The organism is Streptomyces sp. NPDC020898 (assembly GCF_044333925.1).
In the GTDB taxonomy this organism is placed as follows: domain Bacteria; phylum Actinomycetota; class Actinomycetes; order Streptomycetales; family Streptomycetaceae; genus Streptomyces.
Map to the genome: position 1 here is coordinate 55,786 of NZ_JBIRRV010000027.1, position 45,799 is coordinate 101,584.

Here is a 45,799-nt window from a genome sequence, read left to right on the forward strand (position 1 = left end):
CTGGGCCGCGGCGACTTCTCGAAGATCCCCAACGGGCTCCCGGGCATCGAGCACCGCATGGACCTCCTCCACCAGGCCGTCGTCGACGGGCACATCGGCCGCCGCCGCTGGATCGAGATCGCCTGCGCCACCCCGGCGCGGATGTTCGGCCTCTACCCGAAGAAGGGCACCATCGCCCCGGGCGCCGACGCCGACATCGTCATCTACGACCCGGCGGCCGAGCAGATCCTCTCCGCCGAGACCCACCACATGAACGTCGACTACTCGGCGTACGAGGGCAAGCGGATCACCGGCCGCGTCGAGACCGTCCTGTCGCGGGGCGAACTCGTCATCACCGAGCGGGAGTTCACCGGACGCGCGGGTCACGGCGTCTACACCCCCCGCTCCACCTGTCAGTACCTGAACTAGGAGCACAGATGGACTTCGGACTCGTCCTCCAGACCGACCCGCCGGCCTCGCGTGTCATCGAGCTGATGCAACGCGCCGAGGGCAACGGCTTCACGTACGGCTGGACCTTCGACTCCGCCGTGCTGTGGCAGGAACCGTTCGTGATCTACAGTCAGATCCTTTCCAGCACCGAGAAGTTGACGGTCGGGCCCATGGTCACCAATCCGGGCACCCGTACGTGGGAGGTCACCGCCTCCACCTTCGCGACCCTCAACGACATGTTCGGCAACCGCACGGTGTGCGGCATCGGCCGCGGTGACTCCGCGATGCGTGTCGCCGGCCGGACTCCCAACACCCTGGCCCGGATCAGCGGCGCGATGAAGGTCATCCGCTCGCTGGGTCGCGGTGACGAGGCCGACCTCGGCGGTACGGTGATCAAGTTCCCGTGGGTGCGGCCGGGTGCCGAACTCCCCGTCTGGATGGCCGCGTACGGCCCCAAGGCGCTCAAGATGACCGGCGAGGAGGCCGACGGGTTCATCCTCCAGCTCGCCGACCTCTACCTCACCGAGTACATGGTGAAGACGGTCAAGGATGCGGCCGTCGCCGCCGGACGCGACCCGTCCGAGGTGAAGATCTGCGTCGCCGCCCCCGCGTACATCACCGAGGACGACTCGCCCGAGGCGCTCGCCCACGCCCGCGAACAGTGCCGCTGGTTCGGTGGGATGGTCGGCAACCACGTCGCCGACCTGGTGTCGAAGTACGGCGAACACTCCGCCGCCGTACCCGAGGAACTCACCGACTACATCAAGTCCCGTGAGGGCTACGACTACTCCCACCACGGACGGGCCGACAACCCCGACACCCAGTTCGTGCCCGACGAGATCGTCGACCGGTTCTGCGTCATCGGCACCCCGGAGATGCACATCGAGAAGCTCAACAAGCTGCGTGAGCTCGGCGTCGACCAGTTCGCCGTCTACGACATGCACGACGCCCAGGAAAAGGTCATCGACGCCTACGGGTCGACGGTGATCCCGGCCGTCAACGCCTGACGTAGCCGAACTCCCGCTGTGTTACGCACCCATCATCTCCCCCTCCCCGGCGTTCAGGTTGCCGGGGAGGGGGTCAGGACACCTCCGGGTGTCCTGTGCGCATCCCCCAACGCGCCACCCGCACGGCCTTTCCCGACCCACCTCTTTGATTGGCCTGCCCATGACCGACACCGCTCCCACGGCCATACCGCCGTCCCCTCAAGTCACCCTCCCCGACGGCCGGGTGGAGATCTCCCCCGACGCGCCCGTTCCCAGCGGGCCGTACGCCAACGAGGACCTGCTGCCGGTTCCCGTCGAGAAGCGCACCTGGAACACGTACAACTTCTCGGCTCTCTGGGTGGGCATGGCCCACAACACGGCCTCCTGGACCCTCGCCTCGGGTCTGATCGCCGTGGGCATGGACTGGAAGCAGGCCGTGCTCACGATCGCCCTCGCGAACGTGATCGTGCTGATCCCGATGCTGCTCACCGGGCACGCCGGACCCAAGTACGGCATTCCCTTCCCCGTCTTCGCCCGCGCCTCCTTCGGGATCCGCGGTGCCAACCTGCCTGCCGTCGTGCGGGCGTTGGTGGCCTGTGGCTGGTTCGGTATCCAGACCTGGATCGGTGGCGAGGCGATCTTCTTCCTCGCCGGCAAGCTCATCGGTGACGACTGGGCGAACGCCTCGCACATCGGCGGCTACGCCTGGACGATGTGGCTGTCCTTCGCCATCTTCTGGGCGCTCCAGGTCGCGATCATCTACCGGGGCATGGAGATGATCCGCCGTTTCGAGAACTGGGCCGCGCCCTTCGTGCTCGTCGGCGCCGGCGCGATGCTGTGGTGGATGGCCGACAAGGCCGGCGGCTTCGGTCCGCTGCTGGACCAGCCCTCCAAGCTGGGCTACGGCGCCGACTTCTGGAAGATCTTCGCGCCCGCCCTCATGGGCATGATCGGCTTCTGGTCCACGCTGTCGCTGAACATCCCGGACTTCACCCGGTACGGGAAGAGCCAGAAGGCCCAGACGTGGGGGCAGGCGCTCGGCCTGCCGACCACGATGACGCTGTTCGCGTTCCTGTCCGTCATGGTCACCTCGGGCTCGCAGGCCGTGTACGGCGAGGCCATCTGGGACCCGGTACAGCTCGCCGCCAAGACCGACAACGTCTTCGGGCTGCTGTTCGCCCTGGTCACCGTGCTGGTGGCGACCCTGTCCGTGAACGTCGCGGCCAACCTGGTCTCCCCGGCCTTCGACTTCTCCAACATCGCCCCGCGCAAGATCAGCTTCCGGGCCGGCGCGCTGGCCACCTGCGTCCTCGGCGTCCTGATCTTCCCGTGGAAGCTGTACTCCGACCCGCAGGGCTACATCTTCACCTGGCTCGGCCTGGTCGGCGGTCTCCTCGGCACGGTCGCCGGCATCCTCATCGCCGACTACTGGATCCTGCGCCGCGGCAAGCTCGACCTCGCCGACCTGTACACCGCGGGCGGCCGCTACTGGTACGACAACGGCTGGAACTGGCGTGCGGTCGTCGCCTTCCTGGTCGGCGGCGTGCTGGCAGTCGGCGGCGCCGACTTCGACCCGCTGATCGACGGCCGTCCCATCCCGGCGCTGTCCTCACTGGCCGACTACGGCTGGGCCGTCGGCCTGGGCACCTCGATGGTGCTCTACCTGGTGCTGATGCTGGCACGCGGAAAGGACAAGACGGAGGTCTGACGCGTGATGTGCGACGTGTAATGCGTGACGCGTGACGGAGGGCGGTCGGTGCTACTGACCGCCCTCCAGTGCTGCCACCGCGTCCCGGGCGGCCTTGATGGCACCCTTGTTGATCACATCCGTGCTGGGCGCCTTCTTCGACTCGAAGTCGCTGCCGTTGTACGTGATCACCAGCAGCGCGTTGGACGCGCGGACCAGCACCACGCCCTCGCGGGTCTGCTGCTTGTCCTCCGTGGTGAGGTTCACGACGGAATAGGCGGCGTCACCGAGACCCGGCACCACCCCGCCGCCGCTCTTCTCCGTCAGGCGCTCCTTGTACGTCTTCTCCGCCGCCGCGTCCGTGTCGGACAGCTCGAACGACACGTCGAGCCAGCGGTAGTCGTACCCCTTGAGCGCGTTCCAGGAGCAGGTGCGGCGCGCCTTCGTGTCCGTCGACGGGATCTCCTTCCCGGCCGTCTTGGCGCCCGGGACGAGGGACTTGATCGTTTTCGCGGTCACACTCGTACAGGGCGCGGGCGCGGCGGCGAACGTCTTCGAGGCCGCCGCCGTCGAGGGCGCGGAGGGCGACGCGGACGCGCCCTTGGTGGCCGACTCGTTGTTGTCGGTCGGTGCCGCGGAGAGCGGACCCGAGGACAGCGCCCAGCCGGCGATGGCGATGACGGCGACCGGCGCCAGGCGCGTGGTGAGTGCGAGCGGCAGAGGAAGGCTCAAGGCGCACTTCTCGTGGGGGACGGTGCGGCGGGGGGTCCGCACTCCGGACGGGACGCCAGTGTCACATGACTGCCTGTGGGGCGGAAGCACGAACTCGCTCCGTGCCCGCACGATGACAGTCACTCACGGTCGGCTGCCCGTCCTGTCCGCCGGAATGCGCAAATCGCCGTCGATAGCACCCAATTCACTCTCAGTGCTATCTAATGCGGCGAACGCGCCATAGGTGATGAGGCGGACCAGCTGTTCGTCGGTGTGGTGTGGTGTGCGCCAGGCCGGGCCGGGGCCGGGGTCGTCCAGCAGCGGGGAGCGGGCGGAGGGGCCGCTGTCGTTCCGTACGTCCGCTGCGCCGCCCGAGCCGTTCGGACCGGCTCTTGACACCTCGGAGTCGTGACACCGGTACCGCGCCGGCGCAAGCTGTTAACCGCTTGCGCCACCCCCATCCCCATCCGCAGCCTTGACGCATGTCTTCCTCATCGATCACCACAGAGCACGCGTCCCCCGAACCCCCCGCCGTGCGTGAGGAGATCCTCGCCTACTACGCGCGGGGCAAGGAGGACGCCAGGATCCGGCAGGGGTCCGGGCGGCTGGAGTTCTGGCGGACCCAGGACATCCTGCGGCGGCTTCTGCCCGCTGCCCCCGCGCGCGTGCTGGATGTCGGCGGGGGCAGCGGGGTGCACGCGGAGTGGCTGGCGCGGGACGGGTACGAGGTCGAACTCGTCGATCCCGTACCGCTGCACCTGGAACAGGCGGGACGGCTTCCCGGCGTCGCCGTCCGGCTCGGGGACGCCCGCGCGCTGCCCGCGGACGTCGCCTCCCACGACGTGGTCCTGATGCTGGGCCCGCTGTATCACCTGCCGGAACGGCAGGACCGGGTAAGGGCGTTGACCGAGGCGTTGCGGGTCGTCCGGCCCGGGGGACTGGTGGTCGCAGCCACCATCAACCGCCATGCCGCGCTGCACGACCTGCTCCGCGAGGAGCACTACTTCGACCCGGCGCACCGGGCCCGCACCGACGAAGTCAGCGCCACCGGCAGACACGGCACCGACGGCGGCCTGTTCACGACCGCCTACTTCGCCGAACCGACCGAGGTGCCCGCCGAGTTCGCCGAGGCCGGACTCGTCCCGGAGGGCCAGTACGGGGTGGAGGGCGTCGCCTGGCTCATGGGCGGCGTCGAACGGTGGCTGGACGACGCGGAGCGCCGTGAGGCCGTCCTGTCCGCGACCCGCCGCATCGAGTCCGAACCGGCGCTGCTCGGCGCCAGTGGCCATGTGCTGACGGCGGGGCGTAGCCGGCCGTAGCCGGTGTGGCAGGTGCGGCACACAGGGTACGTACGATCATCGGATCGCGTGTCGTGCAGTGAAGGAGCCGCCCGTGTTCACCACCCGACCCACGCTCCAGGGCACCTTCGGCATGGTGTCCTCCACACACTGGCTGGCCTCGCAGTCCGCGATGGCCGTCCTGGAGAACGGCGGCAACGCCTACGATGCCGCCGTCGCCGCGGGCTTCGTCCTGCACGTCGTCGAACCGCACCTCAACGGGCCCGGTGGTGAGGTCCCGATCATCGTCGCCCCGGCCGACGGTGACGTACAGGTGCTGTGCGGGCAGGGCGTCGCGCCCGCCGGGGCCACGATCGCGCACTACAGGGGGCTCGGTCTGGATCTCGTACCCGGCACCGGACCCCTCGCCGCCGCCGTGCCCGGTGCCTTCGACGCCTGGATGCTCCTGCTCCGCGACCACGGCACCAAGCCGCTCGCCGACGTCCTGACATACGCCATCGGGTACGCCGAGGACGGGCACGCGCCCGTGGAGCGCGTCGGTGAGACCGTCGAGACGGTACGCGAGCTGTTCGAGACGGAGTGGACCTCGTCGGCGGACGTGTACCTGCCCGGCGGACAGGCACCCCGGCCCGGCGAGCTGTTCCGCAATCCCGCACTGGCCGCGACCTGGAAACGGCTCCTCGCCGAGGTCGCCGGGGCGGGGGACCGCATCGCCCAGATCGAGGCGGCCCGGGAGGTCTGGCGCACCGGCTTCATCGCCGAGGCGCTGGTACGCCAGTCCGCGCGTCCCACCCTGGACACCAGCGGTGAGCACCACACCGGCACGCTGACGGCCACCGACCTCGCCTCCTGGTCCGCGGCCTACGAGGCCCCGGCGACGTACGACTGGCGCGGCTGGACCCTCTGCAAGGCCGGCCCCTGGAGCCAGGGCCCCGCCTTCCTCCAGCAGCTCGCGCTCCTCCCGCCGGAGCTGCCCGCGTACGAGTCCGCCGAGTACGTCCACCTGCTGATCGAGGGCTGCAAACTCGCCATGGCGGACCGGGAGGCCTGGTACGGGGACGCGGCCGGCGCGGCCGACGTGCCGCTCGACGACCTGCTGTCCGAGACCTACAACGCCGCTCGGCGGGCGCTCGTCGGAGACAAGGCCTCCTGCGAGCTGCGTCCCGGCGGCCCGGGAGGGCGCACTCCGCGGATCAGTGAGCATGCGCGCGTGGTCACCGTCGACGAGCCGGGCTCCGTCGCGATGGGGGCCGGCGAGCCGACGGTCGCGAAGAGGCCCTCGGACGCGGCCCTGTCCCCGGTGCCCGGCGAGCCGGCCGTCCGTGCCGACGGGCTCACCCGGGGTGACACCTGTCACCTCGACGTCGTCGACCGCTGGGGCAACATGGTCGCCGCCACACCCAGCGGCGGCTGGCTCCAGTCCAACCCGGTCGTGCCCGAGCTCGGCTTCCCGCTCGGCACCCGGCTCCAGATGGCCTGGCTGGAGGAGGGGCTGCCCAGCTCCCTCGCCCCTGGCCGCCGCCCCCGGACCACCCTCACGCCCTCCGTCGCACTGCGCGACGGGGTGCCGGTCATGGCGTTCGGCACGCCCGGCGGGGACCAGCAGGACCAGTGGCAGCTGCACTTCTTCCTGGCGGTCGCCCTGCGCCCGGACGTACGCGGCGGCCTGGACCTCCAGGGCGCGATCGACGCCCCGAACTGGCACAACGACAGCTTTCCCGGTTCGTTCCACCCGCGCGGCATGCGCCCGGGGAGCGTCACCGTGGAGTCCCGCATGGCACGCGGGGTGATCGAGGAGCTGCGCCGCCGGGGGCACGACGTGACGATCGGCGACACCTGGTCCGAGGGGCGGCTGTGCGCGGTCGCCCGGGACCCGGAGACGGGCGTGCTGTCGGCAGCGGCGAACCCGCGGGGGATGCAGGGGTACGCGGTCGGGCGCTGATGTCCGAATCCTGGTATTCAGGCCGATTCCATCCCATGTCCACCGGGCGGGTGGGGATTGTCAGTGGCGCGTGCTCTCATGGAGGCATGATCGGAGACACCGAAACCATCGAAGAGTTTCTCGCCCGGCACACGTCGGACGTCGAAGAAGCGGTCCGCACGGCGGCGGCCACGGAGATCATGCCGCGCTTCCGCCAGCTCGCCGCGCACGAGGTCGACCAGAAGAGCGGCCCGCACGACCTGGTGACGGACGCCGACCGCAAGGCCGAGCTGTACCTCACCGACGTGCTGCCCAAGCTGCTGCCCGGCTCCGTCGTGGTCGGCGAGGAAGCGGTCCACGCCAACCCGGCGTCGTACGAGGCGATACAGGGCGACGCGCCGGTCTGGATCGTCGACCCCGTCGACGGCACCCGGCAGTTCGTCCACGGCGACCCCGGTTTCTGCACACTGGTCGCGCTGGCGCACGGCGGAGTCGTCCGCGCGTCCTGGACGTTCGCACCGGCGCGCGACCAACTCGCCACGGCGATTCGCGGGCAGGGCGCCTTCCTCGACGGCACGCCCCTGCACGCGGGCCCGCCCGAGGTGGGCCGTGACCTCCAGGTGGCCACCTCCCACCCGGACTACACGACCGACGAACAGAAGCGCGCGCTCCTCGGCCTGTGGACGGACGGCGTCCGGCCGCGCGCCTGCGGTTCGGCGGGCCTGGAGTACCTGGCCATCGCCCGGGGCGAGCTGGACGCCACGGCGTTCTCCTGGGAGGCCGCCTGGGACCACGCGGCCGGCATCCTCCTCGTCGAGGAGGCGGGCGGCGCCCATCTGACCCGCGCGGGCGAGCCGTTCCGCATAACGGGCGGCAACGTGCTGCCGTTCACCGCGGCGCGGGACGCGGCCACGGCTCGCCGGGTGGTGGAGCTGCTGTCGGCCGGAGCCTGACCTGCGGGCGGGCCGAGCTGAACCGCAGCGAGACGACCTCGAACTCGGCCACGGTGCCGACCGCCGGCCAGTCCCCGGGATCGAAGGGCAGCCAGGCGATGTCGACGAAGGCGTCCACCGGCGCGTTGATGTCGACGAACAGGCCCGTCCGGCCCGGCCCCCACGGCAGCGCGCACACCATGCCGGTGAGCCGGGCGCCCTCCGGCAGCGGGCCGGTGTCGTAGTGGCTGAAGTGCCGGTGCCGCAGGGCCGTGGACCACGCCCGCTCGAACTCCGACTCGGCTACGTCCACCGCCTCCGGCGGCACCTCCACGGCGCCCTCGGTGAACGCCCCGTACACGGCCTGGTGGAGCTGGACGCCCAGACGCCCGAACCGTTCGCGCACGAGGGCGAGTTGGGCCTGTGCGACGGCCATCGAAGCGCCGCCGGAGGTGGTGCCGTCGGGGTTCCGGAGGGGCTCGCAGGAGTGCGGGACCTCCAGCGCCGCCTCGAAGACCGCCTGCCGCATCACCCAGCCGTCGTCCTCGACCTCGAACCAGTACCAGGCGGTGTCGTCGGCGTCCTTGCCGGGCGACTGGATGCGGAAACGGCGCGTCATCCGGCCGAGGTTACCCGTGCCGGGGAGTGTCAGTGTCCCGGCATATCCTGATCTCAACTGGCCGCCGGCTGACGAAGGAGTCCGAAGGTGCCGTCGATGCTCGATGTGGTCGTGGTGGGGGCAGGGCCCAACGGGCTGACGGCTGCCGTGGAGCTGGCCCGCCGAGGCTTCTCCGTGGCCGTCTTCGAGGCGCGTGACACCGTCGGCGGCGGCGCCCGCACGGAGGAACTCACCCTTCCCGGCTTCCGGCACGACCCCTGCTCGGCCGCGCACCCCCTCGGTGTCAACTCCCCGGCGTTCAGGGCGATGCCACTGGCGCGATACGGCCTGGAGTGGCTGCACGCCGAGCTGCCCATGGCCCACCCCTTCCCGGACGGCACAGCCGCGGTGCTGTCCCGGTCCGTGGCCGAGACGGCCGCCTCCTTCGGGCCGCGCGACGCGGGCGCGTACCGCAGGCTGGTCGAGCCGTTCCTCAGCAAGTGGGACACCCTCGCCCACGACTTCATGTCGCTGCCCCTGACCTCGCTGCCCCGCGACCCGGTCACCCTCGCCCGCTTCGGCCTGGCCGGCCTGCCGCCCTCGACCTGGCTGATGCGCCGCTTCCGCGACGAGCGCGCGAAGGCCCTCTTCGCAGGCCTCGTCGGACACGTCATGGCCCCGCTGGGCGGGGTCGCCACCGGCGCCGTCGGCCTGGTCTTCGCCCTGGCGGCACACGCCCGGGGCTGGCCCGTCGCCCGCGGCGGCTCACAGTCCATCTCCGACGCGCTCACCGCGTATCTGACGGACCTCGGAGGCACCGTCCACACGGACTACGAGGTCAAGCGGCTGGACGATCTGCCACCCGCACGTGCGTATGTCTTCGACACCTCACCCACCGCACTGGCCCGCATCGCGGGCTTCGGCGGCTACTACGACCGCTATCGCTACGGCGCGGGCGTCTTCAAGGTCGACTACGCACTGGACGGCCCGGTGCCCTGGACGGCGAAGGAGGCGCGCACGGCGACCACCGTCCAGGTCGGTGCGAGCAGCGGAGAGATCGACACCGCCCTGCGCGCCGCGTCCCGCGAAGGCCGGGCGCCCGACACCCCGTTCCTGATCACCGTGCAGCCGAGCATCGCCGACCCCTCCCGCGCACCCGAGGGCAAGCAGGTCTTCTGGGCCTACGGACACGTCCCCAACGGCTGGACAGGCGACCTCACCGACGCCATCGAGCGCCAACTGGAGCGCTACGCCCCCGGCTTCCGCGACCGCGTCCTCGCCCGCGCGACCGCCGGCCCGCCCCAACTGGCGGCCTGCAACGCCAACTACATCGGCGGCGACATCGGCTCCGGCGCGGCCGCCGGCCTCCAGCTCATGCTGCGCCCCCGGCTCTCCCTGTTCCCGTACGCCACCCCGCACCCGGCCGTCTTCATCTGCTCCTCGGCCACCCCGCCGGGCCCCGGCGTGCACGGCATGTCGGGACACAACGCGGCGAAGGCCGTCTGGAGGAGGCTGCGACAGTCATGACCACCATCACGCTTGTCAAGGGCGACATCACCCGACAGAGTGCCGACGCAATCGTCAACGCGGCGAACTCGTCACTCCTGGGTGGGGGAGGCGTCGACGGAGCGATCCACCGCCGAGGCGGCCCCGAGATCCTCGCCGCCTGCCGAGCCCTGCGCGCGTCGCACTACGGCAAGGGCCTGGCCACCGGCAAGGCGGTCGCCACGACCGCGGGCGAACTGGACGCCCGCTGGGTGATCCACACGGTCGGCCCCGTGTTCAGCGCCACGGACGACCGCTCGGACCAACTCGCCTCCTGCTACCGGGAGTCCCTGCGCATCGCCGACGAACTGGGCGCCCGCACGGTAGCGTTCCCCGCCATCTCCACGGGCATCTTCCGCTGGCCGATGGAGGACGCGGCGCGCATCGCGGTGGGCGTGGTGCGGGAAGCGGAGACCACGGTGGAAGAGGTGCGGTTCGTCCTGTTCGACGAGCAGGCGTACGAGGCGTTCGCGGCGCAACTCCGCTGACGGCAAGTGGGTTGCACCGACCCGCGATCGCCTGTGCCGAGCACTGGACGGCCGCTCACCAGCCGCCGGAGAGCAGGGGCGGGCACCGAGCGCGGGCCGCCCGTCGACGGCGGCGCCCACGACGCTCCGACAGTTGTGCTCCGACCACGACGCTACGACGGCGGCTTCAGCTCCCCCTGCGCTGCCTGCAGGTCGGCCAGCAGCTCCGCCTGCCCGGCCAGCACACCGGACAGGATGATCCGCGCGACCCGGAGCAACTCGGCCACGTGAGGGCTGGTCAGCGAGTAGTACACGGTCGAGCCCTCCTTGCGGGTGACGACCAGGTTGGCCCGGCGCAACACCGCCAACTGCTGCGACAGGTGCGCGGGTTCGATGCCCACCTCGGGCAGCATCTCGGCGACCGCGTGCTCACGCTCGCTCAGCAGCTCCAGCACGCGGATACGGGCCGGATGCCCGAGGGTCTTGAAGAACTCGGCCTTGAGTTGGTAGAGCGGCGTGCTCATCGTGCCGTTGCCTCCCCGGGACAGTGGCGCGGCCGAACCGGCCGGTCCTCGGCGCATCGCACCCAACCCTTCATGAACACCATGGCGCCCATCCTCGCCCAGATCGCCGTCAGTTGGATCGCGGAGGCCCACGCCGGGGTACGTACGACCGGCAGCCGCAAGGCCTCGCCTCCGGAGACGTCGACCCTGCGCAGAGCGGCGGGCGTGGTGCTCATCGGGGCCTCTCCTCGCTGATGTCCGGGGTCTCGGCCGTGTTCGCGGACCTGGCCGCGTTCATGGTCCTGGTCTTCTGGGCCGGTACGGCGGACAGGACTCCGGCGGATTCCAGGTGATCGCGCGCCCCCTGGATCGCCTCGGGGGTCGTGACGTACTCGCGGCCCTCCAGCCGGAGGAGGTCCAACAGGCCCACGGAATCGAGAACTTGGCGCTGCCCCGGACGCACTCCGGAGAACATGACGACGATGCCGCGCCGGTTCAGCTTCTGGACCGCGTCCTTCAGCACCAGCGCACCGGTCGCGTCCATGGTCGACACCCGGGACATCCGCAGGATCACGACCCGTACGTCCGCCACCTCCGTCAGTTCCAGCAGGAAACGGTGGGCGGCGGCGAAGAACAGCGGCCCGTCGATGCGATAGGCGACGATGTGCTCGGCCAGCAGCGCGTGCTCCTCCGCACTGTGGTCGCCCCGGTCCAGCGGGACCTCGTCGAGTCGGGCCTGCTTGGCCACGGCCCGCAGAGCGAGGGCGCCCGCGACGACCAGGCCGATGATCACCGCGTACACGAGGTCGAGGACGAGGGTGGCGGCGGCGGTCAGGACCAGGATCAGCGCGTCGGAGCGGGTCGCTCTGGCCATCGCCCGCAGCGCGCCGACCTCGACCATGCGGATCGCGGTGGCCAGCAGGACGCCCGCCAGCGCGGCCAGCGGGATCTTCGAGACCAGGGGCGCCGCCACGAAGACGATCACCGCGAGGATCACGGCATGGGTGAGCGCGGCGAGCCGGGAACCGGCACCCGTACGGACGTTCACGGCGGTCCGTGCGATCGCCGCCGTGGCCGGAACGCCACCGAACAGCGGGGCGGCGAGGTTGGCGACGCCCTGCCCGAACAGCTCACGGTCCGGGTCGTGCCGCTGGCCGACCGTCATCCCGTCCGCGACGGTCGCCGACAGCAGCGACTCCAGCGCGGCCAGCGCCGCCACCGCGACGGCCGGGGCGAGCAGCGAGGACAGCGCCGTCAGGTCGAGGAACGCCAGCGAGGGCGCGGGCAGGCCGGCGGGCAGATCCCCGATCGGAGCAGCCGCGTCCAGATGAAGAACCTGCGCCAGCACCGTGGCGACGATCACCGCGACGATCGAGAACGGAACGGTCGGCCGCCACCGCGCGCCCACCAGCATGACCACCGCGACCCCCACCGCCAGCGCGAACGCAGTCCAGTTGGGATGGCGGACGAACGCCTCGACAGCGCGCCAGGCGACCACGAGGACCTTGTCGCCCTCCGCCCCCGCCACCCCCAGCGCGTTCGGCAGTTGCTGAAGTCCGATGACGCAGGCGATGCCGAGGGTGAAGCCCTCCACGACGGGAGCGGGCACGTACCGCATGTACTTGCCGGCACGGGCCAGAGCGAGCCCGATCAGCAGCAGCCCGGCCAGCAGCCCGACGGTCAGCACCCCGCCGGGACCGTACTGGGCGACGATCGGAACCAGGACCACGGTCATCGCCCCGGTCGGCCCCGACACCTGCAGATTCGATCCGCCGAACACCGCCGCCAGCGCCCCCGCGACCACCGCGGTCGCCAGCCCCGCTGCCGCACCGAGCCCGGAGGAGACTCCGAAGCCGAGTGCGAGGGGCAGCGCCACGATCGCCACGGTGAGGCCGGCGAGGAGATCCCGGCGCGGATCGCGGCCCATTGCCTCGATGTCGGCACGCACGGGCAGCAGGGACCGCACCGGGCCCCACGCGCGGCTGATCACAGAGCCGCTCACTCCGCCGCGACCTCGGCTTCCCGCAGCTCGACCGGTAGCGCCGGACACGGCAGGCCCCTCTTTCGTTGCTGACAAAATCTTGCTGACAAAGCCAATAAAGCATCTAGGTAATTGCGAAATTTGGCAATTCCGCATCCGATGGCGACGCTGACGTCCGGCCGGTGGTTCACCGGCCGCGGATCAGGCCTTCTTCACCACGCTCGACTTGAGCTGCATCGCCCCGAAACCGTCGACCTTGCAGTCGATGTCATGGCCGTCGACCCCGTCGACCAGCCGGATGTTGCGCACCTTGGTGCCGGCCTTGATCCCCGAGGGACTGCCCTTGACCTTGAGCGCCTTGACGACGACCACGCTGTCACCGTCCTGCAGCACATTGCCGACGGCGTCTTTGATCACCCGCGCGCCGATGGGGTCGTTCCCCACGGCACCGCTCTCGGCGGGAGCCCATTCGTGGCCGCACTCCGGGCACACCACCAGGGCGTTCATCTCGTAGGTGTACTCGCACGAGCACTTCGGACAGGGGGGAGGGTTATCGATCATTCCGTCAGGGTAATGGCGGCCGGGCTTCGGGCGCCCCCGCTGTGGGAGGGTCCTGCATGCCTGCATGCCTGCATGCCGAAGGGGTTACCTGGTGGCGGCGGTGGTGGCGTCGACGTCGGTCTCGGCGTCCGCGTCGCTCAGTCCGAGCCGCAGATGCTCCACGTGGTAGACCGCCTGGTCGAGGAGCTCGGCGACATGGTGATCGTGCAGCGCGTACACCACCGACCGGCCGCGGCGCTCGCCGACGACCAGGCCCAGGTTGCGCAGCAGCCGCAACTGGTGCGAGCACGCCGACTGCTCCATGCCCACCTCGGCCGCCAACTCCGTCGCCGGAAGCGGACCTTCGCGCAGTCGCGCCAGGATCAGCAGGCGGGACGGCGTGGACAGGGCCTGGAGGGTCGTGGCCACCTTCGCGACATTGTCCGCGTCGAGGCGTACGCGCTCGGCGGCGTCCTGCGCGGTGGTGACGGCTCCATGACCCATGGCCGTATCTTACTCATCGCACATGAACGAATGAATGAGTGTTCATATGTTCCTGTATGGTTGCTCGGGTGACTGCCACTCTCACCCCGTCCCCGGTCGCCCCGTCGCCCACCGCGCCGACCGCACTCCGCCGCCGTACCCGCGTCCTCGCCCTCCCCGAAGCCCGCTGGGCCACCGCGGCCACCGCCCTGTTCTTGCTCGCCCTGCCCCTCCAGCTGACCGGCGCATCCGCCTGGACCTGGGGTGCGCTCTACGCCATGGCGTACGTCACCGGGGGCTGGGAGCCCGGCTGGGAAGGCCTGAAGGCGCTCAAGGAACGCACCCTCGACGTCGACCTGCTGATGATCGTCGCCGCGCTCGGCGCCGCCGCGATCGGCCAGGTCATGGACGGCGCCCTGCTGATCGTCATCTTCGCGACCTCCGGCGCCCTGGAGGCCCTGGCCACCGCCCGCACCGCCGACTCGGTCCGCGGCCTGCTCGATCTGGCCCCTGCCACGGCAACTCGGCTTGATGCCGATGAACGCGAACTGACCGTTCCTGTCGCGGAGTTGACCGTCGGCGACACCATCCTCGTACGACCCGGAGAACGCGTCGGCGCCGACGGCCGCGTACTGGACGGCGCGAGCGAGGTCGACCAGGCGACCATCACCGGCGAACCACTGCCCGCACCGAAGGAACCGGGCGACGAGGTCTTCGCCGGCACCCTCAACGGCACCGGCGCCCTGCGCGTACGGGTCGAACGCGACGCCTCCGACTCGGTGATCGCCCGGATCGTGCGCATGGTCGAGGAGGCGTCCGAGACCAAGGCGCCCACCCAGCTGTTCATCGAGAAGGTCGAGCAGCGCTACTCGCTGGGCATGGTCGCAGCCACCCTCGCCGTGTTCGCCGTACCGCTCGCCTTCGGCACCGACCTCACCGACGCCCTGCTGCGCGCGATGACCTTCATGATCGTGGCCTCGCCCTGCGCGGTCGTGCTCGCCACCATGCCGCCGCTGCTCTCGGCGATCGCCAACGCCGGACGGCACGGCGTACTCGTCAAGTCGGCGGTGGTGATGGAACGCCTCGGGCAGGTCGACGCCGTCGCCCTCGACAAGACCGGCACGCTCACCGAGGGCACACCGAAGGTGACGGACGTACGGCCGCTGCCGGGGGCGGGCGCGGAGCAGGCGGTGGGCTCGGCCCCGGTCCTAGCCCTGGGTGAGGACGAACTGCTGGCACTCGCTGCGGCGGCCGAGCACCCGAGCGAACACCCGCTGGCCCGGGCAGTGGTGGAGGCGGCACGTGAGCGCGGCCTGACGCTGTCCGTGGCGGAGGACTTCGACTCGACGCCGGGAGTGGGAGTGACGGCAACCGTGGACGGGCGTGTGGTCGCGGTGGGGGCGCCGGGACGGCTGCTGGACGGGGTTGGGGAGTCGGACGGTTCGGCAACTCGACTGCTGGTCAAGGAGGTTGAGGCGTCCGGTCGTACGGCGGTCCTCGTCGTCGCCGACAACGTGCCGCTGGGAGTGCTCGGTCTCGCCGACCGCCTGCGTCCCGGTGCCGCCGCCACCGTCGCCGCGCTGACCCAACTCACGGGCACTGCACCCGTGTTGCTGACCGGAGACAACCCGCGGGCCGCCGCCCGGCTGGCCGCCGAGGTCGGGATCGAGGACGTACGGGCTGGGCTGCTTCCCCAGCAGAAACTGGACGCCGTAAGGGAGTTGGAGGCCGCCGGGCGCAGGGTCATGGTCGTCGGGGACGGTGTCAACGACGCCCCGGCACTGGCCGCCGCCCACACCGGTGTGGCCATGGGTCGGGCGGGTTCCGACCTCGCCCTGGAAACCGCGGACGCGGTGATCGTGCGCGACGAGCTCACCTCGGTGCCCGCCGTGATCGCGCTCTCCCGGCGCGCCGGACGCCTGGTCATGCAGAATCTGGTGATCGCCGGGGTGTTCATCGCGGGCCTCGTAGCCTGGGACCTGATCGGCACGCTGCCGCTGCCGCTCGGTGTCGCGGGCCACGAGGGCTCGACCGTCCTCGTCGGCCTTAACGGGCTGCGGCTGCTGCGGGAGGCGGCTTGGCGGGATGCGGTGAGTGGGTGAGTGGGTGAGTGGGCGGGCCAGTCGGTGTCAGTGGCTGGGTGGCTGACTGGGCCAGTGGCTGAGCCAGTGGGCCACTGAGCCAGTCGGTGGGTCGGTGGGTGAGTGGCTCAGCCAGTGGGTCACCGAGCCAGCCGCTAGGCCGGTGGCTCAACCAGTGGGCCGGTGGGTGAGTGGCTGAGCCAGTGGGTCAGTGAGTCGGCCGGTGGGTCAGCCAGCGAGCCGGCGAGCCAGTTCAGCCAGTGACCAGGGTCAGTCACCGAGCCGGTAAGCCACTGAGCCCTGGACTGAGGGACGCAAAGTGATCCGGAGCGTCCCTGGACCCGCCACCTTGATGTCGGATTTCCGCCAGCCCAGCCCCGCCCCCATCGTCGATGCTGGACGTATGCGGAACGCGATGCACACCGACACCGAGCACTGCGTACGTGCCGTCCAGTCGAAGGACGCGCGCTTCGACGGCTGGTTCTTCACGGCGGTCCTGACCACCCGGATCTACTGCCGGCCCAGCTGCCCGGTGGTGCCGCCCAAGCCCGAGAACATGACCTTCTACCCGAGCGCGGCGGCCTGCCAGCAGGCGGGCTTCCGGGCCTGCAAGCGGTGCCGCCCGGACACCAGCCCCGGCTCGCCCGAGTGGAACCAGCGGGCCGACCTCGTGGCCCGCGCGATGCGGCTGATCGGCGACGGGATCGTGGACCGCGAGGGCGTTCCCGGCCTCGCCGCCCGCCTCGGCTACAGCACCCGCCAGATCGAACGGCAACTCCTCGCCGAACTGGGCGCGGGCCCGCTCGCCCTCGCCCGGGCCCAGCGCGCCCAGACCGCACGGCTCCTCGTCGAGACGACCGCGCTGCCCATGGCGGAGATCGCCTTCGCGGCCGGCTTCTCCTCGATCCGCACCTTCAACGACACCGTCCGCGAGGTCTTCGCCCTCTCCCCGAGCGAACTGCGCGACCGCCTCCCGAAGACGCGTATTCATGCGCACAGCGGTATGCGTACGACCGTCAGCACCCCGGCCGCGCTGAATCTCCGCCTCCCCTTCCGCGCCCCGCTCAACCCGGACAACCTCTTCGGCCACCTCGCCGCGACCGCCGTACCCGGCGTGGAGGAGTGGCGGGACGGCGCCTACCGCCGGACCCTGCGCCTCCCGTACGGGCACGGCATCGCCGCCCTCACGCCGACCCCCGACCACATAGCGTGCCGCCTCACCCTCAGCGACCTGCGTGACCTGCCCGTCGCCATCAGCCGCTGCCGCCGCATGCTCGACCTGGACGCCGATCCGGTCGCGGTCGACGAGCAGTTGCGCACGGACCCGGTGCTGGCGCCGCTCGTCGCGAAGGCCCCGGGGCGACGCGTCCCGCGCACGGTCGACGAGGCGGAGTTCGCCGTACGGGCGGTGCTCGGTCAGCAGGTCTCCACGGCCGCCGCCCGAACCCACGCGGCCCGTCTCGTCACGGCGTACGGCGACCCGGTCGACGACCCGGAGGGCGGCCTCACCCACCTCTTCCCGGCCCCGCAGTCCCTGGCCGCCCTCGACCCCGAGTCCCTGGCCATGCCCCGCAGCCGCCGGACCACCTTCACCACACTCGTACGACAACTCGCCGACGGCACCCTGCACTTGGGCGTCGAGAGCGACTGGCCGGAGGCTCGTGCCCGGCTTCTCGCCCTGCCCGGCTTCGGTCCCTGGACGGTCGATGTCATCGCGATGCGCGCCCTCGGCGACCCCGACGCGTTTCTCCCCACGGATCTCGGAATCCGGCGTGCGGCCCAGGAGTTGGGCCTCCCGTCGACGCCGGCCGCGCTCACGGCACGTGCGGCGGCCTGGCGGCCGTGGCGGGCGTACGCGGTCCAGTACCTGTGGGCGACGGACAGCCACCCGATCAACTTCCTCCCGGTATAAGGACGTCCGGCACAAGGACGCAAGGACGTAAGGAACCGCAGTGAAACAGCACACAGTCATCGACAGCCCGTACGGCCCCCTCACCCTCGTCGCCGACGACGGTGTCCTCTGCGGCCTCTACATGGTCGACCAGCGCCACCGTCCACCCTCGGAGAGCTTCGGTGCACGGGACGACACACCCTTCGGTGAGACGGCCGACCAGCTGAAGGCCTACTTCGAGGGCGAGTTGAACGAGTTCACCCTCGAACTCCGCCTGCCCGGCACCGACTTCCAGCGCAGCGTCTGGAAGCAGCTGTGCCGTATCCCGTACGGCGAGACCCGCTCGTACGGCGAACTCGCCGACGCCCTGGGCAACCCGAAGGCCTCCCGCGCGGTGGGTCTCGCCAACGGCAAGAACCCGATCGGCATCATCGTGCCCTGCCACCGGGTGGTCGGCGCCGACGGCAGCCTCACCGGGTACGGGGGCGGCCTGGAGCGCAAGCAGCGGCTGCTGGATTTCGAACGGGGGGAAGGAGGAACGACGCTCTTCCAGTCCCTCACCGACACCTCCCAACTCCCTCTCGGCGTCCTCCCGAGTCCTCCTGGCCCTCCTGGGCCGTCCTGATCCCTCCTGACCCTCTCGCGTCCTCCGCCCCCGCATCCCACCCGAACGACCTTCGTCCCGCACCTTGTAGCCCGTAACACACCGGCGCATGATGGAAGCGCTTTCTGTCGCGTTCCTGACAATGATCCGTGTCGATGCTCTGGGAGTGTGCCGATGTCCACGGGTGACGGTGTGAGCAGGCGGCGTGTGCTGCAAGGGGCCGCCGCGGGGGCGGGTGCGGTGTCCCTCCCGGCAAGTGGTGTGGCCTTGGCGGCACAGGTCGAGGCCACTGAGCGGCGGACTTTCAGCCTCAACCTCGACTGGCGGTTCATCAAGTCGAACGTCGCCGGTGCCGAACGGGTCGCGTTCGACGACTCCGGGTGGGCCGTGGTCGGCGTGCCGCACACCTACAACGACATGGACTCCTTCGACAACTGGATCGGCAGCTCGGGCGAGTCCTCGGTCGCCATGCAGCCGACCTGGTACCGCAAGCGCTTTCAGCTACCCGCCGAGCAGGCGGACCACAAGGTGATCCTGGAACTGGAAGGCATCCGCCAGGCGGCCACCGTCTACCTCAACGGCGTCCTGATCGGCACCTACGAGGCCGGCGTCACCCCCTTCGGCTTCGACCTCACCGGCAAAGTCCTGTTCGGCGGCGCCGACAACGTGCTCGCGATCTGCGCGGACAACACGAAATGGCGGCCCGAAACAGCCACCGGGATGCCCTTTCAGTGGGACACCCGCGACTTCAACCCGACCTTCGGCGGCCTCACCAGGAACGTCATCCTGCACGTCGTACCGAAGACCCACTTCACGCTCCCGCTCTACAGCAACCTGGGGACCACCGGCACCTACGTCCATCCGTCCGCCGTCAACGTCTCCGGCCACACCGCGACCATCAACGCCCAGGCGCAGGTCAGCAACGGGGAGGACCGGCCCCGGACGTTGTCGGTGGCCGCCGAAGTCCTTGACGAGCAGGGCGTGTTGACGGGCACGCTGCCGGCTTCGACGGTCACGTTGGCCGCCGGGACCAGCCATGTGTTCACGATCAGCAGCCGGATCAGCAGGTTGAACTTCTGGTCACCGTCGTACCCCGCCCTCTACACCGTGCGGCTGACCCTCGCGGAGGGGACGACGGTCGTGGACACGTACACGGTCCGCACCGGCTTCCGGAAGGCCGAGTTCCGCGGCGGGGCGAGCACCGGCGGCGTCTACATCAACGACAGGCAGATCTTCCTCACCGGCTACGCGCAGCGCGCCACCAACGAGTGGGCGGTACTCGGCGACGCCGTACCCGAGTGGCTGCGCGACCACGACGGGAAGCTCATCCGGGAGAGCAACGCCAACCTGATCCGCTGGATGCACCTCGCCGCGCAGCCCGCGAACATCCGGATGACCGACCGGTACGGGCTGGTGTCGGTCCAGCCCGCCGGGGACAAGGAGGCCGACGCCACCGGTGTGCAGTGGGACCAGCGGCTGGCGGCCATGCGGGACGTGATGATCTACTTCCGCAACAGCCCGAGCATCCTGTTCTGGGAGTCGGGCAACAACTGGCTGACCGCCGACCACCAGCAGCAGATGCGCGTTCTGAAACAGGCCTGGGACCCCCATGGCATGCGCGCGATCGGCTCCCGCGCCACCTCCGACAACTCCGCCTACGGCGGCACCGCGGCCGTCGACCAGTGCGAGTACATCGGCACGATGCTCAACCGCCACTACAGCGACTACGCCCGCGACCGCATGCCGCTCATCGAGTCCGAGTTCACCCGCGACGAGGCCCCCCGCCGGGTCTGGGACACGTCCACCCCACCGGACCACGGCTACGTCACCGGCCCGGACGTCACCTACCACTGGACCTCGGAGGACTTCGCCGCCACTGTCGCCGCGAGCTACCGCTACGAGTTCTGGAGCCAGCGCATCCAAGGTCCGGGCAACCAACGCTACTCCGGTGCGGCCGCCCTGACCTGGGCGGACTCCAACCAGCACGGCCGCCAGTACAACTGGGAGACGTGCCGGTTGTCCGGCCGCGTCGACTCGGTCCGCATCCCGAAGGAGACCTACTACACCCACCGCGTCATGCAGAGCCCCACCCCCGACCTGCACATCGTCGGCCACTGGACCTACCCGTCCGGCACGGTGAAGACGGTGTACGTGATGGCAGCGGGGGTCGCGCGAGTGGAACTGCTGGTCAACGGCAGGTCGGTGGGCACGTCGACCTCTCCGCAGTACGACTTCCTGCACTCGTTCACGAACGTCGCCTGGCAGTCCGGCACGATCACCGCCGTCGGCTACGACTCGGCGGGCACTGAGCTGACCCGCGCCCAGAAACAGACGACAGGTGCGGCGGTCGCCCTTCGCCTGACGGCGCACGTCTCACCCGTCGGTCTGAAGGCCGACGGCACCGACGTGGCGATGATCGACGTCGAGGCGGTGGACTCGGCGGGCCGCCGCGTACCGACCGACCAGGCCCGGGTCGACTTCACGGTCACCGGCCCGGCGAAACTGCTCGGCGGCCACAACCCGGGCATCCCTTACAGCGTGTTCCAGTCCTACGTCAGCACGGAAGCGGGCATCAACAGAGTCTTCGTACGCACGACGCGCACTGCCGGTGCGATCACCGTCCGCGCGACCCGCACCGGCCTGGCCACGGGCACCGTGACGGTCACGTCCACACCGGTCACGACGACGGGAGGACTGACGGAGCCCCCGCCGCTGTGAACCAGGCGGCGCCTAGGCTGCCCCGGACTCCCTCAGCCGGCGCAGCAGTTCGGGCAGGGCCGTGCCGATCGGTTCCCGTACGACCTCGTCGGCTCGGTCGTCGTACGGGGTCGGCTCGGCGTTGACGATGATCAGTTGTGCCCCGTGATCGGCGGCGACCCCCGCGAGGCCTGCCGCCGGCTGGACCTGGAGGCTGGTTCCGACGGCGATGAACACCTGGCAGGCCTTGGTGATGGCGAGGGCGTCGCCGAGGACGACCGGGTCGAGTCGCTGACCGAACATCACTGTCGCCGACTTGAGGATGCCGCCGCACTTCAGGCACGGCGGATCGTCCTCCCCGGCCTCGACCCGGGCGAGGGCGTCCTCCATGGGCCCGCGCGCATGGCACTTGGTGCACACGAACTCCCGTGCGGTGCCGTGCAGTTCGAGTACCTTGCGGGCCGGCATCCCGGCGAGCTGGTGCAGCCCGTCGACGTTCTGCGTGATCACCCGCACGGGCACCCCGGCCCGCTCCAGCTCGGCCACGGCCAGGTGCGCGGCGTTGGGCTCCGCCCGCAGGGTCCGGTTCGCACGCCGCATCTGCCAGGAACGGCGCCGGATCTCGGGGTCGCCCATGTAGTAGTCGTACGTCACGAGCTTCTCGGCCTCGGGATCGCGCCGCCACAGGCCGTTGGGGCCGCGATAGTCGGGGATGCCGGAGTCGGTCGAGATACCGGCACCGCTGAGGACGGCGACGAGGGGCCTGGTCATGGTGCCGAGGGTAGGTGCTGGGGTTCGGGGCGGCGAATGGTTAACCGCAGGTCGTCCCGTAGGCGGCCGTCCGTGGCAGGTCCGTCGAATCCGGTGTCCGAACACGTGCCCGGTGCTAGTGTCCGCGCATGGCAGCCAAGGTCTCAGTGTCCCTCGACGCCGCACTCGTCGTCGAGGTCATGGTGCTCGCGGGCGTCGGCAACCCCCAGGACGCCGTCGAACTCGTCGTCCGGGACTACATCGCGCGCGGCCACCGGACCGAGGCCCGGGTCGCCGAGCGCGACGACGCGTTCCGTGCGGCGGACGACGTGCAGCCGCGGGACGTTCAGGGCTGAACGCAGCCCGGGTCGCCCCTCAGGCCACCCGCTCCCCGTTCTCCAGTTCCGCCGTACCCCCGCCCTCCGCCAGGACATCGAGGCCGTGCAGGACCCGGCGGCCCAGGGAGCCCTGGAGATGCTCGGTGAGGTCCTCGCGCGGAACCAGCCGCCACGACAGCAGCTCCTCCTCCTGCAACCTGATCGACTTGAGCTCGTCCTCGTCGAGGACGCCACCGTCGTACAGGTACGCCACCAGCGGCGGGCGGCCCGCGCCGTGGACCCAGTCGACGGCGAGCAGGCGGCCGAGTTCCCGGTCCAGGCCGATCTCCTCGGCGGTCTCGCGGCGCGCCCCCTGACGTGGGGTCTCCCCCTCGTCCGACTCGATCGTGCCGCCCGGAAGCGTCCAGCCCTCCCGGTAGTTGGGCTCGACGAGCAGAACCCGCCCGTCGACGTCACGGAAGAGCGCGGCGGCGCCGGCGAGGACACGGGGCAGCCCCGCGATGTACGTGGCGAAGTCTTGGATGGTCACCCGCGAAGGGTAACCAGGCGGGAGGAGAGAAAGGCGCCCTCCGAGCTGCCGTCACACCTCCGGGTGTCCCAACCGTACGGTCCGCTCTGCCAGTGCACTGATCCGTACCCGGTCGAAGCCGAACACCGCGCTGCGCACCGTGTCCTCCAAGGGGTCCGTCCACTGGGTGGGGATCGCTTCCGCGCCGCACAGCACGCCGGCCACCGAGCCCGCCGTCGCGCCGTTCGAGTCGGTGTCCAGGCCGCCGCGGACGGTCAGGGCGATCGTGCGGGTGAAGTCGCCGTCGCCGTAGAGGAGTCCGGCGGTGAGGACGGCGGCATTGGGGACCGTGTGGATCCAGCCGAGCCCGGCGGTCTCCCCGGCGACCGTCGCGAGTGTGTCCTCCCAGGGCAGCCGGGTCTCGTGCAGCGACACCACGCGGCGTACCGTGCGGGCCAGCCGACTGCTCGCCGGGATCACCGTCAGCGCCGTGTCCAGCGCGTCCCGCACGGTGGGTGCCGTGAACGCCGCCGAGATCAGTGCCGCCGCGAACATCGCCCCGTACACGCCGTTGCCCGTGTGGGAGAGGACGGCGTCCCGACGGGCCAGGGAGGCGGCGCGGCGCGGGTCGTCCGGGCAGGTCCAGCCGTAGATGTCGGCGCGGATCAGGGCGCCGATCCACTCCTGGTACGGGTTGTCGTACGTGGCCGTCAGCGGGGGCCTAAGACCGTTCGCGAGGTTGCGGTAGGCGGCGCGTTCCGCCGTGAACGTCTGCCGGAACGGCAGCCGCAGCAGCCACAGCTCGCCGACCTGCTCGGTACTGAAGTCGAAACCGTGGGTCTCCAGCAGGTCCAGGCCGAGGATCGCGTAGTCGATGTCGTCGTCACGGCAGCTGCCATGGATCCGGCCGCGTACGCACTCACGCCACTCGGGGCGCAGTTCGAACTCGTCGTCCCTGCTTTCCGCCGGCGGCTCGGGCAGATAGTCGGTGAGCGGCAGGGCGCCGGTGTGCCGCAGATAGCGGTCGATGCGCTCGCGCGTCCAGTAGTCGCCCCGCTCGACCGGCTTGCCGAGCATGTTGCCCGCGATCCGGCCCAGCCAGCCTCCGAGGACGCGGTCGGCGAGTTCGGGCCCGGTGCCCACAGGGGTCATGTCTCCGGTCTACCACCTTGTGCCGTCGCGGGTGCCCTGGCTGTGAGCGGCGGGGAAGGCATGACGGGGCGCCCCTCCTGCGGTTAAGGTCGCAGCGGCGCGACTGCCCTGATGTGTACGGGGCCGGAAAGCAAGGGGAATGCAGGGTGGCGGACGCTGCGGGTAACACGAGTAACAGGGGCGGTGCGGGCGTGCGGAAGGCTCGGGTGCTGATCGCCGCCGACAAGTTCAAGGGGTCGCTGACGGCCGTACAGGTCGCGGAGCGGGTGACGGCCGGGCTGCGCAGGGCCGCGCCCGGTGTCGAGGTCGAGTCGCTGCCCGTGGCCGACGGTGGCGACGGCACCGTGGACGCCGCGGTCGCCGCGGGGTTCGAGCGGCGCGAGGTACGGGTCGCGGGGCCGCTGGGCAACGAGGTCACGGCCGCGTTCGCGCTGCGCGGCGATACCGCGGTGGTGGAGATGGCGGAGGCGAGCGGGCTCCAGCGGCTGCCCGCGGGCGTTTTCGCACCGCTCACGGCATCGACGTACGGCTCCGGCGAACTGCTGCGGGCCGCGCTGGACGCGGGTGCGCGCACGATCGTCTTCGGGGTCGGCGGCAGCGCCACCACCGACGGGGGCGCGGGCATGCTGTCAGCCCTCGGCGCGCGCTTCCTGGACACCGACGGCGAGCCGGTGGCACCCGGGGGCGGCGGCCTGGAGGCACTGGCCACGGCTGACCTCTCGGGCCTCGACACCCGCCTCGCGGACGTCGACTTCGTGCTGGCCAGCGACGTGGACAACCCGCTGACCGGGCCGAAGGGCGCCCCCGCGGTGTACGGCCCGCAGAAGGGCGCCTCCCCGGACGACGTGGCCGCCCTGGACGCGGCCCTCGCGCACTACGCCAAGATCCTGGAGGCGGCGATCGGCCCGAAGGCCGCCGGGCACGCCGCAGCGCCGGGCGCGGGTGCCGCGGGCGGTATCGGCTACGGGGCTTTGGTGCTCGGTGCCCGGTTCCGGCCCGGAATCGAGGTCATGCTCGACGTCCTGGGCTTCGCGGCCGCTCTGGACCGCGCCACGCTGGTGATCACCGGTGAGGGCTCCCTCGACGAGCAGACGCTGCACGGCAAGGCCCCGGCCGGCGTCGCCGCGGCGGCCCGGGCGGAGGGACGCGAGGTCGTCGCGGTCTGCGGACGCCTCGCCCTGCGCCCGGAGGCCCTGGGCCGGGCGGGCATCCGCCGCGCGTACCCCCTGACGGAGATCGAGCCGGACATCGCGCGGTGCATCGCCGACGCCGGGCCGCTCCTGGAGCGGGTCGCGGAGAACATCGGCCGGGACTTCCTGGTCTGAGCCCGGTACCGGACTCCGGTTTCACGCGCCCCCGGCAAGCCGTGCGCCCTCCTCCAGGACGCCCGTCGGTCCCGACAACCGGTAGGCGTCCAGGGCCAGCGTCATCTCGATCAGGTCACGCGGCCGGGCCAGTGACCTGGACGTCAGCTGTTCCAGCCGCCGCAGCCGGTTGAAGACCGTGTTGCGGTGGCAGTACAGACGGCCTGCCGCCCGTCCAGCCGACCCCTCGCAGGCCAGCCACACGTCCAGCGTCTCCAGCAGCACCGCCCGGTCGGCGGGCTCCAGACCGACGAGGGCGCCGAAGACGGACGAGACCAGCCGGTTCGCGAGTTCCGGCTGGCTCACCACCAGGGCCGTCGGCATCCGCTGATCCAGGCGTACGACCTCGTTCGCGTCCGGCGGGCAGGTGCGCAACGCCAGTTCGGCGAGCCGCCGGGCCCGCCCCAGCTCGGCCAGCCCCGGTACGACGGGACTGATCCCGCCCGCCCCCGAGCACCGCCCGCTCAGCGCCTGCGCCACCGCGTCGAGCCCCTGGTCGGGCCCCAGCAGCACGACCCCCACCTCCCGGTCGGCCCGCATCCGCCACACGAACCGGTACCCGGCGCCCCGCAAGGGCCGGTGAAACGCCTCCCTCGGGTCCCGCCGCTCCGCCCGCAGCACCACCACCGCGTACGAACCCCGCTCCGGCAGATCGAGCCCCGCCGCGGCCCGGGCGGCCAGCCCCGGCGACTCCTGACCGTCGAGCAGCGCGTCGAGCAAGGCCTGTAACTGCTCGTCCGTGCGCCGTCGTAACTCCATCTCGGTCGCCCGGTACGCCTCCGACGCCACCGCCGCCTGTGCGTCGACCGCAGCCCATACGAGGGTCGCCGACCGCATCAGCACGGCGAGCCGCTCCGGTTCCTGACCGCCGGTGCCCTCCAGCAGCGCGTCCCAGACCAGATAGCCCGCACTCCGGTACGCGTGCACCAGCAGCTCCAGCGGCAGTCCCTGCTGGGCCCGGCGCCGGCCCGCGTCCTCCGCGTACTCCAGGTCGCGGCGCGGTGAGCCGCGGGGCGCGGAGATCGTCTCGATGCCGATCCGCATCGCCTCCTCCGCCTCCCGCCAGTGCTGGTCGTACGGGAGGATCTGGCCGTAGACGGGAGAGTGCTCCGCCAGTTGCCGCACATGCTCGTCCACCAGCTCCGGCACCCGTTCCAGCAGCGCCGCGCAGGACTCCGCGAGCACCTTCCAGTCATGACCGGTACGCCTTCTACGGGGTCCCATGAGCGGAGGATGCCACCCTCCGGGCTCCTCCGGCAGGCCCCTGACACGCACTGTTGTGCGCGTGCACAACGGGCGGTGGAGTCCTCTGGTCACCGGCCACGTTTCAGCGGATTTTCGGCCGCGACCCGTGGACGGACGCCCGCCCCGGTGCTGGGCTGAGCGCCACACCGGACGGGTGTGCGGGAGGAGAGACACCATGGGCGGTGGCACAGGGGGCCCTGCGGGTCGTTCCCCGAGCGGTGCCGATCTCGTCGTGAAGGACCTGTCGGTCGGTTACGGGCCCGTACGCGCCCTGCGTCACGTGTCGCTGGAGGTCCCCGAGGCGGCCGTCGTGACGGTGCTGGGCGGCAACGGCGCCGGCAAGTCCACCCTGTTGCGCGCCATCAGCCGCACCCTCTCCTTCCAGGGCGGCGCGACGACCGGCGGCACGGTCACCCTCGGCGGACGCCGGATCGACGCTCTCGCCGCCGACCGGGTGGTGGCCGCCGGGGTGTCCCAAGTCCCGGAAGGACGACGGGTGTTCGCCCGGATGACCGTCGCCGACAATCTGCGCGCCGGGGCACTCGGCGCGAGCGGCGGACGCGCGGACCGGGCCGCCGCCCTGCGCCGCGTGCACGAACTGTTCCCCGTCCTCGCCGACCGCGCCCAGCAGCGCGCCGGGCTGCTCTCGGGCGGCGAGCAGCAGATGCTGGCCGTCGCACGCGCCCTCATGGCCGCTCCCCAGGTGCTGCTCCTCGACGAACCGTCGCTCGGTCTGGCCCCGCTGATGGCGGCGCGGATCGCCGACACGGTCCGCGAGATCAACGCCCAGGGCACCTCCGTCCTGCTCGTCGAACAGAACGCCGCCCTGGCGCTTCGCCTGGCCACCCAGGCATACGTCCTGGAGGTCGGCGAGGTCACCCTGTCCGGCCCCGCCGCCGAACTCGCCGCCTCGGACGAGGTGCGGCGGCGCTATCTGGGCGTGGTCGACGAGGACGCGGCGGCGGACGCGGCAGGGGCGACGGCTGGAGAAGGCACGCCCGGGGCGAACCACTCCATGCCGAGGTTGACCAGGTGGAAGGGTTGATCCACGTTGACCAGACCTGACGGGCCGGCGTCCACCATTGACGCCCCCTCCGTGCCCGCCCTCAATGTTGACCACCTCACCGTCCGCTTCGCCGGCATCGTCGCCCTCGACGACGTCACCTTCACGGTCCGCCCCGGCACCGTCCACGCCCTGATCGGACCCAACGGGGCGGGCAAGTCCACCTGCTTCAACGTCCTGTCCGGCGTCTACCGGGCCACCTCGGGCAGCGTCCGCTTCGGCGAGCACGAGCTGACCGGCATGCCCCCGCACCGCATCGCCGCGCTCGGTGTAGCCCGTATCTTCCAGAACCTCGCCCTGCCGCCCCACGCCACCGTCGAGGACAGCCTGCTGCTCGGCCGCCACCGGCTGACCAAGGCCGGCTTCGTCGCCGCCGGCCTGCGGCTGCCGTCGGCGACGCGCGAGGAACACCGGCACCGTGCGCGCGTGCGGGAGATCGCCGAGTTCGTCGGCCTGGAGGACCAGCTGCGACGCCCCGCCGGTTCCCTGCCCTACGGGCAGCAGAAGCTCGCCGAGCTCGCCCGCGCCCTGTGCATGGAGCCACAGCTGCTGCTCCTCGACGAACCGGTGGCCGGGATGACCGCCGACGAGCGGCGCCGGGTCGCGGCCGTCATCGCCGGTGTCCGCGACAGCCTCGGCATCTCGATCGTCCTGGTGGAGCACGACATGGGGGTGGTGATGAAACTCGCGGACACGGTCACGGTCCTCGACTTCGGCCGGCTGATCGCGGACGGGGCCCCCGCGGATGTACAGAACGACCCGGAGGTCGTACGGGCCTATCTCGGAGAGGAGGCCACACCGTGAGCACCTTCACCGAACTGCTTCTCAACGGCATCTCCATGGGCTCCGTCTACGCCCTCATCGCCCTCGGCTTCGTCGTGATCTTCCGGGCCACGGAAGTCGTCAACTTCGCGCACGCCTCGCTGCTTCTCGCCGGCGGCTACGTCACCGCCACCCTCCACGACGACATCGGCTTCTGGCCCGCGCTGCTGACGGGCATCGCCGGCGCCGCGGTCGTCGGCGCGGCCGTGGAGTTCCTGGTGATGCGCCGCTACCGGGGCAGCGACCACAGCGTGCTGGCCATCGTCACCATCGGCGTCGACATCCTGCTCACCACCGAAATCACCCGCCGCCTCGGTACGGACGTCCTGGCGCTCGGCGACCCCTGGGGCGACGCCGTCCTCAGCCTCGGCCCGATCTCGCTCGCGCACACCCGGATCGCCGCCTTCGTCGCCGCCGCGCTGCTCATCACGGCCTTCCTGCTCGCCTTCCGCTACACCACCTGGGGCGTGGCGATGCGCGCCGCCGCCGAGAGCCCGGAGACGGCCGCCCTCATGGGGGTCAGGCTGGGCCGGGTCTCGCTCGGGGCCTGGGCCGTCGCGGGCGGCCTTGCGGCCGTCGCCGCCCTGTTCCTCACCGTCTTCCCGACCCCGGGCCTCGAACGGGCCACCTCCCTCGCCGCGCTCAAGGCGTTCCCGGCCGCCATTCTCGGCGGCCTCGACTCCACGACCGGCGCCCTCGTCGGCGGCCTGGTCGTCGGCGTCACCGAGTCCCTGGCCACCGGTTACCAGAGCGAACTGACCTTCATGGGCCGCGGCCTCGGCGATCTCGCGCCCTATCTGGTCATGGTCGCGATCCTGCTCGTGCGGCCCGCCGGGCTGTTCGGCACGAAGGAGCTGGCCCGTGTCTGAGGCACCCGTGTCCGAGGCCCCCGCCCGTACGGACCCGCCGTCCCGCGCGCGGAGCGGCTTCCTCCGCCCGCCGTCGAACCCGCGTACGTACGTCGGTGCCGTGGGCGCCCTGCTGCTCCTGGTCCTCCCGTTCTACCTGGACCGCTTCTGGCTCCAGGCCGGCCTGTTCGCGATGGCCGCCGCGATCGGCGCCATCGGCCTCAACCTCCTCACCGGCGCCACCGGCCAGCTCTCCATGGGGCACGCCTTCTTCCTGGCGATCGGCGCGTACAGCTACTGCGTGTTCGCCGCGGAGGGGGGCGACGGGCTGACCGGGCTCGGGCTGCCGACCTGGCTCGCTGCCGTGCTGGCCACGCTCGTCGCGGGGGCCGCGGGCGGCCTGTTCAGCCCGATCGCCGGGCGCCTGACCGGCCCCTACCTCGGTATCGCCACCATCGCCCTGATCTTCATCGGCCAGCACGTCCTGTTCAACGCCCGCGAACTCACCGGCGGCTTCAACGGCCGTGACGTACCGCCGCTGAACCTCTTCGGCCTCACCTTCGACGAGAGCGAACTCCTCGTCGCGAACGTGCCGTTCGGGTCCGCGGAGAAACTCTGGTACGCCGGACTCGTCGTCCTGCTGGGCGGCGCGCTGTTCGCCCGTGGTGTGCTGCGCGGGCGGCCCGGGCGGGCCATGAACGCCATCCGCGACCACCGCATCGCCGCCGGGGTGATCGGCGTGCCCGTGGCCCGCTACCGGGCCGCCGTCTTCGTCCTGTCCTCGATGTACGCGGGGCTGGCCGGTGTCCTGCTCGCCCTCGTCTTCCAGCGGACGGTGCCGGACTACTTCGGCATCACCCTCTCGCTGGAGTACCTCGCCATGATCGTCATCGGCGGGCTCGGGTCGGTCTCCGGGGCGGTGGTCGGCGCGGTGTTCGTCTCGCTGCTGCCGCAGCTGCTGACCCGCTACAGCGACGCGCTGCCCCTGGTCTCCGCCCCGGGCACGGGCGGGATCGCACCGGGCGAGGCGTCCCGGTACCTGTACGGCGCCGCCATCGTGGCGGTGGTGCTCTTCCTGCCGGGCGGGCTGGTCAGGGTGGCCGCCCGGCGCCGCGTCGGACGCAATCCAGGGGAGGAACGATGACCAAGACAAACGCGGCCCGAGCTGCCGCGGGCGCGCTCGCCGTGCTGCTCGTGCTGGCCGGGTGCAGCTCCAAGGCCAAGGACGGCGACGGGGGCGACGACGGAACGGCCTCGGCGGGCGGCGTCAAGACCGATGTGGGCGTGTCCGCCAAGACGATCGAAGTGGGCGCGCTCACGGACATGACCGGTGTCTACGCGACCCTCGGCAAGAGCGTCACCCAGGCCCAGCAGCTGTACGTGAAGCAGCTGAACGCCGCCGGAGGCGTCTGTGGCCGCCAGGTGGCCCTCACCGTCCGCGACCACGGCTACGACCCGCAGAAGGCCGTGTCCGGCTACACGGAGCTGGAACCGAAGGTGCTGGGCTTCGCCCAGTTCATCGGCTCGCCGTTCGTCGCGGCCGTGAAAGCGCGCGTCGACGGCCAGGACAAGGTCGTCGTGCTGCCGCAGGCGTGGGCCGCCTCGCTGCTCGGCAGTCCGTACATACGCGTGATCGGATCCACGTACGACATTGAGACGATCAATGCGATCGACTTCTTGATCAATGAGAAGGGGATCAAGAAGGGCGACAAGATCGGTCATGTCTACTTCGAGGGGGACTACGGCGAGAGCGCCCTGGAAGGCGCCAAGTACATGGCGGAGCAGTCGGGCCTCACGATCGTCGAGCAGAAGATCAAGCCGACCGACAACGACATGACCGCCCAGGTCGCCGCGCTGAAGCAGGCGGGCGTCAAGGCGATCGTGATCAGCGCCGGCCCGCGCCAGGCCGCCTCACTGGTCGGCGTGGCCGCCGCCGGCGGCTTCGGCGTCCCGGTCATCGGCAACAACTCGGCCTTCGCCCCGCAGCTCCTCGCCACCCAGGCCGGCCCGGCCCTGTCGAAGAACTACTGGGTCGCCTCACCGTCCCTGCCCATCGGGGCCGACACCCCCGAAGCGAAGAAGCTCGTGGCCGACTACCAGGCCGCCTACCCCGGTGATTCGCTGGACAACGGAGTGGTGGGCGGCTGGTCGGCGGTCGCCGTCTTCGGCGAGGCACTGAAGAGGGCCTGCGCGAGCAAGGACCTCACGCGTGCCGGTGTGGACAAGGCCCTGCTGACGATCGACGCGTTCGACGTCGGCTTCGGCAGCCCGCAGAACTTCACCGACCCGAAGGCGCCGTCCTCCAAGGAGAGCGTGATCCTCCAGCCCGACAAGAGCGTGACGGGAGGCATGAAGGTCGTACGGGAGTCCGAGGCGTCGTCCGTCGCGGAGGGCTACTCGCCTGGCGCGTGACCCCCGCAGGACCGTGCAGACAACGCGTAGGGCCCCGAACCGGCAGGTTCGGGGCCCTACGTACATCACACCGCTACGACCGCTACGGCAGCTGTGCCGCCCGTGCCTCGCGCCGGTTGTCGCGGAAGTTGTTCACACGACGGGCCGTGGCGAAGAGCGGGATCACCGCGCCCAGGACGAGCTGCAGGGCGCAGCCGGTCTGGAGGAGGAGCTGGCCGCCGGGGGCGTCGAAGGCCCAGGCCGCCAGGAGGGCCATCCCGGAGACGATCCAGGAGACCATCGCGATCGCGAGCGGACCCCGCGGCTTCGGGTACTCGACCCGGCTCACCATCAGCCAGGCGGTGCCGACGATGGCCATGAGCGTGGCCACGAACGGCAGTTCCAGAAGCACGATCGAGACGACCGTCAGGGCACCGAAGGGACTCGGCATGCCCTGGAAGGTGCCGTCCTTGACCGTCACGCACGAGAATCTCGCGAGTCTCAGCACCACCGCGAGCAGGACGACGATCGCGCCGACCGCGGCCACCTTCTGGTACGCGTCGTCCGCGACCATGCCGTACACCAGGACGAAGTACGCCGGTGCGAGACCGAAGCTGATCAGGTCGGAGAGGTTGTCCAGCTCGGCGCCCATGGGGGAGGAGCGCAACTTGCGGGCGACCAGGCCGTCGAAGAGGTCGAAGACCGCCGCGCAGAGCATCAGGATCACCGCGGTCGCCGCGGAGTGACGGGCCATGCCCGACTCGTCACTGCCGGTGAGGTGCGGGATCAGGATGCCGGTGGTGGTGAAGTACACCGCCATGAAGCCGCAGGTGGCGTTGCCGAGGGTGAGGGTGTCCGCTATTGAGAGGCGGAGAGAAAGAGGCATCTCCTCCTCGTCGTCACCCACCTCGTCGGCCTCCGGCACCCACTGGGTCTCGGGATCAATCACGGTCAATGCGAGTCACCCCTGCCACCGTCTTCTGGCCGACCTCGACGTCGACCTCGACACCCTCGGGGAGGTAGATGTCGACGCGCGAGCCGAAGCGGATCAGGCCGATCCGGTCGCCCTGCTCGACCTTCGTGCCCTGCGGGACGTACGGGACGATGCGGCGAGCGACCGCACCGGCGATCTGGATCATCTCGATGTCACCGAGTTCGGTGTCGAAGTGCCAGACGACTCTCTCGTTGTTCTCGCTCTCCTTGTTGAACGCCGGAACGAACCCGCCGGGGATGTGCTCGACGGACGTCACCGAGCCGGAGAGGGGCGCGCGGTTGACGTGTACGTTGAGCGGGCTCATGAAGATCGCGACGCGGGTGCGGCCGTCCTTCCACGGCATGATGCTCTGCACCACGCCGTCGGCGGGAGAGATGACCCGGCCCTGGGTGATCTCGCGCTCGGGGTCACGGAAGAACCACAGCATGCCCGCCGCCAGTGCGGTGACGGGTACGGCCACGGCCTTGGCGGCGCCGGACTTGCGCGCGCGTACCAGGCTGAGGGCTGCGGTGGCGACGGTCGGGAGGAGCCACGGCGATGCTCCGCGCGCCAGGCGTACGCCTGCCAGGCTGTCGCGAGGTGCAGAGGTTTGGCTGTGGGGCATGGATGACCTTCGTAGCGGATGATGCCGCGCTGTATCAGGGGACGGCGGCTTTCCGGCGATCGTAGCGGCTCACAGCCACAACTGGGTAAGCCAGGAAGCCGAGTCGGCGGCTGAAGAGTGCTGACGGGGTGTGATCTTCTTCTCGAAGAAAACACCCCGAAGCGGACAATCAGCCCTGGAATTTGTACTCTTCGAGCAGCCTGCGCCCGATGATCATTTTCTGGATCTCGGCGGTACCTTCGCCGATCAGCAGCATCGGAGCCTCGCGGTAGAGGCGCTCGATCTCGTACTCCTTGGAGAAGCCGTAGCCGCCGTGGATCCGGAAAGCGTCCTCGACGACCTCTTTGCAGTACTCGGAGGCGAGGTACTTCGCCATCCCTGCTTCGAGGTCGTTTCGTTCACCGGAGTCCTTTTTGCGTGCCGCGTTCACCATCATCGCATGAGCGGCCTCGACCTTGGTAGCCATCTCGGCCAGCTTGAACTGAATCGCCTGGTGCTGGGCGATCGGCTTGCCGAAGGTGTGGCGCTGCTGGGCGTAGGAGACGCCCAGTTCGAAGGCACGCTGAGCGACCCCGCAGCCACGCGCCGCCACGTTGACGCGGCCCACCTCGACACCGTCCATCATTTGGTAAAAACCCCGGCCGGTGGCGCCCCCGAGCACGCGATTGGCCGGAATTCGCAGTCCGTCCATGATGAGTTCGGTGGTATCGACGCCCTTGTAGCCCATCTTGTCGATCTTGCCCGGGATGGTGAGCCCGGGCCGGACCTCACCGAAGCCCGCCTCCTTCTCGACCAGGAAGGTGGTCATCGACTTGTGGGGCGCCGTCCCCTCCGGGTGTCCTTCGTCACTTCGGACGAGTACGGCGACCAGAGTGGACGTTCCGCCGTTCGTCAGCCACATCTTCTGGCCGTTGAGGACGTACTCGTCGCCGTCCTGGACCGCCTTGGAGGTGATGGCCGACACGTCCGAGCCGAGCGCCGGCTCCGACATCGAGAACGCGCCGCGGACGTCGCCGGCCGCCATCCTCGGCAGGAAGTGGTCCTTCTGCTCCTGCGTGCCGTGCTGCTTGATCATGTACGCCACGATGAAGTGGGTGTTGATGATCCCGGACACCGACATCCAGCCGCGCGCGATCTCCTCGACACACAGCGCGTACGTCAGGAGCGACTCGCCCAGACCGCCGTACTCCTCGGGGATCATCAGGCCGAACAGGCCCAACTCCTTGAGACCGTCGACGATCTGCTGCGGATACTCGTCGCGGTGCTCCAGCTCGGTCGCGACCGGGATGATCTCCTTGTCCACGAAGTCCCGGACGGTGGACAGGATCTCCCGCTGGATGTCCGTCAGACCGGCGGTCTGGGCGAGTCGCGCCATGGCTACTTCACCTGTTCCTTGAGCTCGGGGCGGCCGGGCTGTTCGCCGCCGCGCTCCTTGATGTACGTCTCGGTGGGCACCATCACCTTGCGGCGGAACACGCAGACCAGCGTGCCGTCCTGCTTGTAGCCCTTCGTCTCCACGTAGACGATCCCGCGGTCGTTCTTCGACCGGGAGGGCGTCTTGTCGAGGACGGTCGTCTCGCCGTAGATCGTGTCGCCGTGGAAGGTCGGCGCGACGTGCTTCAGCGACTCGACCTCCAGGTTCGCGATCGCCTTGCCCGACACGTCCGGTACGGACATGCCGAGGAGCAGGGAGTAGATGTAGTTCCCCACGACGACGTTCTTGCCGAAGTCGGTCGTGTTCTCCGCATAGTTGGCGTCCATGTGGAGCGGGTGGTGGTTCATCGTGAGGAGACAGAACAGGTGGTCGTCGTACTCCGTGACCGTCTTCCCGGGCCAGTGCCGGTAGACGTCGCCGACTGTGAACTCTTCGTAGGTGCGGCCGAACTGCATGATCTTGCCCTCCGGGCTGGTATTCCCCCTGGGCTCCTTCGGGGCCTGGGGGATGAGGGTTTTGTGTGCCTTCCGAACTGCCTGGCCCGAGTCAGTCGGAGGGCGCTTCGAACGTGGACGTGCGCTGCATACCGGCCGCCCGGCCCTTGCCCGAGATGACCAGCGCCATCTTGCGGCTGGCCTCGTCGATCATCTCGTCGCCGATCATCGCGGAGCCCTTCTTGCCGCCCGCCTCGGACGTGTAGTACTCGTACGCGTCCAGGATCAGCTCGGCGTGGTCGAAGTCCTCCTGCGAGGGCGAGAAGATCTCGTTGGACGCCTCGACCTGGCCCGGGTGCAGCACCCACTTGCCGTCGAAACCGAGCGCGGCGGCGCGTCGGGCGACCTCGCGGTAGCCGTCGACGTTGCGGATCTGCAGGTAGGGGCCGTCGATCGCCTGGAGGTTGTTGGCGCGGGCGGCCATCAGGATCTTCATCAGGATGTAGTGGTAGGCGTCCGCCGGGTAGCCGGGCGGCTGCTCGCCCACGACCAGGGACTTCATGTTGATCGACGCCATGAAGTCGGCCGGGCCGAAGATGATCGTCTCGACGCGCGGGGAGGCCGTCGCGATCTCGTTGACGTTGTTGAGGCCCTGCGCGTTCTCGATCTGCGCCTCGATGCCGATCTTCCCGACCTCGAAACCCATCGTCTTCTCGATCTGCGTCAGCAGGAGGTCGAGGGCGACGACCTGCTGGGCCGTCTGCACCTTGGGCAGCATGATGCAGTCAAGGTTCTGGCCGGCTCCCTCGACGACGGTCACGACATCGCGGTACGTCCACTCCGTCGTCCAGTCATTGACGCGCACGACCCTCGTCTTGCCCGTCCAGTCGCCCTCGTTGAGGAACTTGACGATGGTGTGCCGCGCCTCGGGCTTGGCGAGCGGGGCGCATGCGTCCTCCAGGTCCAGGAAGACCTGGTCGGCCGGCAGGCCCTGGGCCTTCTCCAGGAAGCGGGGGTTGCTTCCCGGGACCGCCAGACAGGAGCGGCGGGGACGCAGACGGTTGACGGTCATGCGAGGACCTCCAGGGGGTCGAGCTTGTGCGCTTTGCGGATCTCGTCGACGATACGGCCGATGATCCCGGTGATGTCGAAGTCCTTCGGGGTGAAGACCGCGGCCACTCCCGCGGCCCTGAGCAGCTCGGCGTCGGCGTTCGGGATGATCCCGCCGGCGATCACCGGGATGTCGGCCGCGCCGGCCTCGCGCAGCCGTTCCAGGACGTCCGGCACGAGCTGGGCGTGCGAGCCGGACAGGATGGAGAGACCGACGCCGTGCACGTCCTCGGCGACGGCCGCGGCCACGATCTCCTCAGGTGTGAGCCGGATGCCCTGGTAGACGACCTCGAACCCGGCGTCACGGGCCCGTACGGCGATCTGCTCGGCGCCGTTGGAGTGCCCGTCCAGGCCGGGCTTGCCCACCAGGAAGCGGAGCTTGCCGACGCCCATCTCCTTCGCCGTGGCGTCCACCTTGCGGCGGACCAGCGCGAGGGCGGTGCCCTCCTCGGCGGTCACCGCGACCGGCGCGGACGAGACACCGGTCGGCGCCCGGAACTCCCCGAACACCTCGCGCAGGGCCCCGGCCCACTCGCCGGTCGTGACCCCGGCGCGGGCGCACTCCAGGGTGGCCTCCATGAGGTTGTCGGTGCCCTTCGCGGCCTCCTTCAGCCGCTCCAGCGCCTTGCAGGGGCGCGGGTGGTTGAACGGCGGCTGGTACCGCGTGTCGCGCCAGGCCTGGAGCGCCGACGTCACCCGGGCCTCGACGGCCGGATCGACGGTCTGGATCGCCGCGTCCAGGTCGGCCGTGAGCGGGTTCGGCTCGGTCGACTCGAAGATGTTGACGCCCACGATCTTCTCTTGACCGGACTCGATACGGGCCCGCCGCTCGGCGTGGGACGCCACGAGCTGCGACTTCAGGTAGCCCGACTCGACGGCGGCCATCGCGCCGCCCATCTCCTGGATGCGGTCGATCTCGGCGAGCGACTCCTCGACCAGCTCGGCCACCTTCGCCTCGACCACGTGCGACCCCGCGAAGATGTCCTCGTACTCCAGCAGATCGCTCTCGTAGGCGAGCACCTGCTGCATCCGCAGCGACCACTGCTGGTCCCAGGGCCGGGGGAGACCCAGCGCCTCGTTCCACGCCGGGAGCTGGACGGCACGCGCGCGTGCGTCCTTCGACAGCGTCACGGCCAGCATCTCCAGCACGATCCGCTGGATGTTGTTCTCCGGCTGCGCCTCGGTCAGCCCGAGGGAGTTGACCTGCACGCCGTACCGGAAGCGCCGCTGCTTGGGGTTCTCGATGCCGTACCGCTCGCGCGTGATCTGGTCCCAGATCCGCCCGAACGCCCGCATCTTGCACATCTCCTCGACGAATCGGACGCCCGCGTTCACGAAGAAGGAGATACGGGCGACGACGTCACCGAACTTCTCGGCGGGCACCTGCCCCGAGTCCCGTACGGCGTCCAGGACCGCGATGGCCGTCGACATGGCGTACGAGATCTCCTGGACCGGGGTCGCCCCCGCCTCCTGGAGGTGATAGCTGCAGATGTTGATCGGGTTCCACTTGGGGATGTGGTTGACCGTGTAGCAGATCATGTCCGTCGTCAGCCGGAGCGAGGGCACCGGCGGGAACACATGCGTGCCCCGGGACAGGTACTCCTTGACGATGTCGTTCTGGGTCGTCCCCTGGAGCGTGGTGATGTCGACACCCTGCTCCTCGGCGACGACCTGGTAGAGCGCCAGCAGCCACATGGCGGTGGCGTTGATCGTCATCGAGGTGTTCATCTGGTCCAGGGGGATGTCCTGGAACAGCCGGCGCATGTCACCGACGTGCGAGACGGGCACGCCGACCCGGCCGACCTCGCCGCGGGCGAGGATGTGGTCGGGGTCGTACCCGGTCTGTGTCGGCAGGTCGAAGGCCACCGACAGACCTGTCTGGCCCTTGGCGAGGTTGCGCCGGTACAGCTCGTTGGACGCCTCTGCCGTGGAGTGACCGGCGTACGTGCGCATGAGCCACGGCCGGTCTTTCTGACGCTCAGTCATCGATGACCTCAGGCCCTCAGACGTTCCGGAAGCGGTTGATGGCGTCGATGTGCTGGGCGCGCTTCTCCGCGTCGCGCACACCGAGGCCTTCCTCGGGGGCCAGGCACAGGACGCCGACCTTGCCCTGGTGGAGGTTGCGGTGGACGTCGTAGGCGGCCTGCCCGGTGTCCTCCAGGGAGTACACCTTGGAGAGCGTCGGGTGGATCTTGCCCTTGGCGACCAGCCGGTTGGCCTCCCAGGCCTCGCGGTAGTTGGCGAAGTGCGAGCCGATGATCTTCTTCAGGGACATCCACAGGTACCGGTTGTCGTACTCGTGGTTGTAGCCCGAGGTGGAGGCACAGGTGACGATCGTGCCGCCCTTGCGCGTGACGTAGACGGACGCGCCGAAGGTCTCGCGGCCGGGGTGCTCGAAGACGATGTCGACGTCCTCGCCGCCGGTCAGCTCACGGATGCGCTTGCCGAACCGCTTCCACTCGCGCGGGTCCTGGTTGTGCTCGTCCGCCCAGAACTTGTAGCCCTCGGCGTTGCGGTCGATGATCGCGTCGGCGCCCATCTTCCGGCAGATGTCCGCCTTCTGCTCGCTGGAGACGACACAGATGGGGTTGGCGCCGCCGGCCAGCGCGAACTGCGTGGCGTACGAGCCCAGTCCGCCGCTCGCTCCCCAGATCAGGACGTTGTCGCCCTGCTTCATCCCGGCGCCGTTGCGCGACACCAGCTGGCGGTACGCGGTGGAGTTGACCAGCCCCGGCGCGGCGGCCTCCTCCCAGCTCAGGTGGTCCGGCTTGGGCATCAGCTGGTTGGACTTGACGAGGGCGATCTCTGCCAGCCCGCCGAAGTTCGTCTCGAAGCCCCAGATGCGCTGCTCGGGGTCGAGCATCGTGTCGTTGTGCCCGTCGGAGGACTCCAGCTCGACGCTCAGGCAGTGCGCGACGACCTCGTCACCGGGCTTCCAGGCGTTGACACCGGGACCGGTCTGCAGGACGACGCCCGCGAGGTCGGAACCGATGATGTGGTACGGCAGATCGTGGCGCTTGGTCAGCTCGCTGAGCTTTCCGTAGCGCTCCAGGAAGCCGAAGGTCGCCATCGGCTCGAAGATCGACGTCCACACCGAGTTGTAGTTGACCGAGGAGGCCATGACGGCCACCAGGGCCTCGCCCGGGCCGAGTTCCGGCACCGGAACATCGTCCAGGTGCAGCGACTTGCGGGGGTCCTTGTCGCGGGTTTCGAGGCCCGCGAACATGTCCGTCTCGTCCTTGCGCACGGTGATCGCACGGTAGGACTCGGGGAGCCGCAGAGCGGCGAAGTCCGCCGGAGTCGAGTCCGGCGACTGGATCGCGTCCAGGATGTCCTTAACGGTCACGGTTTTGCCTCCGGCGAATGGCGTCTTGAGGGGAGACGCTGAGGGTTACGTCGGTGCTGCTGAGGGTTTGGGTCAGACGTGCCGTCGGTTCGGCGGTGGTGCTTTCGGCAGCGCGTGGTGGCGCGGGAGGTTGCCTGTGACGCAGGCGTCCGGGCGCGCAAGCACGTGGTTTGCGGGGACAGCCGACGTACGAATGGTCTCTGCACGCCGGCCGCCCGGACAACTTCACGGTATGGCACGCCGTGACAGGTAGCAAGGCACTGGGTGCCAGAAATTGGCCTCATCTGAAATCTTTACGTAACAAATGAGCGATGATCGATCAAAGGCTACTGTCGAGTAGCCCTCGCGGAACACAGAGCGGAACACAGAAGAGGCGGGCCGCAGCACCCGCGACCCGCCTGTTCCCTCGTACGCCGCTCCGTTACGAGCGTTCCTTCAGCGCCTGTTCGATGGTCCGCATCACCTCGTCGAGCGGCGCGTCGGTCCGTGCCACCGCCACCAGTACCTCCCCCTGGGAGGTCACCGAGGCCGGCGCCGTCCGGGGCGCGGTGTCGCGCCCGGCCACCATGCCCGTGACGAAGGTCTTCCGTACGATCCCGAAGGCGTGGTCGAGCTGTGTCTCGACGTCGCCCTGGCCGCCCGCCCGCAGCCAGCGCCGCAGGACGTGGTTGTGGGCGGTGACCACGGCCGACGCGGCGACCTCGGCCAGCAGCGGATCGTCGTTCGCGTCGTCGTCGTGGGCGTGCTCGTCGAAGTGGCCCAGGAGATAGCGGGTGAAGAGGCGTTCGTAGCGGGCGACCGACGCGATCTCCGCCTCCCGCAGGGTGGGGACCTCGCGCGTCAGCTTGTAGCGGGCGACCGAGATCTCCGGCCGGCCCGCGTACATCTTCATGACTTCCTTGATGCCGCGGCACACGGTGTCGAGCGGATGCTCGTGCGCCGGCGCCGCGTTGAGCACCGCCTCGGCCCGGATCAACGTGTCGTCGTGGTCCGGGAAGATCGCCTCTTCCTTCGAACGGAAGTGACGGAAGAACGTACGGCGGGCCACGCCGGCCCGGGCCGCGATCTCGTCGACGGTGGTGCCTTCGTAGCCCTTGGCCGAGAACAGCTCCATCGCCGCGGCCGCCAGTTCTCGGCGCATCTTGAGCCGCTGGGCGGCGGCGCGACTGCCCGCGGCACTCTCCGGCGCGTCGGGCGTGGCTGTCGTACGGGAGGACTTGGCGGGCGAGGACATGACCCGAACGTACTGCATGTGCGCAGGGTGGCGCGCACGTCCGGGATCACCCCCGCCCTGGGCGGGCGGGGGTGCGGAGGGCGGGTCGAGCAGGCCGCCCCAGTCGTCGTCGTGTTCGAAGGCGCGTCCGGGGTCGCGTCCGAGCCAGTCGCCGGGCCGGTCAGCGGCGGGCATATTCGCGGAAGCCGCGGCCGGTCTTGCGGCCGAGGCAGCCCGCGGCCACCAGGTGCTCCAGAAGCGGTGCGGGGGCGAGGCCCGGGTCGCGGAACTCGCGGTGCAGGACCTTCTCGATGGCCAGGGAGACATCCAGCCCGACCACGTCCAGCAGTTCGAACGGGCCCATCGGGTAGCCGCCGCCCAGCTTCATCGCCGCGTCAATGTCGTCAAGAGATGCATAGTGCTCCTGCACCATCTTGATCGCGTTGTTGAGGTATGGGAAAAGCAATGCGTTGACGATGAATCCGGCTCGGTCACCACAGTCGACTGCATGCTTCTTGATCTTGACGCAGACCTCGCGAACTGTTGAGTGGACGTCGTCGGCCGTCAACACCGTACGGACGACCTCGACGAGCTTCATCGCCGGCGCCGGGTTGAAGAAGTGCATGCCGATCACGTCCTGCGGACGCGAGGTGGCACGGGCGCAGGCGATGACGGGGAGCGAGGAGGTGGTGGTGGCCAGCACCGCGCCCGGCTTGCAGACCTTGTCCAGCGTCGCGAACAGCTGCTGCTTGACCTCCAGGTCCTCGGCGACGGCCTCGACGGCCAGATCGACGTCCGCGAAGGCGTCGTACGAGCCCGCCGCGGTGATCCGGTCGAGCGTCTGTGCGGCGGCCTCGGCCGTCAGGCGGCCCTTGTCGACGGAGCGGGCGAGCGACTTGCCGATCCTGGCCTTCGCGGTCTGCGCCTTCTCCTCGCTGCGGGCGGCCAGGACCACCTCGTAACCGGCCTTCGCGAAGACCTCGGCGATACCGGAGGCCATCGTGCCGGAGCCCGCGACACCGACGGAGCGGACGGCGCGGCCGGGGGTCTCCGGAGCGCCGGCGAGCGGGGTCAGCGCGTCCGCCACGACCGTCGCGCTGCCGGGTGCCTCGTACGAGTAGAAGCCGCGTCCCGACTTCCGGCCGGTCAGGCCCGCCTCGCTGAACTGCTTGAGGATGGGCGCCGGGGCGTGCAGCCGGTCGTGGGACTCGGAGTACATGGCCTCCAGCACCGTACGGGCCGTGTCGATGCCGATCAGGTCGAGCAGGGCGAGCGGGCCCATGGGCAGACCGCAGCCGAGCCGCATCGCCGCGTCGATGTCCTCCCGGGAGGCGTACTTCGCCTCGTACATCGCGGCGGCCTGGTTGAGGTAGCCGAACAGCAGCCCGTCGGCGACGAATCCGGGGCGGTCGCCGACCGCGACAGGCTCCTTGCCGAGCTCGATCGCCAGATCGGTGACCGCGGTGACGGCCTGCGGCGCGGTCAGCACCGACGAGACCACCTCGACCAGCTTCATCGCCGGGGCCGGGTTGAAGAAGTGCAGACCCAGGACGCGCTCGGGACGCGCCGAGTCGGCGGCGAGACGGGTGACGGAGAGGGCGTTGGTGCCGGTCGCGAGGATCGTCTCCGGGCGCACGATGTCGTCGAGGGCGCGGAAGATCTGGTGCTTGATCTCGTACGACTCCGGCGCCACCTCGATGACCAGGTCGGCGTCGGCCGCCTCGCGCAGATCGGTGGAGGTGCGGAAGCGGGCGAGGAGTTCCTCGCGCTCCTGTTCGGTGAGGCGTCCGCGCACCACGGCACGGGCGGTCGAGGACTCCAGGGCGGCGACGGCCCTCGCGGCCGTGGCCTCGCTGATGTCGATCCCGACGACCTCGCGGCCGGCGCGGGTGAGGACCTCGGTGATGCCGGTGCCCATCGTGCCGAGGCCGATCACGGCGACGGTCCTGAGCGAGGACGGAGAGGTGTGGGACAGGGGAGTGGCCATCGCGGGACTCCAGAAATGAGGGTGGTGACGACTGGGAGCACGCAGAGTGCGCCGAGGGGCGCACCGGGTGCGAGAAGGAGTGCGGGTGTTGCCGGGCTGTGAGCGCACACGCCCGGGGGGAACGGTGGATCCGGCTGGCTCTGTCCCAAAGCCGTGCCGTACTGCGGTACTTGAGGTACCGAACCGACCAGCACTCACGACGGCTGCGTCACCAGGCCGCCATAAGCAATCAATGCGAGTGGGTAACTCGCTCGTCTGAGCTTAACCGGTGAGTAACGAGCGCGCCAGCCCTCGAGTTTGTGATGTACGTCCCGGGTATTGGCCCGCGCCCCCTAGGCTCGGAGTATGGACGAAGAGTTGCGAACGCTCACGGAGCGCTTACGGCAGGAGTCCGGGGTGCCCGCCGCGTACGTACGCCTCGTGGCGACCGACGACCTCGACGAACTGGCGGACGTGCTCACCGCCTCCGGACAGCCGCTGTGGGCCAGGGAGTTGGCCGCCTTCCGGCTGGGACTCGCGGGGGACCGGCGTGCCTTCGAGGCACTCGTCCTCCTCCTCAACCACCGTGACCCGCAGCGCTGCGCCTCCGCCGCGTACGCCCTGGCCCGCCTCGGCGACCCGCGCACCGCCCGCGCGGCAGCCACCCTCGCGACCAACGAACTGCGCGTCGCCTACGCCCTGTACCCGGTCCGGCTGCTGGCCCAGCTGCGCGCCCCGGAGTCCGCCCCCGCCCTGATCACCACGCTGGCGCGGCGCCTGAAACCGCGCGACCCCTACCGTCGGGTGGCGCTCGCCTGTGTGGAGGGGCTGGGCACGCTGGGGGACGTACGCGCGGCACCGGTGCTGAACGAGGCCCTCGCGCACCCGGCCCTCGCCGAGGCGGCGGTGCACGCGCTGGCGCGCATTCCGAAGCAGAGGCCGCAGAGGCAGCAGAGGTGAGCTGTCAGACGAGCAGTTCTCGCACGTACCGCACCTCCGGTACCGCGACCCCGTCCACGTCGGAGGGCTCCTCGCCGCCGTCGGCCGCGAAGCCCGCCCGCTCGTAGAACCGTCGCGCGCGGTCGTTGCCCTTGAGGACCCACAGGAGCATGCGCGGGTGCCGGGCCTCGGCGCACCTCCGTACCGACTCCCGCAGGAGCGCCTGCCCGACCCCGGTGCCGAACTGCTCGACGTCCACGTAGATCGCGTACAACTCGGCGTCCTCGGTGCGGAATTCACCGTCACGGTAGGGGCCGTGACAGGCCCAGCCGACTACCTCGCCGTCCTGTTCCGCGACCAGGTTGACGATCTCCGAGCCGGCCCGCACGAAGAACGTACGCCGGCGTTCGGCGTCCTGCGCGGCGCTGAGGGCGTCCAGGTACGGCTGGGGCATCAGGCCCCGGTAGGCGTGCTGCCAGCCCCGGATGCGGATCTCGGAGACGCGGTCGCAGTCGTCGAGGGTCATCTCACGGACGAGGACGATGTCGTTCATGGCGGCACCCTAGGCGGGGGCGGGTGCCGGGGGCGACCTGATTCGGGGGCGCCGGCCGGTCCGGCCGACGCCCCCGACGGGCCGTCACTTCCTGCCCGGTCCGCCAGGTGGGCTCAGCCGCGGAAGCCGAGCAGTCCGTGCAGGGTCGAGCCCCGTGACTGCGGGGCGCTGGACGCCTCCGCGGCCGGCAGCGGCTCGGGGTCGGGCAGTGCCGCGCACACCGCGTCGGCCTCGCCGTGACCGCGAGGCACCGTGCCGTCGGTCAGATACGCCGCCAGGTACTCGTCCAGGCAGGCGTTCCCGCTCAGCGAGATGCCGTGGTTCCCGCCGCCCTCCTCGACCACCAGGCTGGAGCCGCCCAGAAGCCGGTGGACCATCGCGCCGCCCTCGTACGGGGTGGCCGCGTCGTCCGTCGCCTGGAACAGCAGCACCGGAGGCAGCTTGCCGTTGGCGACGTTCACCGGGTGCAGCGACTTGGTGGGCCAGAAGGCGCACGGCGCGTTGTACCAGGCGTTGCTCCAGGTCATGAACGGCGCCTTCTCGTACACCCGCCAGTTGTCCTGGCGCCACTCGTTCCAGTCGCGCGGCCAGGACGCGTCACGGCACTGCACCGACGTGTAGACGCTGTAGCCGTTGTCCCCGGCGGCGTCGACGGCCGCGAAGTTCTCGTACGTCTCGACCAGCGGGTCTGCGTTCTTGTCGTTCACGTACGCCGAGAACGCTTCCGCGAGATAGGGCCAGTAGCCGTTGTAGTAGCCCCCGGGCAGAAATGTGTCCTCCAGCTCGGAGGCGCCCACCTTGCCGCCCGCCGGCTTCTTGGCCAGCGCCGCCCGCATCGCGTACCACTTGGCCTCGATCTCCTCGGGATCGGTGCCGAGCCCGTACGTGGCGTCGTACTTGGCGATCCACGCCATCAGGGCGCGGTGACGGTCGTTGAAGGCGTGGTCCTGGCCGAGGTTGTCCTCGTACCAGACGCCCGTCGGGTCGACGATCGAGTCCAGGACCAGCCGCCGGACCCGCTCCGGGTACAACTTCCCGTAGACGGCGCCCAGATAGGTCCCGTACGAGTAGCCGAAGTAGTTGATCTTCGGTGCCCCGAGCGCCTGCCGGATCGAGTCCATGTCACGCACGGCGCTCACGGTGTCGATGTACGGCAGCAGGTCCGCGTACTTCTTGCCGCAGGCGTCCGCGAAGGACTTGGCGCGGTCGAGGTTCGCGCGCTCGATCGCGGGGGTGCTCGGCACGGAGTCCGGGCGTACGGGGTTGAAGTAACCCGGCTTGGTGTGTCCTGAACATGAAAGGGAGTTGGTTGTAGGGCAGCTTCTGGAAATGATGCTGTGCGGGAGATGAAGGTTTTGGCCCTTCGGAGT

The 45,799-nt window shown here is 70.3% G+C and carries 41 protein-coding genes and 1 pseudogene (1 of these 42 cut by a window edge); 21 read left to right on the plus strand and 21 right to left on the minus strand.

Annotated features, from left to right (window positions below; translation table 11 throughout):
• The 3 genes from hydA to ACH4TV_RS44290 all read left to right on the plus strand — a co-directional run.
• On the plus strand, positions 1-408 hold the end of the coding sequence (gene hydA / locus ACH4TV_RS44280; RefSeq protein WP_398407101.1) for a dihydropyrimidinase. 996 nt of this gene lie to the left of the window's left edge; 408 of the gene's 1,404 nt are visible here — the last part of the coding sequence; the start codon falls outside the window, past its left edge; it ends in the stop codon at positions 406-408.
• Between the two features lie 8 nt (positions 409-416).
• The gene (locus ACH4TV_RS44285; RefSeq protein WP_398407102.1) at positions 417-1,436 is read left to right on the plus strand and encodes a TIGR03842 family LLM class F420-dependent oxidoreductase; all 1,020 of its coding nucleotides are present in this window, start codon (positions 417-419) and stop codon (positions 1,434-1,436) included.
• Between the two features lie 160 nt (positions 1,437-1,596).
• Entirely contained in the window at positions 1,597-3,123 is a 1,527-nt protein-coding gene (locus tag ACH4TV_RS44290; protein WP_398407103.1) for an NCS1 family nucleobase:cation symporter-1, read from the plus strand.
• Between the two features lie 51 nt (positions 3,124-3,174).
• Here the strand turns inward: ACH4TV_RS44290 and ACH4TV_RS44295 are convergent, their stop codons facing one another.
• The gene (locus ACH4TV_RS44295; protein ID WP_398407104.1) at positions 3,175-3,834 is read right to left on the minus strand and encodes a hypothetical protein; all 660 of its coding nucleotides are present in this window, start codon (positions 3,832-3,834) and stop codon (positions 3,175-3,177) included.
• Between the two features lie 461 nt (positions 3,835-4,295).
• Between ACH4TV_RS44295 and ACH4TV_RS44300 the strand changes: the two genes are divergently transcribed.
• From ACH4TV_RS44300 to ACH4TV_RS44310, 3 genes are all read left to right on the plus strand, one after another.
• Positions 4,296-5,132, plus strand: a complete 837-nt coding sequence (locus tag ACH4TV_RS44300; protein WP_398407105.1) for a class I SAM-dependent methyltransferase — start codon at positions 4,296-4,298, stop codon at positions 5,130-5,132.
• 73 nt (positions 5,133-5,205) lie between these two features.
• Positions 5,206-7,053, plus strand: coding sequence for a gamma-glutamyltransferase family protein (locus ACH4TV_RS44305; protein ID WP_398407106.1), 1,848 nt, complete (start codon positions 5,206-5,208; stop codon positions 7,051-7,053).
• 86 nt (positions 7,054-7,139) lie between these two features.
• Entirely contained in the window at positions 7,140-7,985 is an 846-nt protein-coding gene (locus ACH4TV_RS44310; RefSeq protein ID WP_398407107.1) for an inositol monophosphatase family protein, read from the plus strand.
• On the opposite strand, the gene ACH4TV_RS44315 is transcribed toward ACH4TV_RS44310, so the two are convergent.
• Complete coding sequence (locus ACH4TV_RS44315; protein WP_398407108.1) at positions 7,921-8,583, minus strand: hypothetical protein; 663 nt, start codon at positions 8,581-8,583, stop codon at positions 7,921-7,923. The two genes, ACH4TV_RS44310 and ACH4TV_RS44315, sit on opposite strands and share 65 nt — an antisense overlap.
• A gap of 96 nt (positions 8,584-8,679) precedes the next feature.
• Between ACH4TV_RS44315 and ACH4TV_RS44320 the strand changes: the two genes are divergently transcribed.
• Positions 8,680-10,089: a phytoene desaturase family protein gene (locus ACH4TV_RS44320; RefSeq protein WP_398407110.1), complete on the plus strand. Its 1,410-nt coding sequence runs from the start codon at positions 8,680-8,682 to the stop codon at positions 10,087-10,089.
• On the plus strand, positions 10,086-10,595 hold the full coding sequence (locus ACH4TV_RS44325; protein WP_398407111.1) for an O-acetyl-ADP-ribose deacetylase: 510 nt from the start codon (positions 10,086-10,088) through the stop codon (positions 10,593-10,595). Before ACH4TV_RS44320 ends, ACH4TV_RS44325 begins: the two co-directional genes overlap by 4 nt.
• 152 nt (positions 10,596-10,747) lie before the next feature.
• On the opposite strand, the gene ACH4TV_RS44330 is transcribed toward ACH4TV_RS44325, so the two are convergent.
• Positions 10,748-11,098 (minus strand): ArsR/SmtB family transcription factor, encoded by a 351-nt coding sequence (locus ACH4TV_RS44330; protein WP_398407112.1) that lies wholly within the window; start codon positions 11,096-11,098, stop codon positions 10,748-10,750.
• A 72-nt stretch (positions 11,099-11,170) separates the two neighbouring features.
• Between ACH4TV_RS44330 and ACH4TV_RS44335 the strand changes: the two genes are divergently transcribed.
• Positions 11,171-11,332 (plus strand): hypothetical protein, encoded by a 162-nt coding sequence (locus tag ACH4TV_RS44335; RefSeq protein ID WP_398407113.1) that lies wholly within the window; start codon positions 11,171-11,173, stop codon positions 11,330-11,332.
• On the opposite strand, the gene ACH4TV_RS44340 is transcribed toward ACH4TV_RS44335, so the two are convergent.
• The 3 genes from ACH4TV_RS44340 to ACH4TV_RS44350 form a co-directional block, all read right to left on the minus strand.
• Entirely contained in the window at positions 11,310-13,004 is a 1,695-nt protein-coding gene (locus tag ACH4TV_RS44340; RefSeq protein WP_398407142.1) for a SulP family inorganic anion transporter, read from the minus strand. The genes ACH4TV_RS44335 and ACH4TV_RS44340 overlap by 23 nt on opposite strands.
• A 255-nt stretch (positions 13,005-13,259) precedes the next feature.
• Entirely contained in the window at positions 13,260-13,619 is a 360-nt protein-coding gene (locus ACH4TV_RS44345; protein ID WP_398407114.1) for a zinc ribbon domain-containing protein YjdM, read from the minus strand.
• An 84-nt stretch (positions 13,620-13,703) separates the two neighbouring features.
• A complete protein-coding gene (locus tag ACH4TV_RS44350) occupies positions 13,704-14,102 on the minus strand; it encodes an ArsR/SmtB family transcription factor (RefSeq protein ID WP_398407115.1) in 399 nt (132 codons plus the stop codon).
• Between the two features lie 68 nt (positions 14,103-14,170).
• Between ACH4TV_RS44350 and ACH4TV_RS44355 the strand changes: the two genes are divergently transcribed.
• The 4 genes and pseudogenes from ACH4TV_RS44355 (at position 14,171) to ACH4TV_RS44370 (ending at position 21,375) form a co-directional block, all read left to right on the plus strand.
• Positions 14,171-16,183: a heavy metal translocating P-type ATPase gene (locus tag ACH4TV_RS44355; RefSeq protein WP_398407116.1), complete on the plus strand. Its 2,013-nt coding sequence runs from the start codon at positions 14,171-14,173 to the stop codon at positions 16,181-16,183.
• A 382-nt stretch (positions 16,184-16,565) separates the two neighbouring features.
• Complete coding sequence (locus tag ACH4TV_RS44360; RefSeq protein ID WP_398407117.1) at positions 16,566-18,074, plus strand: AlkA N-terminal domain-containing protein; 1,509 nt, start codon at positions 16,566-16,568, stop codon at positions 18,072-18,074.
• 40 nt (positions 18,075-18,114) lie between these two features.
• Positions 18,115-18,582, plus strand: a pseudogene (locus ACH4TV_RS44365) (methylated-DNA--[protein]-cysteine S-methyltransferase); the annotation flags it as partial.
• A gap of 249 nt (positions 18,583-18,831) precedes the next feature.
• Entirely contained in the window at positions 18,832-21,375 is a 2,544-nt protein-coding gene (locus ACH4TV_RS44370; RefSeq protein ID WP_398407119.1) for a DUF4982 domain-containing protein, read from the plus strand.
• A 12-nt stretch (positions 21,376-21,387) separates the two neighbouring features.
• On the opposite strand, the gene ACH4TV_RS44375 is transcribed toward ACH4TV_RS44370, so the two are convergent.
• Entirely contained in the window at positions 21,388-22,125 is a 738-nt protein-coding gene (locus tag ACH4TV_RS44375) for an SIR2 family NAD-dependent protein deacylase (protein WP_398407120.1), read from the minus strand.
• 128 nt (positions 22,126-22,253) lie between these two features.
• Here ACH4TV_RS44375 and ACH4TV_RS44380 point away from each other — a divergent pair, with 128 nt between their 5' ends.
• On the plus strand, positions 22,254-22,460 hold the full coding sequence (locus ACH4TV_RS44380; protein WP_398407121.1) for a DUF2191 domain-containing protein: 207 nt from the start codon (positions 22,254-22,256) through the stop codon (positions 22,458-22,460).
• A gap of 19 nt (positions 22,461-22,479) precedes the next feature.
• Here ACH4TV_RS44380 and ACH4TV_RS44385 read toward each other — a convergent pair whose 3' ends face one another.
• Together ACH4TV_RS44385 and ACH4TV_RS44390 are read right to left on the minus strand one after the other, a co-directional pair.
• Positions 22,480-22,971 (minus strand): NUDIX domain-containing protein, encoded by a 492-nt coding sequence (locus ACH4TV_RS44385; protein ID WP_398407122.1) that lies wholly within the window; start codon positions 22,969-22,971, stop codon positions 22,480-22,482.
• A gap of 51 nt (positions 22,972-23,022) precedes the next feature.
• Positions 23,023-24,102 carry an ADP-ribosylglycohydrolase family protein gene (locus ACH4TV_RS44390; RefSeq protein ID WP_398407123.1) on the minus strand — a complete coding sequence of 360 codons (1,080 nt, stop codon included), beginning with the start codon at positions 24,100-24,102 and terminating at the stop codon, positions 23,023-23,025.
• Between the two features lie 206 nt (positions 24,103-24,308).
• Between ACH4TV_RS44390 and ACH4TV_RS44395 the strand changes: the two genes are divergently transcribed.
• Positions 24,309-25,427 (plus strand): glycerate kinase, encoded by a 1,119-nt coding sequence (locus tag ACH4TV_RS44395; protein ID WP_398407143.1) that lies wholly within the window; start codon positions 24,309-24,311, stop codon positions 25,425-25,427.
• A 21-nt stretch (positions 25,428-25,448) separates the two neighbouring features.
• Here the strand turns inward: ACH4TV_RS44395 and ACH4TV_RS44400 are convergent, their stop codons facing one another.
• Positions 25,449-26,690 (minus strand): PucR family transcriptional regulator, encoded by a 1,242-nt coding sequence (locus ACH4TV_RS44400; protein WP_398407124.1) that lies wholly within the window; start codon positions 26,688-26,690, stop codon positions 25,449-25,451.
• A gap of 196 nt (positions 26,691-26,886) precedes the next feature.
• On the opposite strand from ACH4TV_RS44400, the gene ACH4TV_RS44405 reads away from it, so the two are divergent.
• From ACH4TV_RS44405 to ACH4TV_RS44425, 5 genes are read left to right on the plus strand one after another with little or no spacing between them, the layout of a single operon-like run.
• Positions 26,887-27,756: an ABC transporter ATP-binding protein gene (locus ACH4TV_RS44405; protein WP_398407125.1), complete on the plus strand. Its 870-nt coding sequence runs from the start codon at positions 26,887-26,889 to the stop codon at positions 27,754-27,756.
• Positions 27,757-27,762: 6 nt separating this feature from the next.
• Positions 27,763-28,578 carry an ABC transporter ATP-binding protein gene (locus ACH4TV_RS44410; RefSeq protein ID WP_398407126.1) on the plus strand — a complete coding sequence of 272 codons (816 nt, stop codon included), beginning with the start codon at positions 27,763-27,765 and terminating at the stop codon, positions 28,576-28,578.
• Positions 28,575-29,465: a branched-chain amino acid ABC transporter permease gene (locus ACH4TV_RS44415; RefSeq protein WP_398407127.1), complete on the plus strand. Its 891-nt coding sequence runs from the start codon at positions 28,575-28,577 to the stop codon at positions 29,463-29,465. The genes ACH4TV_RS44410 and ACH4TV_RS44415 overlap by 4 nt, the downstream gene beginning before the upstream one ends.
• A complete protein-coding gene (locus ACH4TV_RS44420; RefSeq protein ID WP_398407128.1) occupies positions 29,458-30,588 on the plus strand; it encodes a branched-chain amino acid ABC transporter permease in 1,131 nt (376 codons plus the stop codon). The genes ACH4TV_RS44415 and ACH4TV_RS44420 overlap by 8 nt, the downstream gene beginning before the upstream one ends.
• Positions 30,585-31,856 carry an ABC transporter substrate-binding protein gene (locus ACH4TV_RS44425; RefSeq protein ID WP_398407129.1) on the plus strand — a complete coding sequence of 424 codons (1,272 nt, stop codon included), beginning with the start codon at positions 30,585-30,587 and terminating at the stop codon, positions 31,854-31,856. Before ACH4TV_RS44420 ends, ACH4TV_RS44425 begins: the two co-directional genes overlap by 4 nt.
• 82 nt (positions 31,857-31,938) lie before the next feature.
• On the opposite strand, the gene pssA is transcribed toward ACH4TV_RS44425, so the two are convergent.
• The 9 genes from pssA to ACH4TV_RS44470 all read right to left on the minus strand — a co-directional run bounded on the left by pssA (position 31,939) and on the right by ACH4TV_RS44470 (position 42,958).
• Complete coding sequence (gene pssA, locus ACH4TV_RS44430) at positions 31,939-32,760, minus strand: CDP-diacylglycerol--serine O-phosphatidyltransferase (RefSeq protein WP_105970094.1); 822 nt, start codon at positions 32,758-32,760, stop codon at positions 31,939-31,941.
• Positions 32,761-32,776: 16 nt separating this feature from the next.
• Positions 32,777-33,433 (minus strand): phosphatidylserine decarboxylase, encoded by a 657-nt coding sequence (locus ACH4TV_RS44435; RefSeq protein ID WP_398407130.1) that lies wholly within the window; start codon positions 33,431-33,433, stop codon positions 32,777-32,779.
• A 169-nt stretch (positions 33,434-33,602) separates the two neighbouring features.
• Entirely contained in the window at positions 33,603-34,808 is a 1,206-nt protein-coding gene (locus ACH4TV_RS44440) for an acyl-CoA dehydrogenase family protein (protein ID WP_398407131.1), read from the minus strand.
• Between the two features lie 2 nt (positions 34,809-34,810).
• Positions 34,811-35,323, minus strand: a complete 513-nt coding sequence (locus ACH4TV_RS44445; protein ID WP_398407132.1) for a MaoC family dehydratase — start codon at positions 35,321-35,323, stop codon at positions 34,811-34,813.
• Positions 35,324-35,414: 91 nt separating this feature from the next.
• On the minus strand, positions 35,415-36,374 hold the full coding sequence (locus tag ACH4TV_RS44450) for an HpcH/HpaI aldolase/citrate lyase family protein (protein WP_398407133.1): 960 nt from the start codon (positions 36,372-36,374) through the stop codon (positions 35,415-35,417).
• The gene (locus ACH4TV_RS44455; RefSeq protein WP_398407134.1) at positions 36,371-38,398 is read right to left on the minus strand and encodes a protein meaA; all 2,028 of its coding nucleotides are present in this window, start codon (positions 38,396-38,398) and stop codon (positions 36,371-36,373) included. The genes ACH4TV_RS44450 and ACH4TV_RS44455 overlap by 4 nt, the downstream gene beginning before the upstream one ends.
• A 16-nt stretch (positions 38,399-38,414) precedes the next feature.
• Positions 38,415-39,758 (minus strand): crotonyl-CoA carboxylase/reductase, encoded by a 1,344-nt coding sequence (gene ccrA, locus ACH4TV_RS44460; RefSeq protein ID WP_398407135.1) that lies wholly within the window; start codon positions 39,756-39,758, stop codon positions 38,415-38,417.
• A gap of 421 nt (positions 39,759-40,179) precedes the next feature.
• The gene (locus ACH4TV_RS44465) at positions 40,180-40,992 is read right to left on the minus strand and encodes a TetR/AcrR family transcriptional regulator (RefSeq protein ID WP_398407144.1); all 813 of its coding nucleotides are present in this window, start codon (positions 40,990-40,992) and stop codon (positions 40,180-40,182) included.
• A 160-nt stretch (positions 40,993-41,152) separates the two neighbouring features.
• Entirely contained in the window at positions 41,153-42,958 is a 1,806-nt protein-coding gene (locus tag ACH4TV_RS44470; RefSeq protein WP_398407137.1) for a 3-hydroxyacyl-CoA dehydrogenase family protein, read from the minus strand.
• A gap of 345 nt (positions 42,959-43,303) precedes the next feature.
• Here ACH4TV_RS44470 and ACH4TV_RS44475 point away from each other — a divergent pair, with 345 nt between their 5' ends.
• Positions 43,304-43,897 carry an adenylosuccinate lyase gene (locus ACH4TV_RS44475; protein WP_398407139.1) on the plus strand — a complete coding sequence of 198 codons (594 nt, stop codon included), beginning with the start codon at positions 43,304-43,306 and terminating at the stop codon, positions 43,895-43,897.
• A gap of 4 nt (positions 43,898-43,901) precedes the next feature.
• Here ACH4TV_RS44475 and ACH4TV_RS44480 read toward each other — a convergent pair whose 3' ends face one another.
• Both ACH4TV_RS44480 and ACH4TV_RS44485 read right to left on the minus strand, forming a co-directional pair.
• Positions 43,902-44,429 carry a GNAT family N-acetyltransferase gene (locus tag ACH4TV_RS44480; protein ID WP_398407140.1) on the minus strand — a complete coding sequence of 176 codons (528 nt, stop codon included), beginning with the start codon at positions 44,427-44,429 and terminating at the stop codon, positions 43,902-43,904.
• Positions 44,430-44,542: 113 nt separating this feature from the next.
• Positions 44,543-45,799 (minus strand): alpha/beta hydrolase (locus ACH4TV_RS44485; RefSeq protein ID WP_398407141.1); only part of this gene is annotated, 1,257 nt, incomplete at its 5' end.

Bases quoted from the DNA above. Each gene is read 5' to 3' on its own strand.
- ACH4TV_RS44290 (WP_398407103.1), top strand. From the start codon at position 1,597: ATGACCGACACCGCTCCCACGGCCATACCGCCGTCCCCTCAAGTCACC.
- ACH4TV_RS44400 (WP_398407124.1), bottom strand. From the start codon at position 26,690: ATGGGACCCCGTAGAAGGCGTACCGGTCATGACTGGAAGGTGCTCGCG.
- ACH4TV_RS44455 (WP_398407134.1), bottom strand. From the start codon at position 38,398: ATGACTGAGCGTCAGAAAGACCGGCCGTGGCTCATGCGCACGTACGCC.
- ACH4TV_RS44475 (WP_398407139.1), top strand. From the start codon at position 43,304: ATGGACGAAGAGTTGCGAACGCTCACGGAGCGCTTACGGCAGGAGTCC.
- ACH4TV_RS44370 (WP_398407119.1), top strand. From the start codon at position 18,832: ATGTCCACGGGTGACGGTGTGAGCAGGCGGCGTGTGCTGCAAGGGGCC.
- ACH4TV_RS44345 (WP_398407114.1), bottom strand. From the start codon at position 13,619: ATGATCGATAACCCTCCCCCCTGTCCGAAGTGCTCGTGCGAGTACACC.
- ACH4TV_RS44470 (WP_398407137.1), bottom strand. From the start codon at position 42,958: ATGGCCACTCCCCTGTCCCACACCTCTCCGTCCTCGCTCAGGACCGTC.
- ACH4TV_RS44310 (WP_398407107.1), top strand. From the start codon at position 7,140: ATGATCGGAGACACCGAAACCATCGAAGAGTTTCTCGCCCGGCACACG.
- ACH4TV_RS44330 (WP_398407112.1), bottom strand. From the start codon at position 11,098: ATGAGCACGCCGCTCTACCAACTCAAGGCCGAGTTCTTCAAGACCCTC.
- ACH4TV_RS44320 (WP_398407110.1), top strand. From the start codon at position 8,680: ATGCTCGATGTGGTCGTGGTGGGGGCAGGGCCCAACGGGCTGACGGCT.
- ACH4TV_RS44340 (WP_398407142.1), bottom strand. From the start codon at position 13,004: ATGGGCCGCGATCCGCGCCGGGATCTCCTCGCCGGCCTCACCGTGGCG.
- ACH4TV_RS44375 (WP_398407120.1), bottom strand. From the start codon at position 22,125: ATGACCAGGCCCCTCGTCGCCGTCCTCAGCGGTGCCGGTATCTCGACC.
- ACH4TV_RS44350 (WP_398407115.1), bottom strand. From the start codon at position 14,102: ATGGGTCATGGAGCCGTCACCACCGCGCAGGACGCCGCCGAGCGCGTA.
- ACH4TV_RS44465 (WP_398407144.1), bottom strand. From the start codon at position 40,992: ATGTCCTCGCCCGCCAAGTCCTCCCGTACGACAGCCACGCCCGACGCG.
- ACH4TV_RS44380 (WP_398407121.1), top strand. From the start codon at position 22,254: ATGGCAGCCAAGGTCTCAGTGTCCCTCGACGCCGCACTCGTCGTCGAG.
- ACH4TV_RS44480 (WP_398407140.1), bottom strand. From the start codon at position 44,429: ATGAACGACATCGTCCTCGTCCGTGAGATGACCCTCGACGACTGCGAC.
- ACH4TV_RS44440 (WP_398407131.1), bottom strand. From the start codon at position 34,808: ATGGCGCGACTCGCCCAGACCGCCGGTCTGACGGACATCCAGCGGGAG.
- ACH4TV_RS44425 (WP_398407129.1), top strand. From the start codon at position 30,585: ATGACCAAGACAAACGCGGCCCGAGCTGCCGCGGGCGCGCTCGCCGTG.
- ACH4TV_RS44300 (WP_398407105.1), top strand. From the start codon at position 4,296: ATGTCTTCCTCATCGATCACCACAGAGCACGCGTCCCCCGAACCCCCC.
- ACH4TV_RS44445 (WP_398407132.1), bottom strand. From the start codon at position 35,323: ATGCAGTTCGGCCGCACCTACGAAGAGTTCACAGTCGGCGACGTCTAC.
- ACH4TV_RS44450 (WP_398407133.1), bottom strand. From the start codon at position 36,374: ATGACCGTCAACCGTCTGCGTCCCCGCCGCTCCTGTCTGGCGGTCCCG.
- ACH4TV_RS44285 (WP_398407102.1), top strand. From the start codon at position 417: ATGGACTTCGGACTCGTCCTCCAGACCGACCCGCCGGCCTCGCGTGTC.
- ACH4TV_RS44315 (WP_398407108.1), bottom strand. From the start codon at position 8,583: ATGACGCGCCGTTTCCGCATCCAGTCGCCCGGCAAGGACGCCGACGAC.
- ACH4TV_RS44405 (WP_398407125.1), top strand. From the start codon at position 26,887: ATGGGCGGTGGCACAGGGGGCCCTGCGGGTCGTTCCCCGAGCGGTGCC.
- ACH4TV_RS44390 (WP_398407123.1), bottom strand. From the start codon at position 24,102: ATGACCCCTGTGGGCACCGGGCCCGAACTCGCCGACCGCGTCCTCGGA.
- ACH4TV_RS44325 (WP_398407111.1), top strand. From the start codon at position 10,086: ATGACCACCATCACGCTTGTCAAGGGCGACATCACCCGACAGAGTGCC.
- ACH4TV_RS44435 (WP_398407130.1), bottom strand. From the start codon at position 33,433: ATGCCCCACAGCCAAACCTCTGCACCTCGCGACAGCCTGGCAGGCGTA.
- ACH4TV_RS44335 (WP_398407113.1), top strand. From the start codon at position 11,171: ATGAACACCATGGCGCCCATCCTCGCCCAGATCGCCGTCAGTTGGATC.
- ACH4TV_RS44360 (WP_398407117.1), top strand. From the start codon at position 16,566: ATGCGGAACGCGATGCACACCGACACCGAGCACTGCGTACGTGCCGTC.